This window comes from Clostridium sp. DL-VIII, from assembly GCF_000230835.1.
Taxonomy (GTDB): Bacteria; Bacillota; Clostridia; order Clostridiales; family Clostridiaceae; genus Clostridium.
Genome location: NZ_CM001240.1, coordinates 5,293,850 through 5,351,520, shown reverse-complemented (window position 1 = coordinate 5,351,520; position 57,671 = coordinate 5,293,850). Strand labels below are relative to the sequence as shown.

Below are 57,671 nucleotides of genomic sequence, written 5' to 3'. Positions count from 1 at the left end.
ATCAGGAATAAACATTTGGGTATCAACACCATCTTTTGCAGGAATGTGTGTCGTAGAAGAAGATTTTAATTCGAAAATGCTACCTGGTTTAAAGGCTATGGTATTTGTAGGAGAAGTATTGCCTAAACCATTATGTGAAGAACTTTTAAACAGATTCCCAGAAACAAGGATTGTAAATGGATATGGCCCAACGGAAGCAACAGTTGCAGTTAGTGCAAATGATATGAATAAAGAACTATTACTTAAAGAAGGTAGTTTGCCTATTGGATATCCTATGAAAACTTCTGTTGTAAAGATTGTTGATGAAGATGGAAATGTATTAGGCGACGGAGAAAAAGGCGAAATTATAATTGTAGGACCAAGTGTAAGTAAAGGCTATTTCAAAAACGAAGAAATGACAGAAAAAGCATTTTTCTATGATGATTATAATGGAAGTGAATGTAGAGCCTATAGAACTGGGGACTTAGGATACTATGTAGATGGAAATTTATATTATTGTGGTAGAAAAGACTTTCAAATAAAACTTAATGGGTATAGAATCGAAATAGAAGATATAGAAAATAATTTAGTAAAGGTTAGTAATGTTAAGAATGCAGCAGTAGTTCCAATTTATAAGGAAGAAAAAATAGCATATCTTACAGCTTTTGTTGAATTAAAAGAAGATAATAGGCTAAGTGGATTAAAAAATGGAATAGCAATAAAAAAGGAGCTAAGTAAATTCATTCCTTCATACATGGTTCCGAGAAATGTAAAAATTGTCGAACAATTTCCTACTAATGTTAATGGAAAAATTGATAGAAAAAAATTATTAGAGAATATATAAGATATATAAATACAAAGGAGTATATTATTATGAAAGAAAAAGTTCTAGAAATATTTATTGAAGTTACAGGAAATGACGAGATTGCAGAAGATTTAGATTTAAATCTTTTTGATGCAGGACTTTTGGACTCATTAGCAATAATTGAAGTGTTACTTCAATTAGAAGAAAAGCTAGGAATAAAATTGCAGCCTACTGATTTAGAAAGAGAAGATATGTCAACAGTTAATAAGTTAACTGCATTCTTAGAAAATAGAAAATAAATTGTGATTTATAGATAAACAATTGCAAATATATAAATATCTTTATATTATAAGTCAAATATAAAGATATTTATGAACTAAATCAATTTATAAAATAAAGCTATATAGCTTAAACTATAAGTGATAAGTTTTAATGGAAAAATCTGTTTAAAAGTTTCTAAAATCTGTTTATAGAAATTTTAGTATAGATTTAATCAATAAACTTATCACTTTTAATTTGTTACTAATTTTGATTATTTAAATAAAACCTATGATTTATAAATTAATAATATATTAATTTAAGATGACATAAATTTTTCTAAATACCAGCTATTATCACTGTCTTTTTTAAAGCTGCCTCTAATAGAAGTTGATTTATGAGGAGGAACTTTAGCAAGTCCTGATGCTTCAACAATAGCAGTTTCATCATCGTAGTAAATTAGGGACATTTTTTGAACTCTGAGAAGTTTATTTTCTGATGAAAAACCTGTTGTGAAACTATGCTCAACTGCAAAGCCTAAATTTTTAGAATTGCTATGAATGTATGTTTTATATGCAATAAAAAATGAGGTAGTTATTATAAGTCCAAAAGAAATCACTAAGGATAATGTTTTTCTACGTTTAGCTCGTGCTTTAATATGCCGTTCAAGTCTTCTATTTCTTTTGTAAACGAATGAAGTTTTTTCAAGTGGTAAATCATGTATCATACTTAGGTATCTCCTTAATCTTAAAATATTAAAAACTTTTGTGTATAGACACAAAACTATATTACCATATATTTACAAATAGATAAATTAATAATTTATTACAAAAATAGGGCACATGGAAATAAGAAGTGTAGGTATATATACATATCAAATATATTAATAGGGTTCATAACTGTTTTATTTTTGTGGTTATAAAATACCTTTTTTGATATAATTTATATAAATAAATTAACTGAAATGTATGTGAAAATTATTTTTAATATATCATTTGTTTATAATTTACAATTAGAGATGAATGTTTAATGAAGTCATATGTGTTTTTTATTTATTAAGAATGGGAATAATTATTATAAAACTATTAGGATGGTGAAGAAATGGATTTTTCAAGTTTAGTGTTAATGGAAAAGGATAAAGAAACGGGATTTATAAAAAGTGAACTCGGAAGCTTTGAGGTAAATGAAGGAGCTTTATTTGTGAAAAAATTTTATGTATTAGATGGAATTGTACACATGCATTTTGATACAAATAAAAATGTGGAAGAATGGGAATACTCAGCAATATACGATTTATTTAATACAAGTATGTTTATTGAAAATGGTTATGAAATTGAAGAGGATTTAGATGAATATAATCCTACATATATAATAAAATTTAAATATGAAGATGATTATGATGCAGTGAAAGAAAAAGTACAAGAAGCGGTATCTATAATAGAAAAAGAGATGGATTCAGTTTTTGAGGCTATTAAAGGAAAAGAAGCGGAATACTCAGAATAAGGTATAAAGTATTGCGTAATATGTAGAGCTAAGGAATATAAGTTTTGTTTGGTATAACTTTGGTTTAGTGGAAAATTAAGGACGAAATCCAACAAATGAGATTTCTAAAAAGTATTATAAAAAAGAAAGCTTGTAAGCTTTCCGTCCTAAACTGTAAATTGTATACTGTAAACTAATAGAAAGGTGTGTTAATATGGGAGATTTAAAAAAAAGAGAAGAAATTGAAGATAAGTTCAAATGGAAGGTAGACAAAATCTATAAAAGTATAGAAGATTGGGAAAAAGACTTTGAAGAGTTAAAAAATGAAGCTGTTAAACTAAAAGATTACTCAGGAAAGCTTACAAATGGAGAGAAGATTCTAGAATACTTTAAGGTAAATGAGAAAATATCTAGAAAAGCAGAAAATCTATTTATATATGCACATTTAAAATATGATGAAGATACATCAAATCCTACTTATCAAAGCTTAATGAGTAAAGTAGATATATATATGGCTGAACTTGGTAGCTATACTGCGTTTTTCGTGCCAGAAATTTTAAGTTTAGATGAAAAATTTATTAGAGATGAGACTGATAGACTAGATGAATTAAAGAAGTTCAAATTTTTAATTGAGGATATATTGAAAGAGAAACCCCATATACTATCAAAGGAGATGGAGGAACTATTAGCAGCTGCTTCAGATTGTTTAGATGCACCTTCAGCTATACATAGTATTTTGGTTAACGCAGATATGACATTTGGAAAGATAGAAGATGAGGAAGGCAATGAAGTAGAATTAACAGAGGGGAGTTACTCATCGTTTATAAAAAGCAAAGATAGCAAGGTTAGAAAAGCTGCATTTGAGAAATTATTTGGTGAATATGATAAGTTAAAGAATACTTTAGCAACTTCATTAACAGCTTCGATAAAAACTTTCAATTTTAGCAGTAGAGTAAGGAAATATAATAGTGCATTAGAAGCATCATTAAAGCCTAACAATATCCCGTTAGAAGTTTATGAAAATGCTGTTAAAGTTATAAATGAAAATTTAGATTCTCTTCATAGATATGTTAAGGTAAAGAAAAAGTTATTAGGATTAGATGAAATTCATATGTATGATTTATATGTACCTGTAATAGAAATCCCAAAAGAAAAAATAGAATTTAATTCTGGAGTAGAAATAGTACTAGAAGCATTAAAACCATTAGGAGAAGAATATTTAGAAATATTCAAAAATGGAATAAAAGATGGATGGATAGATATATATGAGAACAAGGGTAAAAGAGGTGGAGCATATTCCTGGGGAGGATATGACACTATGCCATATGTACTCTTAAATTATAATAATGAATTAGGAGATGTTTCTACATTAGCTCATGAGATGGGGCATTCAATCCATTCATATTATTCAAGAAAAGAACAACCATATTATTATGCAAACTATACTTTATTCTGTGCTGAGGTTGCATCAACTACTAATGAATCTATACTTATCCATCATTTAATTGAAAAAGAAAAAGATGAAAAGAAAAAGCTTTATTTAATAAACCAGGAGTTAGAGCAGATAAGAACTACTGTATTTAGGCAACTAATGTTTGCAGAATTTGAACTTTATACTCATAAAACTTTAGAGAGCGGAATACCATTAACAGCAGAGGATTACAATAAGGCATGGCACGATTTAAATGTGAAGTATTTTGGAGATGAAATTGTAATAGATAAAGAAATTGATGTTGAATGGTCAAGAATACCTCATTTTTATTCAGATTTTTATGTTTATCAATATGCTACAGGTTATGCAGCTGCATCAGCTTTTTCAAAATCAATTTTGGAAGGAAAAGAAGGGGCTGTGGAGAAATATAAAGGATTCTTAAAAGCAGGAGGTAGTGATTATCCAATAAATATTCTAAGAAATGCAGGAGTGGATATGACTACAAATGAACCAATAGAAGCTACAATAAAAAGATTCAATGAACTTTTAGATATGATAGAAAAGTAAACTCCAAGTAATGCACAATTCACAGAGCATAGTTCAATGTGAACTGTGCATTATATTTAGAGTTTTATAGTTATACTTTAAAATATTTTAGGTATATATGTTGTAATTAACAATTCACAAAGCACAATTGCAGTTGAAATCCTTACAGGATTTCTTGAAATTTAGAATTATTATTGCAATATACATATATAGGAAAAATAGAGAGGAGGATTGAATTGTTATTTTTTTATGATGCCTTAATTAATTTTGATAATTTTATATGTAGGAATGGTAGATTAACATGAATGGTTTTAAAGAAGAATTTTATAGGATTTTAATAAATAGAGAAAATTTTTATATGAAGCAATATTACAGTGGCTATTATAAAGAGGAAAAATATATTGCAATTAAGGAATTAAAAGATGGCATATATTGTGTATTAATAAGCGAAACCGAAGATTCAGACATAGATATTTCGGAAGCATTTGAATATATAAGATCTATGGGAAAGTCTTTTTCATTAAATGTAATAATTTTATCTAAGGGTGAGTATACATATACGAATAATTCATCGTTAGGAAATAAACTAATAATAAATACAGAAAATAATAGTGTTATACAATGTGATAATTCATGCATACCATTAAGACAGATATTTGAGGGGAATTTACAAATAAATGAACGAAAAAATGGTCAAAGTAAAAAAGAGCATAAGAATTATAATATTCTAACGTTTATTTTAATAGGAATAAATATAGTTGTATTTCTATTAACAGCTTTTATATCTGGTAATATCTTTGATATTGATACAAGGGTATTGATTTATTTTGGAGCAAAAATAAATATATTAATTGATCATGGAGAAATTTGGAGATTATTAACCTGTGCATTCCTACATTCTGGTTTGATACATATCGTGTGTAATATGTATTCTCTTTATATTATCGGTCCTCAGATTGAACAAATCTATGGTATTAGAAAGTATTTAATTATTTATCTTATTTCTTGTATAACTGCATCAATATCAAGTTATTTTTTGAATCCAAATGGCATAGCAATTGGTGCATCAGGCGGAATATTTGGACTAATGGGAGCATTATTAGCATTTGCCCTTATAGAAAGGAACAGGATTCAAAAGAAATTTTTGTCAAGCTTGCTTCAGATAATTGCTATAAATCTGTTTATAGGTTTAAGTATAAAAAATATTGATAATTTTGCACATATTGGAGGTCTCGTTGGAGGTATCGTATCAGGATACATTAGTTATATATTAGTTAGAAAAAGACATAATAAGTTGTAGGTAAATGTTCCTTAAATTTCTATAACATGCAATTTGATTGAAAATAGATACTGAAAAGGATTAAACTTTATTAATATTAATTTTATCTTAAGAAATATAGCTTGATTTTTTATTTTTATTGAAATATTATTAAATAGGTATAGTACGAAAAGAAATATATAAAATAATGAATGGGAATATATCTCATTAAATATTAGGAGTGAATGTAATGGGAAACTATATTTTTACCATAACAGCCTTCTTTCAGATTTTTGTTTTTGCGATAACTTGTTATTATTTATTATTAGGACTTATAGGACTTTTTAGAAGAAAAGAAAATAAAGATTATACGCCTAAAAATAAATTTGCATTGCTAATTGCTGCGCATAATGAAGAAGTTGTTGTTGGTAGTCTCATAGAGAGCATGTTAAAACTAGATTATCCTAAGGATATGTATGATATTTTTGTTATTGCAGACAACTGCACAGATGATACTGCCAAGATATCTAGACGTTATGGCGGAAATGTTAATGTTTGTGAAAGATTTGCAAAGGATAAAAGAGGGAAAGGTTATGCATTAGAGTGGATGTTTGCAAAATTATTTGCTATGGAGAAACAATATGATGCTGTTGCAATATTTGATGCAGATAATCTTGTACATAAAGATTTCTTAAAAGAATTAAATTCAAAAATGCTAGAAGGATATAAAGTGGTACAGGGATATATAGATAGTAAGAACCCTGATGACTCATGGATTTCAGCAGCATATTCTATAGCCTTTTGGACACAAAATAGAATGTTCCAATTAGCAAGAGCTAATATAGGATTTTCAAATCAAATTGGTGGAACAGGATTTGCAATTGAAACTAGTACATTAAAGAAACTAGGTTGGGGTGCGACTTGTTTAACAGAGGATTTAGAATTCACTTGTAAACTTGTTTTAAATGGTGAAAAAGTTGGATGGGCTCATGATGCTATCATATATGATGAAAAGCCACTAAAACTTGCGCAATCCTGGGTACAAAGAAAAAGATGGATGCAGGGATTTACTGATGTTGCTTCTAGATATTTCTTTAAATTAATTAAAAAGTCAATTATGGAGAGAAAATTCTATATGTTTGATTGCGCTTTATATGTATTGCAGCCATTTATAACATTATTATTAGGAGTTTCAGCGGTATTGACGTTAATACAAGCAAATACACCTGCTCATATATTTATTATAAATTACTTATTTGATAATTTAGGACTTAGTGATGTTGGATTAAAAACTTTTGCAGTTATTCAGTTTTTAATTACACCATTAGTATTAGCAATAGATAAGAAAGTTACAAAACCATTTTTATTGATTATGGCATTATATTCAACAAATGTTTTTATAGTCCCTTATTTAGCTACTAATATTCATAACTGGGTAATTTCATGGTTAATAGGAATTGGATATAATGTAGGATTTTTAATATTGACAGGAGTATTATTAGGTAAGAAAAATCTATTATTATTTTTTAGGTTTTGGTTGTATGGATTATATACATTAACATGGATACCAATAACAATTCAAGGTATCTTAAATAAAAACAATAAAGAATGGAATCATACTAAGCACGTTAGAAAGATAGAAATATGTGATGTTTAGACTTTAAAATATTAAAAAATAATATATAATTTAAGTAATATGGGTATTATAAAATGATTGTAATTTATTTTATAATACCCTTTCGTATTGTATTTGGAAAATTAAATGTATTTAAGTTTTTTTGACATTCGGCGATAAAGGAAGTATATTTTTATAGAGTAAAAAAATTACGAACAAATAAGAACTGGTGTTCAAATGGAGGAGTTTTATGGAAGCAAAGAGAACTGATACCTATGATGTGACGGATTTAACCTCACTAGAGAAATTAGAACCTGTTAGGATAAGACCGGGGATGTATATTGGTTCTACAGGAAGCAAAGGTTTGCATCATTGCATATGGGAAATAATTGATAACTCCATAGATGAAATAGCTAATGGGTATGGAAATAAGGTAACTGTACTTTTAAATGAAGATAAAAGTGTTACAATAATTGATAATGGAAGAGGTATCCCTACAGGAATTCATCCAGTTAAGAAGAAGTCTGGAGTTGAAATGGTATATACTGAATTGCATACAGGAGGAAAGTTTGATAATAAAAATTACAAAACTTCTGGAGGGCTGCATGGAGTTGGAGCGGCTGTTGTAAATGCTTTATCAAAATGGTTAGAGGTTGAAGTATATCAAAACGGAAATGTATATAGGCAGAGATTTGAATATGCTTTTGACAAAGAATTAAAAAGAGATATGCCTGGAACTCCAGTGGGAAGCTTAAAGGTAATTGGTAAAACAGATAAAGTTGGAACTAAAATCACATTTAAACCAGATAGTGAGGTTTTCTCAACAACTGATTTTAAATTTGACATAATAGATAGTAGATTGCAGGAATTGGCTTTTCAAAATAAAGGTATAACTTTAGAATTAATAGATAAAAGAAAAGGACAAGAAATTACAAAGGAATATTATTCTGAAAATGGTCTTTTAGATTTTATAAATTATTTAAATGAAAGTAAGACACCAATTCATGAAACACCTATAATTTTTGATGGTGAAAGAACTGTGGAAAATATTCAAATGTATGGTGAAGTCTGCATACAATTTACAGACTCAACAACTGAGTATATTGCAAGCTATGTTAATAATATTCCGACTACTGAAGCTGGAACTCATGAGACAGGTTTCAAAACTGGAATGACAAGAGCTTTTAAAGAATGGTCTAAAAAATTAGGGTTAGTTAAAGAAAAGGATAAGGAGTTTGAAGGTGATGACCTTAGAGAAGGTATGACTGCAATTGTAAGAATTAAAATTACGAATCCTATCTTTGAAGGTCAAACTAAAACTAAACTTGGTAATACTGAAGCTTACACAATGATGAATGATTTGGTTTATACTAAATTTTCTGAATGGATAGAAGATAATAAACCACTAGCAACAAGCATAATAAACAATGCATTAGAAGCGGCTAAAAGAAGAGATAAGATAAAAAAAATAAATGAAGCAGAAAAAAAGAAAATAGGTAAAGGTACTGCACCACTAGCTGGTAAGGTTGCAGTTTGTACTTTAAAAGATAAGACTGTAAATGAATTTATAGTTGTGGAAGGAGATTCGGCAGGTGGATCTGCAAAACAAGCTAGAGATAGAAGATTTCAAACTATAATGCCATCAAAAGGTAAAATAATGAATACAGAAAAGCAAAAGCTTGAAAATGTATTAGCATCAGAAGAATTAAAGATATTTAATACAGCAATTGGAACAGGAACTTTAGACAACTATAAAGAAGAAGATTTGAAATATGATAAGATAATAATTATGAGTGATGCTGATGTTGATGGATATCATATTAGAACTCTTTGGATGACTTATATTTATAGATATATGAGGCCATTAATAGCAAATGGACATTTATATTTAGCTCAGCCCCCTTTATATAAAGTATATAGAGAATCAAAAGGTAAAGAAATAGTTAAATATTCATATAGTGATGATGAATTAGAGAATGCTAAAAAACAGGTTGGAAAAGGTGCTCTTATTCAAAGATACAAAGGGCTTGGGGAAATGAATCCAGACCAATTGTGGGAAACAACACTAAATCCTGAAAGCAGAACTCTCTTACAAGTCACTATAGACGATGCTGCAAAGGCAGAGAAAATGGTTTCTTTACTTATGGGTGATATTGTAGAGCCTAGAAAGAATTATATGTATAAATACGGAGAATTTTAATTAGTTAACAGTTTTCAGTGCACAGTTTACAGTTAAGGAGGAAATCTCTAAGAGATTTCTATAAAATATATAATTTAGAAAAGGCGAAGGCTTTTCATCAGTAATTGTCAATTGTACATTGTCAAATGTTAATTGTAGAAGGGATATGTTATGGCAAAGAAAAATGAAAATATTATACCTAAGGATAATAACATAATTGGTATTCCCCTTGAAGAGGCAATGCCAGAAAATTATTTACCATATGCAATAGAAGTTGCTAAAGATAGAGCGCTTCCAGATGTCAGAGACGGGCTTAAGCCTGTACATAGAAGAATTCTATATGGGGCGTATATGCTTAAGGCTTTTCCAGATAGGCCTTATTATAAATCAGCAAGAATAGTTGGGGATATTTTAGGTAAATTCCATCCTCATGGAGATACATCAGTCTATGAATCAATGGTAATTTTGGCCCAAGATTTTTCGACAAGAGAACCGTTGATTGAAGGTCATGGAAACTGGGGATCTATAGATGGTGATGGAGCAGCAGCTATGAGATACACAGAGGCAAGATTGTCGTCAATTGCAATGGAAATGCTGCGAGATATAGATAAAGACACTGTAGAAATGGTTCCGAATTACTCTGACAGTGAAATGGAGCCTAAAGTATTACCAAGCAGGTATCCTAATCTTTTAGTAAATGGTGCTTTTGGTATAGCAGTTGGCCTTGCAACAAATATACCACCTCATAATTTAGAAGAAGTAACTAATGGGGTACTAGCTTATATAGATAATAATGAAATTACTACTTCTGAGTTAATGCAACACATAAAGGGACCAGATTTACCTACAGGCGGAATCTTAATTGGAGAAAATTCTATTTTGTCTGCATATGAAACTGGGGAAGGTAAAGTTGCATACAGAGCTAAGACCAATATAGAAAAATTAGAAAATGGAAGAATAGGAATAGTAATAACTGAATTCCCATATAGAAGAAATAAATCTAGGATACTTCAAATTATATCTGAAATGACAGGGGATAAAAGACATGCAAAAGCTTTAGAGTCTATAACAGATATTAGAGACGAATCTGATAGAAATGGTATTAGAGCTGTAATAGAATTAAAGAAAAATGCAGATGAAGATGTTGCCGATAAAGTATTAAAATATTTATTTAAAAAGACTGATTTACAATGTAATATAAGCTTTAATATGGTCGCACTTGCAAATGGTAAACCGGAAACCATGAGTTTAAAAGCGATAATAAAATACTATGTAGAGCATCAAAAGGAAATCATAACAAGAAGGACACAAAAAGAACTTGATGCAGCTAAGAAAAGACATCATATTGTGGAAGGTTTCATAAAGGCAATAAGCATTTTAGATGAAGTTATAGCAACAATTAGAAGTTCAAAATCTAAAAAAGATGCTTCAGATAATTTGATAAGTAAATTTGAATTTTCAGAAGCACAGGCACAAGCTATATTGGAACTTATGCTATATAGATTAACAGGTCTTGAAATAGAGACATTCCAAAAGGAATATGAAAAGCTTGAAAAATTAATTAAAAAACTTGAAAAAATTCTGTCTAGTGAAAAAGAACTTCTAAAAGTAATAAAAACTGAATTGAAAGAAATAAGTGATAAATATTCTAATAAGAGAAGAACTGAAATTATACATGATGATAATGAAAGTAAAATAGATATTGAAGAATTAATAGTAGTAGAAGATGTAGTAATCACAATATCAAAAGAGGGATTTGCAAAGAGAATACCTGTTAAAAATTATAATAGATCTAACTCAGAGCCAGAAGATATTGAATATAGAGAAGGAGATTCCTTAAAATATTTAATAAATTCAAATACTAAGGATACATTGTTAATATTTACTGATAAAGGCTTTATGTATCAGACAAAAGGTATTAACATTCCAGAACTAAAATGGAAAGAAAAAGGGGACAGATTAGATGGAATTATTAAATCATTAAATCTTGATAATGAGAAGATAGTTGGTGTAATATCTTTAGATAATTTCACTCCAGATAAAGCATTTAGATTTATAACTAAAGGTGGAGGAATTAAGTTAAGTTCTTTAGATAAATTTCAAACATCATATGCTAAGCTTCAGGCTTTAAAGCTTAGGGATGAAGATGAATTGATAGATGTAACCATAAGAGACTTAGACGAAGTACCTAAGTTCTTGAAATTCAAGAGCAAGCTAGGACTTGAATTTACTCTTGAAGTAAAAAAACTTGAAGATACTTCTAGAAATATATTACCTATTCAATTATTTAATTTTGCTCAAGATGATGAAATTATTGAAGTTCAGGATAGCGAAGAAATAGAATTTTTCGAATTAAATATTGGTATTACGGATAAGAATAAGTTTAAGGCTTTTGAGAGAATCAAGGAAGATCCTCTTAAGGTTAAAACTAATTCATTGAAGGAATTATTGATGTTTAGTAATAAAGGATATGTATATAAAGTGCCTGTATTTTTAATGAAGAACGTATTAGCTGGCGAAGTGCCAGTAGAAGCATTTTTAGGAAAGCTTCAAAAAGGAGAAAAGATTATCAGTATAACTTCACTTGATTCTTATGATGATGAACTAGGAGTATATACGTTTACTAAAAAAGGAATGATTAAAAAGACTTTACTTAAAGAATTTGAAGGGGAATTCTTTAAACAAGTATGTTATAAATTTAAATTTGAAGATGATGAAGTAATCTCGGTAGAGGTAAATCAGGCAAAGTTCGGTCATTTGATTATGATAACTAAAAAGGGAATGGCTATAAGATTTCCAGTTGAAAATGTTAGTGCTATGGGAAAAGTAGCTTCAGGTGTTACGGGAATAAGTTTAAGGGACGAAGATGAAGTGATTTTTGGAAAGTACCATAGTAATTATATAAGTAGTGAAGGAAATAGTGTAACATTATCTTCAAATGATGCACAAATAGTATTGGCTTCAAAATCAAAGAAAAAATCGGTTGTTAAGATAAATGATATAAAGCTTCAAAATAGAGCTGGAAGAGGTGCAAGTATAATGATGATTGTACTTGATGATGAAATAAAAGATGTAACACTTAACTAGTTATGAGTGATGAGCTATAGTTGGAAAATTATTTTATATAACAACTTATAACTTTTAACTTTGAATTTGTGGTGGTATAATATAGATATAAATATGAAATTTATAGAATGAGGATGTTCTAAACTAAATTTAGAATATCCTCATTTAATCATGTTAGTAAAATATTTGATTATATATTTTTTGATGTGTCATAAATTTGAGGAGGAATTTATATGAAAAAAGTATGCATATTATTAGCAGAAGGTTTTGAAGAGATAGAAGCTTTAACTGTATCAGATATAATGAGAAGAGCAGAAGTAACATGTGATTTAGTCTCAATAGGAGGAAAAAAGGTGCAATCAAGCCATGGAGTAACAGTGGAGGCAGATAAGATTTTTGAAGAAAACATGGATTATGATCTTGTAGTTATTCCAGGTGGGATGCCAGGAGCAACTAATTTGAGAGATGATGAGAGAGTAATAAAGTTTGTTAAAAAACAAAATAAAGAAGGAAAATTATTAGGAGCAATATGCGCAGGCCCAATAGTACTTGGAAGAGCCGGACTTACTGAAGGAAGAAATATAACATCTTATCCAGGATATGAGGATGAATTACCAAACTGCGAATATTTAGAAGAAGCTGTAGTTGTGGATGAAAATATTATAACCAGCAGAGGACCTGCGACAGCAATGACATTTGCCTATAAATTATTAGAAGTTCTTGGATATAGTCATAAGGTAGAGGGGATTTCTTCAGGTATGTTATATAAAATGTTTATAGGATAACCCAATTTTCTTAGTTATAACTCATAATTTATAATTCATAACTAGAAGTGGTGCGTAGAGGAGAAATAATGACAGAACGATGGTTCATTAAGAATATAAAAGCTGATTATAAGCAGATATCCAAAAAATATGGAATAACAGAACTTATGAGTAAGCTTATAGTAAACAGAAATATTATAAATGATGAAATGATAAAAAGTTATATAAATCCAGGATTAGATAAACTTCATGATCCAAGTGAAATGAAGGATTTAAATAAAGCTGTTCAGATAGTTATTGATAAAATAAAATCAGGTAAGAAAATTCGAATTGTTGGGGATTATGATGTAGATGGTGTCATAAGTATTTATATTTTATATAAGGCATTAATAAGATGTAATGCTAATGTGGATTATGAAATTCCAGACCGAATTAAAGATGGATATGGAATAAATATCAATATAATAAAACAAGCAAAAGAAGATGGAGTAGATACGATTTTAACTTGTGATAATGGTATATCAGCTATAGAACAAATAAAGTATGCCAAAGATTTAGGGATGACTGTAATAGTGACAGATCATCATGATATACCATTTATTGAAGAGGAAGATGAGAATAGGAGATTTATAAGCCCAAATGCAGATGCAATAGTAAACCCTAAGCAGGAAGAATGCAAGTATAAATTTAAACAATTATGTGGCGCAGGAGTGGCGTTTAAACTTGTAGAAGTACTTTATGAAAATTTAAGTATAGATAGAGAAGAAAGTTATAAATTTATAGAATTTCTAGCAATAGCAACTGTTTGTGATGTTGTAGATTTAGTTGATGAAAATAGAATTTTTGTTAAAAAAGGACTTGAATTAATAAATAGTACTACTAATTTAGGATTAATGGAATTGATACGTGAATCAGAATTAGGAGAGAAAACTTTATCTGTATATCATTTGGGATTCATAATAGGACCGTGTATAAATGCATCGGGGAGGTTGGATTCTGCTAAAAAAGGATTAAAATTATTACTTTCAGATGATGAAGAAGAAGCAGTTATGCTTGCAAAAGAAATAGTTAGGTTAAATGAAGAAAGAAAGGACATGACTATGAAAGGCGTGGAGGCTGCTACGGAAATTATTGAAAAGAAAGGATTTATGAATGACAAGGTATTCGTTATTTATATTCCAGATGTACATGAAAGTCTGGCAGGAATAATAGCAGGAAGAATTCGAGAAAAATATAATGTTCCAACTTTAGTTATAACTAAATCTGAAAGTGGAGTGAAAGGCTCTGGAAGATCTATAGAAGAATATAACATGTTTGAGGGACTTGTTAAGTGCAAAGATATACTTGAAAAATTTGGAGGACATCCTATGGCAGCAGGTTTTTCATTAAAAGAAGAAAATATAGATGAGCTTAGAAAAAGATTGAATGAAAATACAACTTTAGATGATGAAGATTTGCTGAAAAAAATTACTATAGATTGTGTGCTTCCGCTAGACTCAATAAGTTATGAATTAATTAATAATTTAGAAAAATTGGAGCCGTTCGGTAAGGCTAATTCTAAACCTTTATTTGCTGAAAAAGACGTTAATCTGTTAAAAGCAGCAATACTTGGCAAGAATAACAATGTACTTAAATTGAAGGTGAAGACTAGGCAGAATAAGTTCATTGATGCAATTTATTTTGGAGATATCAGTGGATTTGAAGCGCTAATAACAGACAAGTTTGGAGCAGAGGAACTGCAAAAACTTTATGAGGGAGCGTATAATGATGTAAGGTTAGATTTAGTATTCTATCCAAGTATTAATGAATACAATGGTAATGTTACAATTCAAATTGTAGTACAAAACTACAGATAGTTAATTTAGTTCACAGTTTACAGTGCACAGTTGAGGATTAAACTCTTTCAGAGTTTAATAAAATTAAAGAAATCCTGCAAGGAAAATTAAGAATTAAAATTTTAAGTAAAAGCCCAAAAAGTGAATGTTCAAATTTTGCATTTGGAAACATGAATTTTTTCCATAACTGTAAATTGCAAACTGTTAACCGTAAACTGACTAAGAGGGGTGTTTTTTGTTGAAATATAAAATAATAATGACAGGAGGAGGAACAGCAGGTCATGTTACTCCTAATTTAGCGTTAATACCAAAATTAAAAGAAAAAGGATTTGAAATAAAATATATTGGAAGCATAGATGGGATTGAAAAGGAAATTATTAATAAAAATAATATACCTTTCTTCGGAATTTCATGTGGTAAGTTAAGAAGATATTTTGATGTAAAGAACTTCACAGATCCATTTAAAATAATGAAGGGAATTATGCAGGCTTTAAGGATTTTATCCAAAGAGAAACCAGATGTTATTTTTTCAAAGGGAGGTTTTGTAGCTGTACCAGTTGTCATTGCTGCTTCTATAAAAAAAATACCAGTAGTAGCACATGAATCTGATATGACGCCAGGCCTTGCAAATAAATTGTCAGCACCTTTTTGCGACAAGTTATGTGTAACATTCAGAGAGAGTTTGAATTATGTAAAAGGAAATAAGGGAGTTCTTACAGGCAGCCCTATAAGAGAAGAAATACTTCATGGAGACAAAATAAAAGGAAAGAAAATATGTAATTTTAATGATGATAAAGAAATTCTGCTCATCATGGGTGGAAGCCTTGGCTCAAAGTTAATAAATGAGGAAATAAGAGGAATTTTAGATAAGCTTCTGAAGGAATTTAATTTAATTCATATTTGTGGAAAAGGAAACATAGATAGAAATCTTATAGATAAAAAGGGGTATAAGCAATTTGAATATGTAAGTGAGGAATTACCAGATCTTATGAAGGCAGCAAACTATATGATTTCAAGGGCTGGAGCAAATTCCATATTTGAGTTTTTAGCATTAAAGAAACCTACATTGTTGATACCTCTTTCGAAGAAGGCTAGCAGAGGAGATCAAATTTTAAATTCTAAATCTTTCGAAAAAGAAGGTTATTCACTAATGCTTCAAGAAGAAGAAATTAATAAGGATTCATTATATGAAAAGATTTTAGAATTAAAAGAAAAAAAGAAAAAACTTATAGACAATATGGAGAAAAGTCAAGCTAAAAATGGTGTTGAAGCGATAGTAAATGTAATACTAGAAAGCATCAGGAAGTAAGAGATATTATGAAAGTAATGAATTATAAGCTATGAGTTAAGGATGAAATCCCCTTAACTAGTTTACAGTAGATATCCAATTTAAGACTTTTACATATACATTTGCATAAGAACTATAAATTAAAAGATTTGCACAAATGTATAAAATTACTTTTGATTTGGGTATCTATAGGTGGTTAGCAACGATAAAATATATATTTATAACTTAAAATAATACAAATTATACAATCAAATCTTGCAAAAAAAAATATGTGAGATATAATAAAAGGGTAGGTTCAGTTTTAGTTAGAGACGTAAGTTAATTATTTAACGAAAAGATGAGGTGCTGTTTCGATGAAAAAAGTGTCAATCATTTATTGGAGTTGTGGTGGAAACATAGAGGCCCTTGCAAATGTCATGGCAGAAGGTGCTAGGGAAGAAGGAGCAGAGGTAAATGTAATACATGTGGGAGATGCTACAGTTGAAGATGTGTTGAATTCAGATTCTGTTGCTTTTGGAAGTCCTGCAGTGGATGCCACTAAAATAGAACAAGAGGAAATGAAACCATTTCTAGAACAGTTAATAAATTTCAATGAACAGAACAAGAATAAGAACTGTATTTTATTTGCAACCTATGGATGGATAGAGGATACTTTCATGAAAATATGGAAGGATGAAATGACATCCTATGGTTTTAATGTCATTGGAGATTTAGCAGTTAAAGATTCACCAACTAAGGTACAATCAGATATTATTAAAGAATTAGGAAGAAAATTAGCAAAGTAATATGCTGATTTTTACTCTATATGTGTAAATTTAAGAATAATATTTTAACTAGCTGAATATTGTTATGTATATTAGGTGGTCTTACAGACTAGCTTATATAAATTTAAATTACTCTAAATTTAGTTTTAAAATTAGAAAGAGGGGTCAAACGCGATGAGAAAAATGAAAACTATGGATGGTAATACTGCAGCAGCTCATATATCTTATGCATTTACAGAAGTTTCTGCAATATTCCCAATTACACCATCATCACCAATGGCAGAACATGTTGATGAATGGGTAGCTCAAGGAAGAAAAAATATTTTTGGACAACCTGTTAAGGTTATGGAAATGCAATCAGAAGCTGGAGCGGCTGGTGCAGTTCACGGATCTTTACAAGCTGGAGCTTTAACAACAACTTATACAGCTTCACAAGGTTTATTATTAATGATACCAAACATGTATAAAATTTCTGGTGAAATGTTACCAGGAGTATTCCACGTATCAGCTAGAGCATTAGCTACTTCTGCTTTAAACATATTTGGAGATCACCAAGATGTTATGGCAGCAAGACAAACTGGTTTTGCAATGCTTGCAGAAGGATCAGTTCAAGAAGTAATGGATTTAGCAGCAGTAGCTCATTTAACTGCTATTAAAACAAGAATTCCTTTCTTAAACTTCTTTGATGGATTCAGAACTTCTCATGAAGTACAAAAAATTGAAGTTTTAGAATATGATGAATTAGCAAGCCTACTTGATTGGGATTCAGTTAAAGCTTTCAGAGAAAGAGCATTAAACCCAAATCATCCTGTAACTAGAGGAACAGCTCAAAATGCAGATATCTATTTCCAAGAAAGAGAATCTGTTAATAAATTCTACAATGAATTACCAGAAACAGTTGAAAGCTATATGGCTGAAATTACTAAATTAACTGGTAGAGAATATCACTGTTTCGATTACTATGGAGCACCAGATGCTGATAGAGTAATCATAGCTATGGGTTCTGCTACTGACGTTTGTGAAGAAACTATAGATTACTTAAATGCTAACGGACAAAAAGTTGGTGTTATTAAAGTAAGATTATTCAGACCATTCTCAAATGAAAAATTATTAGCTGCTATTCCAAAGACAGTTAAGAAAATCGCTGTTTTAGATAGAACTAAGGAACCAGGATCAACTGGAGAACCATTATACTTAGATGTAAGAAATGCATTCTATGGACAAGCTGATGCACCACTTATTGTTGGTGGAAGATTCGGTTTAGGTTCAAAAGATCCAAATCCAGGACATATTGCTGCAGTTTATGCTAACCTAGCACAAGCTACTCCAAAGAATGGATTCACAATCGGAATCGTTGATGACGTAACAAATACTTCATTAGAAGTAACTGAAGATATAGATGCAACTCCAGAAGGAACTACATCTTGTAAGTTCTGGGGACTTGGATCAGACGGTACTGTTGGAGCAAACAAGAGTGCAATCAAGATCATTGGAGATAATACAGACATGTATGCTCAAGCATATTTCTTCTATGATTCAAAGAAATCAGGAGGAATTACTGTATCTCACTTAAGATTTGGTAAGAAAGCAATTAAGTCACCATACTTAATAAACAAAGCAGACTTTGTTTCATGTTCTAACCAATCATACATCCACAAATACAATGTACTTGAAGGATTAAAACCAGGTTCTACTTTCTTATTAAATACTATCTGGACTCCAGAAGAATTAGAAGAAAAATTACCTGCTTCATATAAGAGATTCTTAGCAAACAACAACATTAAGTTCTACATTATCAATGCTGTAGGTATTGCTCAAGAAATTGGTCTTGGTGGAAGAATCAACATGATAATGCAATCAGCTTTCTTCAAGTTAGCTAACATTATCCCAGTTGAAGATGCTATTAAACACTTAAAAGATTCAGTTGTAACTTCTTATGGTAAGAAGGGTGAAAAAGTTGTTAATATGAACAACGCTGCTATAGATAAAGGTGTTGAATCAATCGTTGCAGTAAATATTCCAGAAGCTTGGAAGACAGTTGCAGATGAAAAAGCAGTAGAAATTAAGCATGCTACTAAATTTGTAAAAGATATAGTTATTCCAATGAATAGACAAGAAGGAGATCAACTTCCAGTTTCAGCATTTGCAGGTATGGAAGATGGTACTTTTGAAAATGGTACTGCAGCTTTCGAAAAGAGAGGAATTGCAGTAAATGTTCCTGAATGGGATTCAGAAAAGTGTATTCAATGTAACCAATGTTCAATGGTATGTCCACATGCTGCTATAAGACCTTTCTTATTAACAGATGCAGAAAAGAATGCAGCTCCAGGTGCAGCTAAAGTTGTAGCTGCTAAGGGATTAAAGACTGAAGAACCATTATTATACACAATGGGTGTAACACCACTTGATTGTTCAGGTTGTGGAAACTGTGCTCAAATTTGTCCTGCTCCAGGAAAAGCATTAGTTATGAAACCACAAGAATCTCAACATGATCAAATAGATGTTTGGGATTACTTAACTCATGATGTTTCAGCTAAGAAGAACCCAATGAGCAAGACTACAGTTAAGGGTAGCCAATTTGAGCAACCATTACTTGAGTTCTCAGGAGCTTGTGCAGGTTGTGGAGAAACTCCATATGTTAAAGCTATAACTCAATTAGTTGGTGATAGAATGATGGTTGCTAATGCAACTGGATGTACATCAATTTGGGGAGGATCAGCTCCTTCAACTCCATATACTAAGAATAAAAATGGACATGGTCCAGCTTGGGCTAACTCATTATTTGAAGATAATGCTGAATATGGATTAGGTATGTTCTTAGGAGTTAAGGCTATAAGAGAAAGAATTGCAGAAAAAGCTGAAGCTGCTATAGCTGCAAATGATCCAGCAAAAGCTGAATTACAAGAATGGTTAGACAACATTAATGAAGGTGAAGGAACTAGAGAAAGAGCTGATAAATTAGTTGCTGCGTTAGAAGCATCTAACACTGAAGCTGCTAAAGAAATATTAGCTGAAAAAGACTACTTCGTTAAGAGATCACAATGGATCTTCGGAGGAGACGGATGGGCTTACGATATCGGATACGGTGGAGTTGACCATGTATTAGCTTCAGGAGAAGACGTAAATATATTAGTAGTAGATACAGAAGTTTACTCAAACACTGGTGGTCAATCATCTAAATCTACTCCAACTGCTGCAATCGCTAAGTTTGCTGCATCTGGTAAGAAGACTAAGAAGAAAGATCTTGGAATGATGGCTATGAGTTATGGTTATGTATATGTAGCTCAAATTAACATGGGTGCTGATAAGAACCAAGTTATGAAAGCTATTGCAGAAGCTGAAAGCTATAAAGGACCATCATTAATAATAGCTTATGCACCATGTATCAACCACGGATTAAGAATTGGTATGGGTAACAGCCAAGAAGAAGCTAAGAGAGCTAGTGCATGTGGATATTGGCAAACATATAGATTCAACCCAGAATTAAAAGATACTGGAAAGAATCCATTTACATTAGACTCAAAAGAACCAACTGCAGACTTCAAGGAATTCTTAATGGGAGAAGTAAGATACTCTTCACTTGCTAAGGCATTCCCAGAACAAGCAGATGCTTTATTTGAAAAGACTAAGAAAGATGCTATGGAAAGATTAGAAGGATACAAGAAATTAGCTAATCAACAATAGTATTTAAAATAATTAGATAACTAAATTTGCGCGAAAAAGAGAAGCTGCTTATTTATAGAAGATTTCTATAAATATAGTGGCTTCTTTTTTTATTCTTTAAATAAGTTAGAGCTTGATAAAACTGTAGATGAGTTCTGAAAACAAGGAAAGATAGCAACTGATAATTGATGATGGATAATTTAGAGAAAAAGCTTACAGCTCTTTGGAATAAAAAACGAAATTTTAAAAAATATAGAAATAATTCTATCTATAATTGTAAACTATACTTTTAAAAGTGTTAGCTTTAACATAGATTTAAAAAAATATTTTTATTTTAGGGTTTTAATTTATGTGAATAAAGGGTAAAATTAATTAAGATATTATCAAAAATAATTACTGCATAGAAGTACATATTTTGTGGTATGATACTTTAAAAATTTGAAAATTACTAATGTAGTACTGTAACAGTAGATATAAATTTACAAAGCAGCTATTTTTGATGTATATAACCAAGAGGAGGTTTAAGAATGGAAAAAGATTTAGAAAAATGCGGATGTGGTGGACATAATCACGATGAAGGACATGAATGTAATTGCGGAAATGACCATGACCACGATCATGAGTGCGAATGTGGATGCAATGATGAAGATGAAAACTTCGTTATAGATTTAGAAGATGAAAATGGAAATGTAGTTACATGCCCAATAATCGATGAATTTGAATACGAAAATAACTCGTACTACTTAGCTCAAAATCCAGAAGAAGATTCAGTTTATCTTTTTAGATTAGATGGAGAAGAACTTGTAGTTCCAGATGAAGAGGAATTTGATAGAGTATCTGCTTACTATCAAGATGAATTAGTAGGCGAAGAATAAATATAATTAAAAAGACTTTGGTAATTTATTACTAAAGTCTTTTGGCATATTAAATAAAATAATAAGTCCAAAGCTCAAAGCTTCCATGAATATTTTTCATTAGGCAATGAGTAAAAGTGTCATCATAGGGAATCGAGAGTCATTCATGGAAGGTATGTTGACAGGTGGACTTGTTCTTTGCTGATTATGCCTTATGTTTCATATTGTTTACAATTATATATATTAATGATATATTTTTAGTATGTGACAAGAATGTATAATTGAATTTAAGGCATGTATAATAAATGATAAGTTAAAATGCTTCGTAATAGTTATAAATCTGAATTACAATAAAGAAACACTAAAGTAATTTTATATAGATAAATAAAGAATTTAATTTATTGCTTATAGTTTTTAGAGGATATTAAACAATTATAAGTTATGAATTATATGCATTTTTAATGAGTTATTTTTATGCCTGAACTTGGAGGGAAAAGCAATGCAATTATCTAAAAAAGCGGGGAATATCAATCCATCGATTACTTTGGCAATTACAGCAAAAGCTAATGAATTAAAGAGCCAAGGTGTTGATGTAGTAAGTTTTGGGGCTGGGGAGCCAGATTTTAATACACCAGAAAATATAATTAAGGCAGCTATTAAAGCAATGCATGATGGAAAGACCAAATATACTCCGGCAGGAGGATTATTAGAATTAAAGAATACCATATGTAATAAATTTAAAGATGACAACAACTTGGAATATAAGCCTAGTCAAATAACTATTTCAACAGGTGCTAAGCAATGTTTAGCTAATGCTTTTATGGCTGTTTTAAATCCGGGTGATGAAGTACTGATTCCGGTTCCTTATTGGGTTAGTTATCCAGAATTAGTGAAATTAGCTGATGGAGTACCAGTATTTGTAGAAACGTCAAAAGAAAATAATTATAAGTATACAATATCTGATTTGGAAAGAGCCACAACAGATAAAACAAAAGTAATCTTAATAAATAGTCCTAATAATCCAACAGGAACTATTTATCATAAAGAAGAATTACTTGAAATAGCGAACTTTGCTAAAGAACATAATTTAATAATTATATCAGATGAGATCTATGAAAAATTAATCTATGATGACGAAAAGCATATAAGTATCGCATCATTAAATGAAGATGCATATAATAGAACATTAGTGATAAATGGTGTGTCAAAGACATATTCAATGACAGGCTGGAGACTGGGTTATGTGGCAGCTAGTGAAAAAATAACTAAACTCATGACTAGTATTCAAAGCCATATGACATCGAATGTAAATACAATAGCACAATATGCCGCAATAGAAGCATTAAACGGACCAGTGGAAGATTTAAATAACATGGTGAAAGAATTTGAGAATAGAAGAAATTTCATGATAGCGAAATTAGAAAAATTGAATGAAATAACAATAATAAAACCTAGTGGTGCATTTTATATAATGGTAAATATATCTGCATATTTAAATACTACTTTTAAAGGTCAAGAAATAAATAATTCTGTAGATTTTGCAAAGGTATTATTGGAAGAAGAGAAAGTTGCTGTAATACCGGGAGCTGGATTTGGATTAGATGACTATATAAGATTATCCTATGCAACATCTGTAAATATAATAGAAAATGGGATAGATAGAATTTCAACATTTTTAAGCAAAATAAAATAATATAATATATATGTTTCATAAAATGAGTGAAGATTTTACTTGGAAATGGTAGGTTGAATTCATTTATAGCGTTCTCGAGTACGGGGGTAGTAGACTATAAATGGAATTGCCTACCATTAAATGATTTAAATGAAAAAAGTAAGAAGGTGACAATCAATTTTGAAGAAACTTGCTATATTTGATATAGATTATACTATTACAAAAAAAGAAACATTAATGGAACTATTTAAATATGTAATAAAAAATGATAAAAGCAATATTCGCTTTTTACCAAGGGCTATATATTGTGGGATGATGTATGGGCTTAAAGTATATGATGAGAAAAAGGTAAAAGAAACGTTTTTGAAATTTATTGATGGGATAAATGAACAAGACTTGGCGGTCCTAGTAAAAAAATTTTATCATGAGAAATTAAGTACAATACTGTATGAAGATGCACTTAAGATGATGAAAAGGCTCAAGAAAGAAGGGTATGAAGTATATTTAATATCTGCATCTCCTGAGTTTTATATAAATGAGTTTTATAATATAAAAGAGGTAGATAAAATAATAGGAACCAAATTTAGTTTTGATAACGGAACTTTTGTAAGAAAAATGGATGGAGAGAACTGCAAAGGTGAGGAAAAAGTAAGAAGGCTTCAGGAAGTAATTAAGAATGAAAAAATAGAAGTTGATTTCAAAGAATCATATATGTTCTCAGATTCCTTATCTGATAAACCTTTATTAGATTTAGTTGGAAAACCTTATTTGATAAATTACAAGAAAAGTCATGATATAGAAATATTAAAATGGAAATAGAAAGGGTGATAAATTGTGGCTGATAAAATAATATATGAGGTGTTAAGAGTGATGGATGGGAAACCAATTTTTTTGGAAAATCATCTAAAAAGGATGGAAAATTCATTTAAATTAATAAATGAGGAATTTACATTAACCTATGAAAAAATTAGCGATAGAATTAAATTATTAATAAAAAATGAGAATAAGGACAATGGAAATATTAAGATAACTTATGGAGTTAATGAAAAAGCATTAAATGTATTTTTTGTAGAGCACTCATATCCATCTAAAGAAATGTATGAAAATGGAGTTGAAACAATTTTATATTTTGGAGAGAGAGAGAATCCAAATGCAAAGATAATTAATGATAATTTCAGAGAAAAGGTAAACAAAGAGATAAGAGATAAGCAAGTGTATGAGGCTATATTAGTTGATAAAAACGGATATATAACTGAAGGAAGCAGATCAAACATATTTATGGTTAAGGATAATATAATTTTGACTTCGCCAGTAAAAGCTGTATTACCGGGTGTTACCAGAGGAGAGATAATAGGAATAGCAAAAAAAATACAAATTCAAGTAGAGGAAGTAGAGTATAAATATTTGGATATCAATAAATTAGATGGGATGTTTATTTCAGGAACATCACCTAAAGTTCTACCGATTAGAAAAGTAAATGATATTAATTTAAATCCTAATAATGATATTATTAGAAAGCTTATGAAGGAATATGATGATAAGATTCATGCATATATTAGAAATTGTTAGAAAATGAATTATTTTACATAATACTGTAAAATAATATTGATTAATATAAATAATGGATATAAAAATAAATTATGCTGTGGTATACTAAGACAAGAAGCATTTTTATGGAGGAGATATTTATGGGGTTGAAATTTTCTGCAACATCTTTGGAAAATTGCGTTGAAAAGGCATGTGCTGAGTTGAATATTTCTAAGGATAGCTTAAAGTATAGGGTAACTAAAGAGGAAAGAAAATTTTTTAAAAAAGTGGTTGAAATAGAAGTAATAAATGAAGAAGAAAATAAAATAGATATTGGGGAAAAAGGGATAATTACAGAAGTAGAAGAGGAAACAGAGCCTTTTGGAGCAAAAGTAGAAAATGGAAAAATAATAGTAACAGAGTCTGAAAATAAAGATGAAATTATTACAATAAAGCCATGCCCAGGCATGATATTATTAATTAATGGACAGGAAGTTAATGGAATAACTCCAGTTACAGTAGAAGATACAGTAGAATATAAATTTGAAGAAATTGAACCAATAAGAAATATTGATATATCGATTACGAATGATAAAATGGAAGCATATATAACAATAAAGTATATTCCATCCCATTCGTATGAATTGATAGATCACGGATATCATAAGAATTTAGTTCTTTCAAAGAAAAAAAATAGTGACAAATATCCACCTAAATATACAATGGCAGAAATAAGAGAATTAATAAACAGTAAAGGTATTCGATTTGGAATTATTGAAGAGAAATTAGAGGCAATATGCAGTGAATATGGAGCTGATAATGTATTAATAGCCAGAGGATTGCCTGCTAAAGATGATATTTCAGATGAAATTCAAGTCTTATTTAAAGAATTAGAAGAAGTAATAGATTACGAGGACTCAGACGAAAGAGTCGATTATAGAAATAGATTTTTAATTGCTAATGCAAACATAGGAGACATTATAGGTAAAATAGTGCCTGGAATACCTGGAAATGATGGACAAAATATATTTGGAGCACCAGTAAAACGAAAAACTGCTAAGCGGGTTGTTATAAAGATTGGTGAGGGATGTAAACTTGAAAATAATAATGTTATAGCGACTGAGGAAGGTAAACCGGCATATAGAGCTAACACATTTGTTGTAAACAAGCTATACAAAGTTGATCAAGTTGATTTAAAAAGTGGAAATATAGACTTTGTTGGAGATGTTGAGATAGTTGGAAATGTTTGCGAAGCAATGGAAGTTAAGGTGGGAAATGAACTTCATGTTGGAAAGAATGTGGAATCAGCAAAAGTTAAATCTTCAGGAGAAATTATTATAAATGGAAACATATTGAATTCAACTGTAACTGCAGGCAGTGAAAATGTTGAAAGAAAGCAATATTTAGATAATTTGGTAAACTTAAATGATGTTTTAAATGATTTAAGTGCTTCCACTGAACAAGTGAAAGCAAATAATCTGTTAGGGCAAAAGCAAGATGGTGAAATAATTAAAATATTAATAGAAAATAAGTTTAAATCATTACCCAAGTTATCGCGAAGTATTTTAAATTATAATATGTCTGAAGGAGTTCAACATAGTGATCTAACGACATTTATAATAAATAAATTATTAGGCCTTGGACCATTAAAAATAAAAGACTTTAGAGAATTAACTAATTTACAAGAAATATTGCAGGAGGAAATTGAGGAAATAGAGACATTAATAGTAATTCCTACTGATATTTATTTTGCATATGCTCAAGGGGCTACCATAGAAGCTTCAGGAAGCATTTATGTTACAGGAAAGGGACAATATACATCTAACATAACAGCTTTAAATAAGATAGAGTTTACTGGTGAAAAGTCTGCCTGTAGAGGCGGTGTACTAAGTGCTGGTACTGAAATAATATTAAAGTCAGTAGGCAGCGTAGCCGGAGTTAATACTATGTTAAAAGTTCCTAAGAATGGTCGTATTAAGGCTGATATAGCTTATAATAATACAATTTTTTGTTTTGGTGAAAAGCAAAAAATGTTAGAAGTTTCATCTAAGAATGTAGAAGTATATCTAGATAAAAGTGGAGATATAATAATTGACAAATTTGTTTTATAGGAGGCTTAGATAATGGCAAGCAATGAGATTAAAATGTTGATATTTGGATTGAATGGAGAACATTATGCAACTGATATAAGGGAGGTAGAAAGAATACTTGGATATCAAGAACCAACTATTCTTCCTGATGCACCATCCTTTGTAAAAGGTGTGATAAACTATGAACAAAAAATTCTTCCAATAATAAGCTTATCAAAAAAATTTAAGTTTGGTGAAGATAAGGAAAGCGAAGAAAGAAAAATTATAGTTATAAAAAGAGAAGAAAATAAGTTTGGAATTATTGTGGAAAATGTTTATGAGGTAAGGGATATTGATAGTGAACTAATGGAGGAAGCACCACCGATAACAGCAACAATAGATAAAAAGTATATTTCAGGGTTAATAAAACTAGAAAATAACATAGTAATTTTATTAGATTTAGAGAAAATATTATCCTTAGAGGATGAGGGGAATATTTTTTAGGGGGTAAAAATGGTAAGTGCAGAGATAAAAGTTGGAATAGCTGATTTGAATTTAGTGCTAGATCCGGGAGTCATAATGACGATAGGCTTAGGATCCTGTATAGGAATTGCCTTATATGATAAAGCACTTAAGGTTGCAGGATTAGCACACATAATGCTTCCAGATAGTACTCAATTTAAAAGTAATACAAACCCCATGAAGTTTGCAGATTTAGCTATTCCAATATTAATTGAAAAAATGGAGAAGCAGGGATGTAGAAAGAGAAACCTTACAGCAAAGATTGCTGGAGGAGCATCGATGTTTAATTTCTCTGATAAGAGCATAATAAGTGATATTGGGAAAAGAAACAGTGATGCAGTAAAGAAAACATTGAAAGATGAAGCAATTCCAATAATTGCAGAAGAAACTGGTGGAAATAAAGGAAGGACTATGGTTCTTTATGCAAGTGATGGAAAAGTAGTACTTAAAGTTGTAGGGAATGGAATTATAGAATTATAAATTTTAGAAGGAAAGGTGTGATTAGGTGGATAAAGTCAAAATTATCGTTGTTGATGACTCAGCCTTTATGAGAAAAGCAATATCAGACATGATAGAACTGGAAAATAGGTTTGAAGTTATAGCAAAGTTTAGAGATGGAAGAGAACTAATTGAAAAGGTAGATAAATACAATCCAGACCTTATCACATTAGACGTACATATGAGAGACCTCGATGGACTTGCAACTCTTAAGGAATTAAAAAGATTAGGAAAAAATTATCCTGTTATAATGATAAGCAGTGCAACTACTGAAGGATCAGAATTGACTTTAGAGTGCTTAGATAATGGTGCTATTAGTTTCGTAACTAAACCATCAGGAAGTATTTCATTAGATATAATTAAAGTTCAAAAGAATTTGATTGAACAGATAAAAAGTATAACTACAGCTGCAAAATATAGGAAAAAGTTTAATTCTATAGATAATAGTGTGAAACATAAAGTTGCACAGGATTCTATTACTAATAATATAAATATAGAAAAAAATTTCAACTCAAAAATAAATAAACCAGTGTCCATACCTAAGAATAAAAAAATAGAGGCAGTCGTTATAGGAGCATCTACAGGAGGACCAAGGGCGCTTCAAGAAGTGCTAACTAAATTTCCAAAGAATTTAGGAGTTCCTGTTTTTGTAGTTCAACATATGCCAGAGGGATTCACAAAAGTGTTTTCGGAAAGGCTGGATAAATTATGTCATATGAATGTAATTGAAGCAGCGGAAGGTATGAAAATAAAAAGTGATACTATATACATAGCCAAAGGTGGCAAACATATGACAGTTGGCTTAGACAAGTTAATACACCTTAATGAAGAACCGCCTATTTGGGGAGTAAGGCCAGCTGTAGATAAATTATTTGATTCTGCTATAAATGTTTATAAGGGAAATTTAATATCTGCAATTTTAACAGGAATGGGCAGAGATGGTGCGGAAGGAACAAAGAATATAAAAGATAGTGGTGGAATAACGATATCAGAAGATAGATCAACATGCACGATTTATGGAATGCCAAAAGCTGCATTTGAAACTGGAAAAGTAGATTTTGTAGTTCCGCTAGATGAAATAGCTAATAGTATAATTAACATAATAAAACAGGTGTAGGAGGAGACATGGATTTTAATGAATTTCATAAATGGGTTCATAAAGAATTGGGAATAAATTTATCAGCGTATAAACCTGAGCAGCTTAATAGAAGAATAAATAGCTTAATGACAAGGGTTGGAATAAAAACATTAGATGAATATTCTAGAGCTATAAAAAGTGACCCAGAACAAAAACAGAAATTTTTGGATTTTATAACAATTAATGTGACAGAGTTTTTCAGAAATCCTGAATTATTTGCTGATTTAGAAAAACAAATTACAAGTGAATTGTTACCTAATAACCGCAATTTAAAAATTTGGAGTGCAGCTTGTTCCATAGGTTGTGAACCATATACTTTAGGAATAATATTAGATAGGATTGCGCCGAGTGGAAGACATAATATAATAGCAACTGATATAGATAATACTATACTTTCAAAGGCGAAAATTGGTGAATACACACAAAATGAAATGAAAGGTATAAAAAATACTGATTTAAGTAAATATTTTAAAATAATAGACGATAAATATTATATCGAGTCTAAAATTAAAGATATGGTAACTTTTAAAAAGCACGATTTAATATTAGATAGATATGATAATAATTTTGATTTAATTGTATGTAGAAATGTTGTTATCTATTTCAATAATGATATTAAGCAAGAAATTTATGAAAAATTTAGTAATTCATTAAAAAAGGGTGGGCTTTTATTTGTAGGAGCTACAGAAAGTATATATAATTATAGAGACTATGGATTTGAAAAAGCGTCAACCTTTATTTATAAAAAAGTATAAAGGAGGAATAAAGATGGATACATCTCAATATATGTCAATGTTTTTAGAGGAATCACTAGATAATTTGCAAACATTGAATGAGTCACTATTGGATTTGGAACAAAACCCAGAAGACACTGATAAGGTAAATGAAATATTTAGAGTTGCACATACAATTAAAGGAATGGCTGCAACTATGGGATTCACTGATCTTGCAGAACTTACTCACAAAATGGAGGATGTATTAGCTGAATTTAGAGAAGGTGAACTTAAAGTAACTCAAGATGTGGTAACAGTATTGTTTGATTGCCTTGATACATTAGAAAAAATGGTTGATAATGTACAGGAGGGATCAGACGAAAAAGTAGAGATGGAAGGAATAATGCAAGCATTAGCAGATATAAAGAATAACGGAAATAAAGGCGCAGATAATCAAGTTAAACAAGTACAAGCTAGTGAAGTTTCAGATGAAGCGACAGCTAATGATTTGGATTTAAATCAATACGATGCATCAGTAATTAGGCAGGCGAGAGAAAAAGGATATAATTCGATTGAAATAAAGGTTACCTTAAGTGAAAATACATTATTAAAATCAGCAAGAGCATTTTTAATTGTGAAAGACCTTGAAGATCATGGAGAAATATTAAAATCAGAACCATCAACTCAAGATATTGAAAATGAAGAATTTGATTTTGAACTAAAATTTGTTCTAGTGACTAAAGATACAGTAGATGAAATAATGGATGTTGTAAATGGAATATCAGAAGTTGCAAAAGTTGAAGCTTCATTGATAGAATTTGATGATTTAGATATAGAACCTAAAGATGCAGAAGCTAAAGAAATTAAAGAAATTAAAGAAGTTAAAGTTGAAGAAAGAGCTGAGGTACAAAAGGCAGAGGCACCAAAAGAAGAAGCTAAAAATGCACCGGCAAAGAAAACAGCTCAAAAGAAAGAAGTTAAAAAAGCACATCAATCTGTAAGAGTTGATTTGGAAAGAATAGATAACTTAATGAATATGGTTTCTGAACTTGTAATTTATAGGACAAGACTAGAGCAAATTGTGAATGTACATAAATCACAAGAATTAAATGAAACTTTAGAACAAGTTGGAAGAACAACATCAGATCTTCAAGATTTAGTTATGAAGATTAGAATGCTGCCATTAGATACAGTATTCAATAGATTCCCAAGAATGATAAGAGATGTATCAGTAGAGTTAAATAAAGAAATTAACTTTATTATAGAAGGTGCTGACACAGAACTTGATAGAACAGTAATTGATGAAATTGGCGAACCATTAATACATTTATTGAGAAATGCAGCAGACCATGGAATAGAATCAGCGGAAAAGAGAGTAGCTCAAGGAAAGCCGCCAGTTGGAACAATAAGACTTGTTGCATATCAAGAAGGAACAAAAGCATTAATAAAAGTTACAGATGATGGTGCTGGAATTAATGTTGAAAAGGTAAAAGCAAAAGCTGAACAAAAGGGAATAAATACTGATGGAATGTCTGATAGTGACATCAAGAACTTAATTTTTGCACAAGGCTTTAGTACTAATGATGTAGTAACAGATATTTCTGGAAGAGGCGTTGGAATGGATGTTGTTAAAACAAAAATTTCAGCACTTGGAGGTACAGTAGATGTAGTAAGTGAAGAAGGAAAAGGCTCATCATTTGTTATTAAACTTCCACTTACACTACAAATAATACAAGCTTTACTTGTAAAAGTTGGAGAAGAAACACTTGCAATATCACTAGGCTTTATAGATAGAGTAATAGATTATAAAGAAGAGAATATAAAGAGAAGTAATGGAAAAGAAGTTATTGTTTACAGAGAAAATGTAATTCCGTTGATTAGATTAAATGAAAGTTTAGATATAGAGGCTAGCGAAACTAATAAGAAATTTGTTATAATAGTAAATGTAGGTGATAAAACTATTGGATTATTAGTCGATTCATTACTTGGACAACAAGAAATAGTTATTAAGCCGCTAGGAAAAACATTAAAGAATTTAGATCAATATATTGGTGCAACTATATTAGGCAATGGATTAGTAACACTAATATTAGATATAGGTGCATTACTATAAGATTAAACTTCTTAAGAAGGATTCTACTTAACTTAGTTTAACTTAGTTTAACTTATTTAAAGTTATGCTGCCAGCTTTAACTTTAAGCATATTTAGAAAAGTTAAAGCGAAAGACATGGGACAAATTTTGAAGGAGGGTTATAAGTGGAGTATTCTAATTTAAGCGCTTTACAATTAGATGCACTTAAAGAGGTCTCTAACATAGGTGCAGGAAATGCAGCAACTGCTCTTTCCATGATGATAGGGAAAAAAGTAGATATGACAGTGCCAGCAGTAAATGTGGTAAGATTAGAAGATATTGTTGAAGAAAATGGAGAGTGTGAAGTTGCTGGTACAGTTGTAAGGGTGCTTGGAGATATTGCAGGAAATATCCTCTTAGTGTTTGAAAAACCAATTGCTGAAAATATAATAATGAAATTGGTTGGAAGTAAACAGTCACCAGAAAGTGAAATGGGCAGTTCTGTATTATGCGAGATAGCAAATATAATATCAGCATCGTATATGAATTCGATAGCACAGTTAACTAATCTAGCTATCGCACCATCAGTACCAGCTACTTCGTATGATATGTTAGGTGCAATACTAACAACAACATTTATTGAATCTAATCAATATGATGAATATATATTAGATATTGAAACTGTATTTTTGGATGATGATACTGAAGAAAATATAGGAGGACATTTTTATTACATCCCTATGCCGGGATCATTAGAAAAAATATTGAAATCTATAGGAATAAATTAATTTTGGAGGGAAAAGTATATGGCTAGAGTTTTAATCGTAGACGATGCGGCATTTATGAGAATGATGATAAAGGATATTTTAGAGAAGAATGATTTTGAAATTGTAGGAGAAGCAAACAATGGAATAGTTGCTGTGGATCTTTATAAAAAAGAAAAACCGGATGTTGTTACAATGGATATAACAATGCCAGACATGGACGGGATTGAAGCAGTTAAACAAATAAAAGCGTTTGATCCAAATGCTAAGGTAATTATGTGTTCAGCAATGGGACAACAATCAATGGTTATGGACGCTATAAGAGCAGGGGCTAAAGACTTTATAGTAAAGCCATTTCAAGCTGATAGAGTTTTAGAAGCTATAAAGAAAGTTGTGGGATAATTTAATTAATAATGAACAGTTGATAATGAGCAATGAAGGTAAAAAAGCCTAAAGGCTTTTTGGAAATATAAATGAGAAAGCCTTCGGCTTTCAACCTTAATTGTTAATTGTACATAGTCAATTGTAAATTGTATTAATTGTAAAGGAGGGTTAAGGATGCAAATAGTAGTATTTAAATTAGGGGAAGAACATTTCGCAGTGGAAACAGAAAAAGTTCAAAGCATCAATGATACTATGGGGATTACAAAAGTTCCTAAAGCTCCAAGTTATATTAAAGGGTTAATTAATTTACGTGGAAGCATTAAGTCTCTTGTTGATATAAATTTGTTATTAGAGGTCACTCCAGGAGAACAGCAAAATAACATAATTATATTAACAGTAGAAGATGAAGAAATAGGAATATCAGTAGATGAAGTAGAAGAAGTTTTAGATATAGATGAAAAAAATATACAAAAAGTGGATAAAGATGCTAATAAAGTTCAACCATACATAAAGGGTATATTAAATTATGATGAAAAACTTTTAACAATAATAGATATTGACAAGTTATTAAATTAATTTATTGAAATGAGGGAGAAATATGGCAGATGTCTTATCACAAAGTGAAATAGATGCCTTGTTATCTGCCCTGTCTACAGGAGAATTAGAATCGGAAGAAATTGGTAAAGAGGATGAAAAACATAAGATTAAACTTTATGATTTTAGAAGTCCTCAAAAATTCTCGAAAGAACATATAAGGACTCTTGAACTTATTCATGATAATTACGCGAGAATTATTTCCAATTACTTAACTGGTCAAACAAGACAAAATGTAAAAGTAAAGATAGAAACTGTAGAGCAGATTACATATGAGGAATTTATTCACTCTGTTCAAAACCCTACTATTATGACAATATTCAAAATGCCGCCGCTTGCGGGTACAATTATGCTTGAGACAAACCCTCAATTTTCTCTTCAGGTAATAGACGTATTACTTGGAGGAAAAGGGGACAGAAAAATTGAAACAAAAGAATTTACGGATATTGATAAAAATATAATGAAGCAGATTACATCAGGAATGATAAGTAATTTAAAGTTAGCCTGGGACAGTATTTTAGAGGTTGAGCCAGAAGTTGAAGCAATTGAAACTAATCCAGCGGTAAATCAGACTATGGCACCTAATGATCCAGTGGCTTTAATTACATTTTCAGTTGAGGTGAATAAGCGCAGTACTTTTATAAATATGTGTATCCCGTATTTGAGCATAGAAAAAATATTAGATAGACTAGTTGTACAATATGCATTTAGGAATGATGATGAAGCTTTAATGGCTGAATCAAGGGAAAAATTAGAAAAGGGAATCAATAAGGTAGAATTAGATGTAGTGGCTGAATTGGGAAGGACAAACTTGACAGTAGATGACTTCTTAAAATTAACTGTAGGTGATGTAATAAAACTTGATACAAAGAGTTCATCCCCAATAAGAGTATATGTAGGAGATGAAGAGTGTTATTACGCAAAACCTGGTGTAACAGGCAAAAATATAGGCGTTATGATTTTAGATATAGCAGATAAGGAAGTGAATGGGTATGAGTAATAACTTTTTGTCACAAGAAGAAATAAATGCATTACTAGCAGGAGAAGATATGTCAGCATCTGAAGCAAAACCGGAATTAGATGTTAATGCTATTACAGAATTAGATAAAGATTTGCTTGGAGAAATCGGAAATATTTCTATGGGGTCAGCTTCAACAGCATTATATCAACTTATAAATCAACAAGTTAATATAACTACACCAGTAGTAAGTGTTACAACACTCCGAGAAATAAAAGAAGGATTTGAAACTCCAAATATAGTTTTAGATATTGAATATGTTTCTGGTATAATAGGAAGAAACATTTTAATTATAAAAATTGCAGATGGATTAGTTATATCTAACCTTATGATGGGTGGAGATGGAAATGTTCCAGAAGCTCATGAACTATCTGAAATAGAGATAAGTGCTGTATCAGAAGCTATGAATCAGATGATAGGTTCAGCAGCAACTTCTATGGCTACTATGTTTGGAAGAAAGGTTGATATATCACCGCCTACATCGAAAGTGATTACTGAGGCTAGTATGCCCATATCAGATGCAATACCAGAAGATCAGCCGATAGTAAGGGTATCATTTAAAATGACTATTGGAGATATAGTAGATAGTAATATAATGCAGATATTTCCAATAGAGACGGCAAAAAATATTGTTGCAATAATGACTGGGGAAGAGAATAGTGAAAAGGCGGCTAAAACAGAAGCTGTAAAAGAAGACAATATTATTAATAAAGGTATAAGTGAGGAATCAATTAATAGTAAGGTAGCTATGGAAGCTCAGCCTAGTTATGGTTATCAGTCACAATATGAAGCTCCAATGCAAAGAATGGAGCAGCCAGTTGAGGTTCATTCCGCAGCATTTGAACCGTTGGTACCGCAAAGTAATGTTCCACCAATAAAAAATATAGATTTAATCTTGGATGTGCCTCTAGATATATCTGTAGTTTTAGGCAGAACTAAAAAGAGCATTCAGGACATCTTAAATTTAGGAACGGGTTCATTAATAGAATTAGATAAACTTGCTGAAGAACCTGTTGAAATATTAGTTAACGGAAAGCAGATAGCACTTGGAGAAGTTGTTGTTGTTGATGAAAACTTCGGAATAAGAATAACTAATATAGTAAGCAGTGTTGAAAGAATAAAGAGATTAAAATAAAAAAACTCCCGAAAGGGAGTTTTTTATATTTGACGTTTAAATTTAAGAGGAAGATTTTATAACAAAAAGGTGTAAACTTAATTCAAAAGTATCCGATAAGTATAATAATGAAGAAAGAAATGGAGAGAAATATATTATGAGCATAGAGAGAATTAATAGGCAATCCTATATAAATGTATATAATTCAAATTGCAATAAAGCTGTAGATAAAATTGATAAGGCTAAAAATGTAGATAGAATTGAAATTTCAAATCTTGGGAAAAGCCTTAAAAATTATTCTTTAGATAGAAGTGTAGAGAATTCTAAAAAACTAAGTGAAATAAAGAAAAAAGTAGAAAGTGGAACTTATAATGTTGATGCAAGATTAACCGCGCAAAGTTTGTTAAATGCGATGAAGGAGACGAATGAATAACCATGGTAAATGAACTTATTAAATTAATGCAAAGCCAAGATGAGGATTTAGAAAAACTTTTAGGATTACTTAAAACTCAACATAAAATGATAATGAAAAAAGATGTATTTGGTTTAGAAAGCTTAGTTGATGAGATTAATGAATGTGGTAAAAGGATTGCAAAAGAAGAAGTGGAAAGAAGAAAACTTTTAGGAGAAAATGGTATTTCGGAATTTGTTGAGAAATCTAATGATGATGAATTAAAGAAAAAATATTATGAAATAAGAACTACATTAAATATAGTAATTTCTCAAAAAGAAACTAATGAGATTCTGTTAAAACAAGAAATACTGTTTAATAATAAAATGTTAGAAATAATAAACCCGAGACGAGAAATTAAGACATATAATTCCTATGGGAATTTATCAAGATAAAGAAATATTAAATTTGAAAATAAGGAAGTTTAAATATATAACATGGAAGTTGGTATCAGTGAAAGGCAGGAAAACAAAAAATGGCAGGATTATTTGATACATTTACCATCGCTAAAAGAGGATTAAATGTGCAGCAGGGAAATATAAATGTAACATCACATAATATAGCAAATGCAGATACAACAGGATATTCAAGGCAAAGAGCCGTAGTGGAAACAACAAGGCCCTTTGGAGGAATGTCAAAATTCGATACAGTTAGTGCAGGACAGGTTGGAACTGGCGCAGAAGTTACATCAATTCAAAGAATCAGAGATTATTTTATAGATTATCAAGTAAGAAATGAATCAGGTTCTATGGGGTATTATACTCAATCTAGTCAAACTTTAACTAATGTTGAAAATGTTTTTGGAGAACCATCTGATACAGGAATACAAGAGCTAACAAGTCAATTCTTTAATTCTTTCCAAGAAGTATCTAAAAGCCCAGATAAGTCAGATGTTAAAACGGTAGCTATTAAAAATGCATCAGCTCTTGCAGATGCATTAAATTATACTTATAATCAATTAGAAAAAAACCGTGAAGATAGTCAATCGTTACTACAAACTAATGTTACAGATGTAAATAGTTATTTAGACCAGATAAATGAGTTAAATAAGCAAATAAGAAGTGTATCGGCAGTTGGACAGACTCCAAATGATTTAATGGATAAAAGAGATAATCTTTTAGATCAATTAAGTTATAAGTTTGGAATAAATGTTGATAGAGATAGCTTTGATACAATAAATCTTTCATCAACAGAATACCCAAATTCTCCATTAGTTAAATCGGATCCGAGTGATGGTGGTTATTCAAGGCTTTCCTATGTTAAGGATGCAAACGTGGAAGCAGATACAGCTGCTGGAAATTATAAACTTACAGTGGAGTATTATCCACTAGGTAATGAAAATGCAGCACCTAAAACAATTGAAGTACATGCAACAACAGAAGCAGAATTAGATAATATTAAAGACAGCTTATTGCAAAATAGAATATTAATAGGAGATAAGGATGGAGCAGTAAATCCAGCGTCAGCTCAAGATTTAAATAAAGATATATTTGTTACTTATAAATATGAAACAGACTCATCTGGAACTGCAATTAATAATGTAGATAATAATAATGTAAAAGGTGAAATAGCAGCTAATCAGGCTATGCAGGAAAAAATAAAAGGATATATGGATAACCTAAATAATCTTGCAGCAACTATTGCATATTCAGTTAATGCAATACAAACAGGAAGTCTAGATGCAAGTGCAGCAACTCAAGGGTTATCAAATAATCCTATATTTGTAACTTACGATGAGAATACTAAGGCCAATACTACCAGTGATACAGGAATGACTGCTAAAAATATAAGAATAAACAATGCTTTAATATCGAATCCAAGCTTATTAAATTGTAATACATCATCAACTAGTGGAGAAGGAGATGGAGCAAGAGCAAATGCAATTGCCAATCTTAGTTCAATTAAAATGAATTTAAGTGCTATAACTTCTGCTGACGATTTAAGTACAATGGATAGAACAGAATTTCTAAATAAAATTGGAATAACAGGATTTTCTGGTTCTAATAATTTGACTTTAAATGCTGGAACAAATGGATCTACAGTTGATTCATATTATAAAACAATAATAAATAATATTGCAGTAGCTAATCAAGAGGCAACTAAGCAGGTCGATAATCAAGAATCAGTATTAGCAAATGCACAAGATCAAAGATCATCAGTTTCAGGTGTATCTTTAGACGAAGAAATGACAAATTTAATACAATTTCAACATGCATATCAAGCAAATGCAAAGATGATATCAACGGTAGATGAATTATTGGATGTAGTAATAAATGGATTGAAGAAATAAATAATAAATCTAAATTCATTATTTAAAGTTGATGGTTTGAAATTTATACATCAAACAAATGTGAATTTAGTTTTGTAAAGATTGGAGGAGTAATTATGTCATCAAGAATAACAAGTAACATGTTAACTTCTGACTACTTGAGAAATGTTAGAAGAAATATGAATAATATGCAGACGCTGCAAAATCAGTTGTCTACGGGAAAACAAATAAAAATAGCATCAGATAACCCATATATAGCATCAAGAAGTATGCAATTACATTCAGAAATGTCTTATAATAGCCAATATAATGAAAATATTAAAGATACATCAAATTGGCTAGATACTACTGATACTGCATTATCGCAAATGGGAGATATATTTGGGAGAATAGAGACTTTACTTGTAAATGCAGGAAATGGAACTTATGAAGATGATGAAAAAGGTGCAATTCAAGATGAAATCAAGGAAAAAGTTAATCAGTTATCACAGGTTTTAAATACTAGTTTTGATGGTTCGTATATATTTGGAGGAGCAAAGACAGGATCAAAACCTACAACAGTAGTAGATGGAAAATTATTATATGCTAATAAAGATGGAAGTGCAGTTAATATTACTGCATATGTAGATTCAACAACTACACCTGGAACTAATATTATTACAAGTAATCCAGGCACGCCAAATACTGCTGTCAATCTTACTACTACACCATTAACTGATGCGCAGAAAAATGCATTAATAGCTGAACGTGATGCGTCTGGAACATCTGAAGATAGAAAAGCGGATATTACAAATATTTTGCAAGGTGGTAACGTATATACTACAGCAGGTGGTGTGTTAACATCTGAAAAATATACAAATAAGGCTATTACATTAGATGCGACAGAGATTGGAAAGCTTCAAAATGAATTAAATGGATTGGATTATACCAATGCGGCTAATAATACTAGAATTGATGACATTAATAAATTGTTATACAATGCATCAACCCCAGCCGAACTTAATGCCATAAAAACTAATCAAATGACATTAAAAGATTTACCTTCGCCTACGACTGCAACTGCAAAAAATGCAGCTATTGATGCATTGAATTCTGCTAGCAAAATTGGATCTGTCAATCAAATAAACTCATACTTAAATGTTGACATTTCTCAAGGAGTTCAAACGACATATAATAAAACAGCAGTAGATGTGTTAGAATTTACAGATAAAAATGGAAAACAGATAAGTGTTTCTGATTTATTATCAAATATAGTGAGAGATTTAGATTCTGAAGGAAATGCTAATAGTCTTATTACTACAGATTTGACAGATATACAGTCTGTAACAGCAAATTTACTTCAAAAAAGATCAGAAGTTGGAAGTATGCAAAATAGAATGGAATCTGCACAAACAAATAATGAGTCTCAAAATTATAATCTAACAGATATTTTATCAAAAACAGAAGACATAGATATTACAGAAAAAACTATTGAGTACTCAACTTTACAGACAGTATATACAGCGTCATTACAAACTAGTGCAAAAGTATTACCAATGACTATACTAAATTATCTATAGTTAGGAGAAGATAGATATGAAATTTATTTCTAAGATTCATGGTGAAATGGAATATGAAGCAGAAAATATTATTACGTTTAATAGAGGAATTCCAGGATTTAACGAATTAAAAGAATTTATTCTGGTAGATTTGCAAGGATATGAACCATTTAAGTTAATGCAATCATTAGAAGATGAAGCAATTGGACTTATTGTAATTTCACCATATGAATTTTATAAAGATTATGAGATTAGATTAAATGATGAAATAATTGATAATCTAAAAATAGATTCTCCACAGCAAGTAAATATATTTACTACAGTAACATTAAATTCAGATGTTAAAAAAATAACCACCAATCTGCAGGGGCCAATAGTTATAAATACTTCTAATAATTTAGGGGAACAAATAATATTAGATAATTCTAAATATGCAGTTAAAAGCCCTTTAATATAAGGAGGTATAAATATGCTGATTATAACTAGGAAAAAAGGCGAATCTCTTATGATTGGAGATGATATAGAGATTGTAATAAGCAAAATAGATGATGGAAGTGTAAAAATTGGAATAAATGCTCCAAAAGACGTATCAATATTAAGAAAAGAAATTTATGAAGAAGTAGAAAAGGAAAATAAAGAGGCTGTGAAATTTGATATTAATATTTTAAAGAGTATAAAAAAATAACTTTATTATATTGATAATGACAAGGAGGTAGTGTAGACATGGACGTTAATAACTTACAAAATCCTGGTGATAATAATTTATATAAAGCTAATATATCAGAGTATACTCCAATTACAGATGTTGCAGTGCCACAAGTAGCGGAGGTACAAAAGATAGATAATCAGTCTGAAGATTCAGATAACCAAGAATATAGCAAAAAGGATCTAGATGAAGCGCTTAAGAAGCTTAATAATTTTCTTAAGGATGAACATACTCATGCGGAATATTCTTACTACAAAGATTTAAAGACAACAATGATAAAAATAGTAGATGAAGATACAAAGGAAGTTTTACTGGAGATTCCGCCCAAAAAGATATTAGATATGATTGCAAGTATGTGCAGGCAGGTTGGTTTAATAGATAAAAAAGCTTGATTTAAAGTAAAATTTAAAGGAGGCAATACTTTTTGGAGTTTAAACTTAATAAGATTGATACAGATATTAGGAAAAAAATTCAAGAAGAAACAAAGATTGATAAAATACATCCTAGCAGAAGTATAAGTATAAAAAAGGATATAAAAGAAAAAAAGGATGAAGAAAAAGAACACTTTCATAAAGAAGAGAATAATGAAAAAAGATATATTACTATAGACGGAGTTAAGTACAGTCATAAGAATATAGATATAAATGCAGAGAAAATAGAAAATATAACAGAAGAAGATTCCAAGGGCAGAATTTTAGATACGACGAAATAGGAGGATTTATAATGTATTCTAATGGATATAATGTATATAAAAATAATTCTGTAAATTATGCATCAAGAGAACAATTGCTGTTGATGCTGGTTGAAGGAGCAGTTAAATTTTGCAAAATAGCAAGACAAGCTATTATAGATAAGGATATAAAAAAGGCCCATGATTCACTAATAAGAACTCAGGATATATTTTCAGAGCTTATGGTTAGTTTAGACACAACTGCAGGAGACTGGGCAGTTCAATTATTTAATGTATATGCTTTTATTAAAAAAGGGTTAGTTGAGGCTAATATTAGTAAAAACATAGAAATTGTAGATGAAATTCTTCCTCTGGTAGAAGATATAAATGAAACATGGAAAGAAGCTTATAAGATAGCAAAAAAATAAAAATATTTATTAATCGTGTTAAAAGGAGTGATATAATATGTCAAATGTTTTTTTAAACAGTACTAGTAATTCATCTTCTAGTACTTCAAGTTCTGGTTTGCTAAGAGTTCCAGGTATGGCATCTGGCTTAGATACTGATTCAATAGTTAAATCTATGGTTTCAAGCTATCAAAATAAAATAGATAAGGCAAATCAAGACGAACAACTATTACAATGGAAACAAAGTGCCTATAGAGATATTATAAAAGGTATAAAGGATTTACAAAATTATTTTGATCCGCTTTCAAGTAAGTATATTATGGGCTCAAATTCCTTGAATATTAATACAATTACAAGTGATAATACATCAGTAGCTACTGCTACAGCAGGAAATTCTGCTAAGGCAGGGACTTATAGTATTAATGTAACTCAGTTAGCAACTCAGGCTGTAATTCAAGGTACAACAGCTAAGGATTCTATTATTAGTACAAGCAATTTCACTAGTAGTACCATTAATAGTCAAACATTAACCGATGGAACAAATACTATTTCATTAAATGGATTAGCTGGACCTACTGGTGCAGATTTGGCGTCACAAATAAATAGTAAAATTGCAACATCAGCTTTAAATGGTAAAGTTTCTGCAGCATATGTTAAGGATACAGATGGTACGGAATATATAAAGTTTACCAACTTGACTACAGGTACAACTATTAAATATAATGATTCTAGTTTAAGTACACCGACAACAATTAACAGTGGGATATCATCGTCTTCAAAATTAGTTTCAGATTTAGGGTTTTCTACAGGAAATGCAAGTTTTACTTTAAGCAATGGTTCTAGCAATTATACTGTATCCCTTAATGTAGATAGCAATACTACGATGCAAAACCTTATAGATCAAGTTAATAGTGCAACTAGTGGTGCAATTACCATGAGTGTGGATAACAATACAGGTAAAATTTCATTCCAATCAAAGAATTATGGTTCGGCTTCAAATATCTCTATAACAAATGTAAACACGAGTAGTACCAATGTGATACAGAAATTAGGGATAAATGATACAGCGACTAATACAGCAAGTGTTAGTGGCACACAAGGTAAAGATGCTATAGTTGCAATAAAAGAGCCAGGACAATCGACATATACAACTACTACTCAAAGTTCAAATAATTTTACAGTAAATGGAGTTAGTTATAGTCTTGTAAGTAAAGGAAACGCAAACGTAACTGTATCAGCAAATACAGATAATGTTGTAACCAATATTAAAAATTTCATTACGGATTATAATACTCTAATATCAACTATAAACACAAAATTAACAGAAAAGAAGGATCCTGCTTATCCACCACTTACAGATGCTCAAAAATCAAGTATGAGTCAAGATCAGATCACTGCGTGGGAAAGTAAGGCAAAGGTTGGAATACTAAGAAATGATGACAATTTAAGTCAATTAATGACTCAACTTAGAAGTGTATTTTCTGCACCTGTATATAGCAGCTATGATAGTTCAGATCCTAGTAAAGGAAAAATAGGATTGAGTTTTGGTAAATATGGTAGTAATGCAATAGGAATAGATACATCATCAGATGTTACAGATGGAGGAAAACTTGTAATTGCAGATGAAACAAAATTAAGGAATGCCATAACGAATAATTTTGATGATTTTAAAAAGTTATTTACTGGAGCATCAAGTTCTAAATTAGCTGATAATGCATCTTATGCTGGTTCAGAAAAATACAATGAAGATGGATTGTTAAAGAGAATGGATACTGTTATTAGAAGTTATGTATCTGATCCTGGTATAGGGACAGATGGTACTTATAGCTTATCTGGAACTATGAATATATTTGTAAATAAGCAATATGATTTTAGTTTGACGGGGACTGCAAGTCAAAATACATTACCAGACCAGGTATATAGTAAGACATTAAGTATTAGTAAGCTCAAGACTCAAATGTCAGATGCAGAAACTAGATATTATAATCAATTTACTCAATTAGAAACAGCTTTAACTCAATTAAATTCACAACAAAGCTCACTTAGTTCTATGCTAGGAACATCTTAAAAAAATAGACTGATAATTGACAATAAGCATTAATAATTGCTTATTGTCAAATTTATTTAATAAAAGTAGGTGGTAAAGTGGAGTTAGAAGAGTGTTTTGTTAAATATAAAAGTATAACTTTAACTATTATGGAAGCAATTAAATCAGAGAACTACGAGAATTTAGATGAGCTTTTTGGACAGAGACAATTAATTTTGGATAATATTAAAGAGCTCAATGGCTCAAAAGAAGAAATGAAAAAAATATATTTGCAATGCAATATAGAGCAATTGGAAAAATCATTAGAAGAAGAAATTAAGAAGAGAAAAGATGAGATTTTAGTAAAAATAAAGGAAAATCAAAAAAGAAAGACAGCAATGAATGGATACAATAATTTACAATCTAGAGCTGTATTTTTAAGCAAAGAATTTTAAAAACTTCTTAGTTATAGTGACGCAAATAAATTTAAAATACTATAAAGTATTAAAAAGTGTGCTCGAAAATATAAATATAAGATTTAAATACTTACTATTTTGTAAAATAAATAGGATTTTATAGTAAAAAAAATTAGAAAACTATAAAGTAATAAAAAGTTGAATCGAATATAAAAGTATAAGGTTTATAAGCTATTAACTCTTAAGAGTTGATATAAATAAAAAATAAATTTATAAAGTATGGACAGGGAAGTCCAAGCTTAAAATCAAGGAGGAAAATATTATGATAATTAATCACAATCTTCAAGCAAACAATGCAATAAGAAGCATGAACATTAACACAAGCGCTGCTAGTAAGTCAATGCAAAAACTTTCTTCAGGTCTTAGAATTAATGGTGCATCAGATGATGCTGCAGGATTAGCAATCTCAGAAAAAATGAGAGGCCAAATCAGAGGTCTTGATCAAGCATCAAGTAACTCTCAAGATGGTATTTCAATGACTCAAACTGCTGAAGGTGCATTAAATGAAACAACTTCAATCCTTCAAAGAATGAGAGAATTAGCTGTTCAAGGTTCAAATGATACAAATACATCAACTGATAGAAGTAATGTACAAGATGAAATGGATCAATTAACTAAGGAAATCGACAGAATTGCAAATACAACTCAATTCAATACTAAGAACCTTTTAGATGGATCTATGGGAAGTCAAGTTGCAACTGCAGTAGCAAATGTTGATACAAACACAAGCTTAAATGTGGCAACAGTAACTACTACAACAGCATCTGGTCTTGCTGATGCAGTAGGAAATTCTTTGAATATTACTACAGGAAGCACAGTTACAACTACTTATATGAAGGGTGGACAATTACACACTTCAACTTTAACTATATCATCTGCTTCAACTGAAACTCTTGCAAGTATGATAACAGGAAGCGACTTTACTTTAGCATCTGCAGCAGCAACTGGTACATTTACTGCTACAGCTAGTGCTGCAGGATTTGATAATGCTATTTATGGATTAACAGTTACAGTAAAAGATGCGGCTGGAAATGTAAATACTAAAGCTACAAATGCTTTATCAGCATTTACAGAAACAACAAGTGCTCAAGATAAGAGAGCTGAAGGAAGCGCAACATTCCAAATTGGTGCAAATAACGGTCAAACAATGAACCTTTCTATTAACAATATGGGAGCAGCAGCACTTGGAGTATCAGGCTTAAAGGTTGGAACTCAAGCAGAATCTAGTGATGCAATAACAGTTATTGATCAAGCTACTGCAAAAGTATCTAAGGAAAGATCAAAACTTGGAGCTGTTCAAAATAGATTAGAACATACTATAAACAATCTTGGAGTAGCATCAGAAAACTTAACAACAGCTGAATCAAGAATTAGAGATGTTGATATGGCTAAAGAAATGTCAACTTACTCAAAGAACAATATTTTATCTCAAGCAGCTCAAGCAATGCTTGCGCAAGCTAATCAACAACCACAACAAGTGCTTCAATTACTAAGATAGTAATTTAAGTTTATGCTTTAAATAAAGAGGATAGTAATTGCTATCCTCTTTATTTATAAGTGATTATTTACGAAAGGGAAAAATATGATGAATTATTCACAAAATGTTTATTATAAAATAAATATAATAAAAGAAAATATTTATGAGTATAATTTGCAAGAAGTATTTAACAATATAGATTCGTTGATTCCTGAATTATCAAATTATATTATGTCAAAAGAATTAGCTGAAGTTGATACAAAGATATTTAATGATATACTATTAAATATTACTATTGCTATGGAAAATAAGGATTACCAATTATTGGCAGATATATTAAATTTTCAACTGGAAAGTTTTTTGGAAAATATATAGGCAAAGGTGATAAATATATGAATTTTTATGAAGAAAATTTGGAATTATTCAAAAAAGAAATACCAATATTATATGAAACTATTAAGAATGATGAACCATTAATTAATATAGAGTTAGAAAAAGTAAAAGATAGTGCTAATTATTTGATATTAAAAGATGATAAGAAATGTTTTGTTCATAGTATTTTTGATGTTAATGAAGAAATGAAAAATATGTTCAAGTATGTAGATAAAAGTGTGGAAACTATCATAATATTTGGATTAGGATGTGGGTATTCATTAGAATATATAGAAGATAATTATAAAAATGTAGATAATATTTTGGTTATTGAACCAAGCTTACAAATGTTTGAAAAATATATGAATGAGTTTTCCATACATAATCAAATAAAGAACTTTAAAAACATTACTTTTTTGATAAATAAGGATGAAAATTATGTAGTAAATCTACTAATGTACTATATCAGTAAAAAAATCTATAGAAGGACAAGTATTGTATGCAATTTATCATATAGAACAATCTTGCCTGATTATTATGAGAAAATTAATAAATCGTTAATAGAGTATCTTAGAAACACATCAATAAATATTGCTACCAAAAATTATTTTAAGGATAAATGGGTAGAAAATCCAATAAAAAATTTAAAGAATAGTGCGATTAATATAGATAAATTAATAAGCAAATTTGAAGGGAAATCTGCTATTATTGTTTCAGCAGGTCCTTCTTTAAATAAAAATATACATTTAATTAATAATGCAAAGAATAAGGCATTAATTGCAGCCGTTGGGAGTGCATCAAAAATATTGGAAAGCAACAATATAAAGCCACATTTTAGATTTGCTATGGATAGTCAAAAAGAAGAAAAATTGATTTTTGAAAATCTTCAAGAAGATAATTCTATTTTAGTTTATTCAGATAAAGTGTATCCTGAGGTAATCCCAAAATTTAAAAGACGCCTAAGAATGATTTTAGATTCAGATGTACTAACAAGGTACATTTTTAATAAGTCAGATACTAAATTTGAAACTTTTAGAAGTGGGTTTTCGATTGCGAATACTGCACTTGATGTGCTAATTAAATTAGGATTTAAAAATATTATTTTTTTGGGTCAGGACATGAGTTATACAAAAGATAAATTGTATGCAGAGGGATCTTGGATAGATAATGATAAATTAAATGTTGGTGATGGAAAGAAAAGATATAGTAGTACAAAAGATATATATGGAAATGATGTATATACTGATGATGAATTTTTAGGTATTAAAACACTATTTGAGAAGAGCGTTTTAAATAACCCAAATATAAATTATATTAATGCAACCGAAGGTGGAATTGGAATTACTGGGACTAAAATTAAAACATTTGAAGAAGTGTTATATGAAGATTTATCAGAAGAATATGATTATGATATTTTTTTTGATAATTTATTTTTTACTAAAGATAGTTATGATAATGATTCTGAAAAAATATTCAATACCATAATTGAATTAGAAAAAGATATTAATGAAATGATAAAAATAAACGACTTAAGAATAAAAGGCTTGAAGAAGATTGATAGATATTTGAACAAGGAATTAGGAATAAGTAAGATAGAACGTGAGATTATATATTTAAATAAATATGAAGAGGAACTTAGGCAATTTGATTTATATAATAATTGTATTAAGTTAATGATGGCTGATATGTATGATATAATATTAAATAAGTTTGAAAATGATGTCAAAGATCAAAAGCAATGTATATTAAATACTAAAGGGAGTTTAGAAAGTATTAGCTACGAGTTGAGAAAACATTTATATTATATTAAAGAATGTATACGAGAAAATTATTAACCTTATTAGAAATACATAATAAATTACTTTTTAGGAGGAACAATATATGAAAAATACTTTTCAAGAAGAAATATGGAAAGGGAAATTTGGTGAAAAATATACAGAAAGAAACATATTTAATCCAGAAGAATTAGATAATGAGTATAATGAATTATATTCATTTACTAGAAGTCAGATGAATGAATTGTTTTTAAAAGATTTAAACATAAATGATATGAGAATTTTAGAGGTCGGTTGTAATGTAGGTAATCAGCTAAGTTTACTTCAAAAGATGGGGTATAAAAATTTATATGGTATAGAATTACAACCTTATGCAGTTCAAAGAGCAAAGGAATTAACAGAAGGAATAAATATAATCCAAGGAGAAGCAAATGATATACCATTTAAGGACGAATATTTTGATTTAGTATTTACAAGCGGTGTTTTAATACATGTATCTCCTGAGAATTTAAATAGTGTAATAAAAGAAATTATAAGGTGCAGCAGAAAATATATCTGGGGATTTGAATATTATTCGGAAAAATTTACTGAAGTAAATTATAGAGGGAATTCCAATGCTCTTTGGAAGGGAGATTATGCAAAAAAATATATTGAATGTTGCCCTGAACTTAAGGTAGTAAAACAACAACAATATAAATATACAAATGATTTGAATGTAGATAACATGTATTTATTGTCTAAATAAAGAGGGTGGAAAAAATGTATAAGAATAGAGGGAAAATTTGTGCAACTATTGAGGCCAGAATGACTTCTTCAAGACTTCCAGGTAAAGTTATTATGGAGTTTTGCGGTAAACCCAATTTACAACATATAGTTGAGAGATTAAAGAAAAGTAAATATATTGATGAGGTAGTTGTTGCTACAACAGTAAATGATGAAGATGATCCTATTGTAGAACTATGTGAAAATATAGGATGTAAATATTATAGGGGTAGTGAGGATGATGTATTACTTAGAGTATTGGAAGCTGCAAAATCTGTTAATGCTGATTATATAGTGGAAATAACAGGAGATTGTCCAGTTATTGATTGGAGGCATGTCAATAAAATTTCAGAAATGTTTTTTAGCGGAGACTATGATTATGCATCTAATACAATTGAAAGAAGTTTTCCGAGAGGATTTGACACTCAAATTTTTCCTGTTAGTGTTTTGGAAGAAGTTAATACTATTACTCGGAATCCTGTAGATCGTGAACATGTTTCCATTTATATTTATACTCATCCAGAGAAGTATAAGTTATTAAGTTGGAGAGCTGATGAAACAATGAATTATCCAGAAATAGAGATTACTTTGGACACAAAAGAAGATTATATATTTATAAAAGAGATCTATGAAAGATTATATCCGTTAAACAATGATTTTACTTCACAAGATGTAGTAGACTTAGTACTAGAAAATCCAGATTTGAAGAAAATATTGAAAAATACGCACCGAAAAGATCCATTTAAAGCACAAAAAGAGTGGGAAGAGAAATATGGAAAATAAGTATAATGTTTTAATTGTAGGTGCAGGAAACATTGGTGCGTTTTTTGATAAACCTCTTTCTATGAATATTCTTACACATGCTCATGCTTTTTCAAATACAGAAAAATTTAATCTTCTAGGTTTCATAGATTTAGATAGAAGTAAAGCAGAAGAGGCATCTGTTATATGGACCACCTCAGTATTTGAAAGTTTAGAAGATGCGTTTAGAATGCATACAGTTGATATTATAAGCATGTGTGTGCCAGATAATTATCATTATGAAATATTGAAAAAAGTATTGAATTTTCCGGTAAAATTAGTTTTTGCAGAAAAGCCTTTAGCTAAGACATTAGAGGAAGCAAAGGAAATAAGAAATTTGTATTACGAGAAAGGCACTGCATGCTTAATCAATTACTCGAGAAGATTTGTTCCAGAATTTGAGGAGATTAGAAACGAATTTTTTGATGGAAAATATGGGAAGTTTATAACCGGAAGTGGATATTATGGGAAAGGTGTTTTACATAATGGTTCACATATGGTAGATTTTTTGAGATACATATTGGGAGAAATAACTACGACTCAATCGTTTAATTATAATTATGATTTTTATGAAGATGATCCAAGTATTTCAGCTATAATAAATTTCAAGAATGGTGGAATATTTACTATGATGAATGTGCCATGTAATTTATATACGATATTTGAATTGGAATTATTGTTTGAGAGAAAGAAGATAAAAATAAAAGATTCAGGATTTAAAATAGAAGTATATGATTTAGCAGATAGCACTATATTTAAAGGTTACAAGAATCTATTAAAAAAGAAGGAATATAATTCGTCGTTGGGCAGGGCAATGGAGAATGCAGTTGATAATATATGGAATTATATGAAAAAAGGTGAAAAATTAAAATGTACATTGGAGGACGGCTTTAAGGCAATGAAAATTTGTGAAAAGTTAAGGATTGATTGTTGTAATGAATAAAAAAATAATTCTTTTTTCAAGAGATCCAGGTGGAGCTAATACAGTAGCACCTCTCTATAAAAAATTAATTTTAAAGGGGTATGATGTAAAACTTTATGGAAAAGATGTAGCATTAAGTAAGTATGATGAGTATGAATTGAAAGGTATAGATATTGCGACAGCAATAAATGAAATAAGTTTAGATGAAATGGAAAAGTTCTTGGTAAAAGAAGCACCAGATTTTATAATTACAGGAACTAGTGCTGATGATTTTACAGAAAAATATTTATGGAAGGCATCAGAAAAATTAGGCATAAAAAGCTTTGCTATTTTAGATCAATGGGTTAACTATGGAATACGATTTTCAAGATTTAGTGTAAATGAACTTAAGGATTATGAAAGAGATAGGGAGCATTTATATGTACCATATAAAATTTTGGTTATGGATGAATACGCAAAAGGGCAAATGGTCAAAGAAGGCATAAAGGAAAATAAAATACTTGTATCAGGGCAACCATATTTTGACTATCTAATAGATAGAAATAAAAAGATTACTAATAAATTAATAAATAAGTTTAAGAGAAGTATTGGATGGGATGATGACGATTTTATAATTACTTATGTATCTGAACCTATATCAAGAACTTATAGCGAAAATGATGGATCTGAACACTATTGGGGATATAGTGAACGAACTGTCTTTTGTGAATTTATTAAAGCATTAAATGACGTTACAAAAAGATTTAATAAAAAAGTTAAACTTATTATAAGATTGCATCCTAAAGAGAATGAAGATAATTATGATGAACTTATAAATCTGGTTAATACTAAATTTATTACACCTTTAATAGATAGGGAATTAGATGGATTTATATTGATGAACTTATCAGATTTAATCTGTGGTATGTCGTCAATGTTTTTAATAGAAAGTGCGATATTAAAAAGAACAATTCTAAGTATCCAAATAGGATTGAAAAGAGAAAATCCATTTATTTTAGGTAGGCAAGGAGTTGTAAAATCTATTTTAACTAGTACTGAATTAAAGGCGGAAATTGAAAAGATAATTTTAGGAGATGTAATAGAGGTGAGCAATTTTAGCATTGGAAAAGGTTCTATTGAAAATGTAATTAATTTTATGGAGGAGATATTATGTCAGTGTTAGCTATAAATGGTGGTAAAAAAATAAGGAAAACATTATTTCCAGCATACAATCCTATTGGTGAAGAAGAAAAAAAGGTAGTTGAAAACGTATTAGATAAAGGTAAACTTTCAAGGTTTTTAGGAGTTTGGCATGAAGATTTTTATGGTGGAGATGAAGTAAGGGCTCTAGAAAAAGAATGGTCTGAAAAATTTGGAGTAAAACATGCAATATCAGTTAATTCAGCTACATCAGCTTTATATTGTGCAGTAGGTGCTGCAGGAATAGGGCCTGGTGATGAAGTTATAGTATCTCCTTATACAATGACAGCATCAGCTTCAGCAGCTTTAGTTTATAATGCAATACCGGTATTTGCAGATATTGAAGAAGATTATTTTTGCTTAGATCCTAATTCGATAGAAGAAAGAATAACTGAAAGAACTAAAGCCATTATAGTCGTAGATATTATGGGGCAGCCTTATGATGCAGATACAATAAACGCTATTGCTAAAAAACATAACTTAATAGTAATAGAAGATGCAGCACAAGCACCAGGAGCTATGTACAAAGGGAAATATGCAGGTACCTTGGGGGATATTGGGGTATATTCATTAAATTATCACAAGCATATACATAGTGGTGAAGGTGGAATTATAGTCACAGATAATGATGAACTTGCTGAAAGACTAATGCTTATAAGAAATCATGCAGAAGCAGTTGTAGAAGCTAAGGGTGTTACCAATCTTATTAATATGATTGGATTTAATTATAGAATGACAGAAATAGAAGCTGCAATTGCAAGAGAACAGTTAAAAAAATTAGATAATTTATTAGAAGCAAGATTGAAAAATGTAGAATATATATCTAAGAAATTAACTGAAATCCCCTGTATCGAAGTTTCGAAAATCAGAGATGATTGTAAGCATGCTTTTTATATTCAAGCACTTAAATTTAAAAAAGAAATTGCAGGAATAAGTAGAGAGAGATTTATTGAAGCTGTAAATGCTGAATTAGCTCCATTTGAGATGAGAGAAAATGAAGGCGTAAAACTTGGTGGCGGGTATGTGAAGCCACTATATTTACAGTCAATCTATCAAAAACTCATTGGGTATGGTGAAGCTGGATGCCCATTTAAATGTCCAATGTATAAAGGGACGCTCAATTATAGTAAGGGGATTTGTCCGAAGTGTGAAAAAATGCATTTTGAAGATTTAATGACTCATGAATTTATGGTTCCTTCTATGACTAGGGAAGATATGAATGATGTTATAGAAGCTTTTAAAAAGGTTTGGATAAATATTGATGAATTAAAATAAAGGAGAAATATATGAAAAGCGTATCTATAAATGATTATCTTAATGATAAAAATCCTTGGCTCCTAAGGTTAATAGGAGATAATGCATTTTTTAAATCTAAAGATATTCAAGAGATTGAAAGAGAATTTAATACTGAAAAATATGGTTATCTTAGTTCAAGAAATCCGTGTACTTTAGATGAATGTAGAGAGATTGAATATGAAGAAATATTAAAAAGAAAATATCAATACATATCATTTAAGAATGAAATTTTTAAAACTAATCCTCTTATAGCCAAAAATATTTATGAAAGTATTATTAAAACTCAAGTAGAAAAATATAATAGTGAGTATTATTGCGAATTAGGTTGCGGTTATGGATATAATCTATCGCTATTAAAAGGAAAAACCTATGGAGGAGAATATTCAAAAAATGCTGTGAATTTAGCAAAAAAATTTGGATTGGAAGTTAGTGAATTTAATTTGTACAAACTAGATAATTACTCATTTATCAAAAATAATTCAACAATTTTAACTGTAGATAGTGTTATGTATCTTTCGAATGCGGAAGTATTTATTGATGGATTAAATAAAAATAAAGATAAGATTAAATATGTTATACAATTTGAACCTAACTATTCTATCGAAAGACATGACCTAATTGGAAGATTAAGAAATAAATATATTGAACTAAATGATTATAATAAAAATCTGTTTTCAGTATTACAAGATAGAAATGATATAGAAATAATTGAATTTGACATAGATGTAGTTTCATTAAATCCTCTTTTGCCAATGAGTATGATTGTATGGAAGTTTAAATAGGTCTAATAAGTTAATGAAGTTATTTATAGAAAGCAGTGATAAGATGAATGTAGTATGTATAATTCAAGCTAGAGTGGGTTCTACAAGATTACCGGGTAAAGTTTTAAAGAAAATATGTGGCAAAACTGTTTTAGAGCATGATATTGATAGATTGAAAAGAGTAAAGAATATTAGTAAAATTATAATTGCAACCACAACATTAGAAAAAGACAACTCTATAGTTGAAGAAGCAAATAGATTAGAAATTACATATTATAGAGGGTCTGAAGAAGATGTTTTATCAAGATATTATTATGCTGCAAAAGAAATTAATGCAGATATAGTAGTGAGAGTTACAAGTGATTGTCCACTTATAGATAGTGAGGCAACAGAAAAAATAATACAGTTTTATAAATGTAATAGTGAAAAATATGATTATGTAAGTAATACTATAGATCGCACTTATCCAAGAGGGCTAGACACGGAAGTTTTTAGTTTCAAAGCACTAGAAAAGGCATTTAATGAAGCTGAACTTCAAAGAGATAGGGAACATGTTACTCCGTATATATGGGATAATTCAAGTTTATTTAGATTATATCAATACAAGAATGACATAGATTACTCTGGATTAAGATGGACATTAGATACTATAGAGGATTTTGAATTAATAAGCAGTATTTACAATATGTTATATTTTGAAAAAGGGAATAAATTTAATATGAATGATATAATTGAGTTATATAAAAAAAATCCCGAGTTAAAAGAAATAAATAAATATGTTGAACAGAAAAAAATTAATAAAGTGTAGGACTTGATAAAATGAAAATATTATTCTTAACTAATAATCAAATATCTTATAAATTATACGAATGGCTTAAGAATGAAAAGCTAGAGGATGTCAAATTGTATAATGACAACATAAATTTAGAGATGATACATAATATGGATCCAGATCTAATTATAAGTTATAATTACAAATATATAATAAAAAAAGATGTAATAATGTTTATGAATAATAGAGTTATTAATTTACATATTTCATTATTACCATGGAATAGAGGAGCATCTCCTAATTTGTGGAGCTTTTTAGAGAATACACACAAGGGAGTTACAATTCATCATATAGATGAAGGGCTAGATACAGGAGAGATCCTTTTACAAAAAGAAATTTTTTTTGATGAAAGTAAAGAAACATTAAAGTCAAGTTATATTAAACTACATGAAGAAATACAAGAATTATTTAAAAAAAATTGGAATAAAATAAAAAATAATAATATTATTTCAAAGCCACAGGCGGGTAAAGGGAGCTTTCATTTGATGAGTGAGATGCAGGTTGTTGAAAATATAATAGATAGCTGGGAGATAAATATTTTAGAGTTGAAACAAAAATATAAGGAGTTAATGAAGTAATGGCTATAGTAAATGAAATAAGAATTGGAAATAAAATAATATGTAATAATAGTGCTGTATTTATAGTTGCAGAAATTTCAGCAAATCATTTGCATAAGTTTGAAAATGCAGCTAGGTTAATTAAAGAAGCAGCAAAGGCAGGGGTAGATGCGATAAAGCTTCAAACTTATACAGCAGATACTATAACCATAGATTGTGATAATGATTATTTTAAAATAAATCAAGGAACTTTGTGGGATGATAGAAATTTCTATGATTTGTACAAGGAAGCGTATACTCCTTGGGAATGGCAGCCTAAATTGAAGAAGATTGCAGAAGAAGAGGGGCTTATTTGTTTTTCATCCCCCTTTGATAAAACTGCAGTGGATTTTCTTGAAAATATAAATGTACCAGCATATAAAGTGGCATCTTTTGAAATAACAGATATACCACTAATTGAATATATAGCATCAAAAGGAAAGCCTATGATTCTAGCAACAGGTATAGCTACCTTGAGTGATATAGATGAAGCGGTAAATGCTTGTAGAAGAGTTGGTAATAATGAAATAGCTGTATTAAAATGCACAAGTGCATATCCCGCACCTTTTGAGGATATGAATTTAAAAACAATTCCTAACTTGGCAGAAACATTTGGAGTAATTCCAGGTTTGTCTGATCACACTTTAGGAATAACTGCACCAATAGCAGCGGTATCACTAGGGGCTAAAATAGTTGAAAAGCACTTTACGCTATCTAGAGCGGATGGAGGACCAGATGCAGCATTTTCTTTGGAACCTAAAGAATTAAAATCAATGGTAAATGCCATAAGAGAAACAGAGAAAATGTTAGGTGAAATTTCTTATGATTTAACAGATAAAATGAAAAATAGTAGAGAATTTTCCCGCTCATTATTTATAGTAAAAGATATTAAAAAAGGAGAAATGTTTACAGAAAAAAATCTTAGATCAATAAGACCAGGATTCGGAATGCATACTAAATATTACAGAAATGTATTGGGGAAGGTAGCAAAATCAGATATACAAAAAGGAACTCCTATGTCTTGGAGTTTACTGGATTGAATAGGAAAATTCATATATAATTTTAGAAAGATTGGTGATTAATTTGCCAATCTTTTGTTTGCTGTAATGTAGATTGAGATCAAGATAAGGCCGCCGAATTAGAGGTTAATAGAGTCGCAATTTGCTATTAATTTTTTGCGAAAATGTTCGATAATAATAATGAATACTAAAATTAAGGTATTCTAGTTAGAGATTATTTGGTGAGAGAATAGATAAGACGAGTAATAGAAATTTTATATAGAATTGTTTAGAAATGTCTTTATATGATTAAAAAATAATTTAATAAGGTAACGGAGGAGAAGTATGATATACTATGAAAATAAAAAAATTTTGATTATCGGAGGTACTGGCACAATTGGTCAGGGGTTAATTAAAGAATTGTTGAAGCAGAGCCCAAAAGTAATAAGAATTTTTAGCAGAGATGAATATAAACAATTTATTTTAGAAAATCAAATTGTAAATAAAGAGCAAATTAGGTTCTTAATTGGCGATGTTAGAGATTATGAGCGTGTAGAGAGAGCAATGAATGATATTGATGTTGTGTTTAATCTTGCTGCTATGAAGCATGTACCAGCTTGCGAATATAATCCATCAGAAGCAATAAAAACAAACATCATTGGTATGGAAAATGTTATTAAAGCAGCTACTGCTAATAATGTTGAATGCGTTGTTTTTACAAGTTCTGATAAGGCAATTAATCCAGCTAATTCCTATGGAGCAACAAAATTACTTGCAGAAAAGTTAGTACAAGCTGCTAACTTTAGTAAAGGCTCAGCGAGAACTAAATTTGTTGCTGTCAGATTTGGAAATGTAATGGGTTCTAGAGGTTCTGTAATTCCATTCTTTAAAAAACAGATTGAAGAGAAGAAAAAAATTACGGTCACAGATCTTGAAATGACTAGGTTTATGATGACTTTAAGTCAAGCTGTTAAATTGATTATGGATGCTGCAAAAATTTCAATAGGTGGAGAAGTCTTTATTTTAAAAATGCCTGTTATAAAATTGCGAGATCTTGCGGAAATTGTTGTTGAAGAAACCTGTGAAAGACTTAATATAGAAAGAGAAGAAGTTGAGATAGAAACAATAGGATTAAGAGCAGGTGAAAGACGATTTGAAGAGCTTATGAACAAAGATGAATCGGAGAATGCATTTGATTTAGGAAATATGTATTCTGTAATTTCATCAATAAATTCTGGATTCTTACTTGAACATTATGAAGGGTATACAAAGGCAAGGGTTGGAAGCTATAATTCAAGCGATGAAATAGTACTAAATAAAGAACAGGTAAGAGAATTGCTCAAAAATGAGAAATTGGTTTAATTATTAAGTATAATAGATTAATTAGTAGGTGGTAATGTGAAAATAGCAATTCGAGCAGATGGTGGAAATGAAATAGGCATGGGACATATTATGCGTACATTAGTATTAGCTAAAGAACTTTC

54 protein-coding genes (2 of these 54 running past the window's edge) are annotated in these 57,671 nt (G+C 29.9%); 53 read left to right on the top strand and 1 reads right to left on the bottom strand.

Going from position 1 to position 57,671, the window contains the following annotated elements; translation table 11 throughout:
- Together dltA and dltC are read left to right on the top strand one after the other, a co-directional pair.
- A protein-coding gene (gene dltA, locus CDLVIII_RS24535) for a D-alanine--poly(phosphoribitol) ligase subunit DltA (protein ID WP_009172186.1) crosses the window boundary here: on the top strand, positions 1–823 show its 3' portion. 692 nt of this gene lie to the left of the window's left edge; 823 of the gene's 1,515 nt are visible here — the last part of the coding sequence; the start codon falls outside the window, past its left edge; its stop codon occupies positions 821–823.
- 29 nt (positions 824–852) lie between these two features.
- A complete protein-coding gene (gene dltC, locus CDLVIII_RS24530) occupies positions 853–1,083 on the top strand; it encodes a D-alanine--poly(phosphoribitol) ligase subunit DltC (RefSeq protein ID WP_009172185.1) in 231 nt (76 codons plus the stop codon).
- A 278-nt stretch (positions 1,084–1,361) separates the two neighbouring features.
- On the opposite strand, the gene CDLVIII_RS24525 is transcribed toward dltC, so the two are convergent.
- On the bottom strand, positions 1,362–1,769 hold the full coding sequence (locus CDLVIII_RS24525; RefSeq protein ID WP_009172184.1) for a hypothetical protein: 408 nt from the start codon (positions 1,767–1,769) through the stop codon (positions 1,362–1,364).
- Between the two features lie 374 nt (positions 1,770–2,143).
- On the opposite strand from CDLVIII_RS24525, the gene CDLVIII_RS24520 reads away from it, so the two are divergent.
- The 51 genes from CDLVIII_RS24520 to pseG form a co-directional block, all read left to right on the top strand.
- Positions 2,144–2,545 carry a DUF6762 family protein gene (locus CDLVIII_RS24520; protein ID WP_009172183.1) on the top strand — a complete coding sequence of 134 codons (402 nt, stop codon included), beginning with the start codon at positions 2,144–2,146 and terminating at the stop codon, positions 2,543–2,545.
- A gap of 193 nt (positions 2,546–2,738) precedes the next feature.
- On the top strand, positions 2,739–4,523 hold the full coding sequence (gene pepF / locus CDLVIII_RS24515) for an oligoendopeptidase F (protein WP_009172182.1): 1,785 nt from the start codon (positions 2,739–2,741) through the stop codon (positions 4,521–4,523).
- 280 nt (positions 4,524–4,803) lie between these two features.
- Positions 4,804–5,802, top strand: a complete 999-nt coding sequence (locus CDLVIII_RS24510; RefSeq protein WP_009172181.1) for a rhomboid family intramembrane serine protease — start codon at positions 4,804–4,806, stop codon at positions 5,800–5,802.
- A gap of 208 nt (positions 5,803–6,010) precedes the next feature.
- A complete protein-coding gene (locus CDLVIII_RS24505; RefSeq protein ID WP_009172180.1) occupies positions 6,011–7,417 on the top strand; it encodes a glycosyltransferase family 2 protein in 1,407 nt (468 codons plus the stop codon).
- Between the two features lie 208 nt (positions 7,418–7,625).
- Entirely contained in the window at positions 7,626–9,575 is a 1,950-nt protein-coding gene (locus tag CDLVIII_RS24500; protein WP_009172179.1) for a DNA topoisomerase IV subunit B, read from the top strand.
- A 150-nt stretch (positions 9,576–9,725) separates the two neighbouring features.
- Positions 9,726–12,641, top strand: coding sequence for a DNA topoisomerase IV subunit A (locus CDLVIII_RS24495; protein ID WP_009172178.1), 2,916 nt, complete (start codon positions 9,726–9,728; stop codon positions 12,639–12,641).
- 212 nt (positions 12,642–12,853) lie between these two features.
- Positions 12,854–13,405 carry a DJ-1 family glyoxalase III gene (locus CDLVIII_RS24490; protein WP_009172177.1) on the top strand — a complete coding sequence of 184 codons (552 nt, stop codon included), beginning with the start codon at positions 12,854–12,856 and terminating at the stop codon, positions 13,403–13,405.
- Positions 13,406–13,473: 68 nt separating this feature from the next.
- Positions 13,474–15,240: a single-stranded-DNA-specific exonuclease RecJ gene (recJ, locus tag CDLVIII_RS24485; RefSeq protein WP_009172176.1), complete on the top strand. Its 1,767-nt coding sequence runs from the start codon at positions 13,474–13,476 to the stop codon at positions 15,238–15,240.
- A 214-nt stretch (positions 15,241–15,454) separates the two neighbouring features.
- A complete protein-coding gene (locus tag CDLVIII_RS24480) occupies positions 15,455–16,528 on the top strand; it encodes an undecaprenyldiphospho-muramoylpentapeptide beta-N-acetylglucosaminyltransferase (protein WP_009172175.1) in 1,074 nt (357 codons plus the stop codon).
- 332 nt (positions 16,529–16,860) lie between these two features.
- Positions 16,861–17,292, top strand: coding sequence for a flavodoxin domain-containing protein (locus CDLVIII_RS24475; RefSeq protein ID WP_009172174.1), 432 nt, complete (start codon positions 16,861–16,863; stop codon positions 17,290–17,292).
- Between the two features lie 153 nt (positions 17,293–17,445).
- The gene (nifJ, locus tag CDLVIII_RS24470) at positions 17,446–20,955 is read left to right on the top strand and encodes a pyruvate:ferredoxin (flavodoxin) oxidoreductase (RefSeq protein WP_009172173.1); all 3,510 of its coding nucleotides are present in this window, start codon (positions 17,446–17,448) and stop codon (positions 20,953–20,955) included.
- 506 nt (positions 20,956–21,461) lie between these two features.
- Positions 21,462–21,809 (top strand): DUF1292 domain-containing protein, encoded by a 348-nt coding sequence (locus CDLVIII_RS24465; protein WP_009172172.1) that lies wholly within the window; start codon positions 21,462–21,464, stop codon positions 21,807–21,809.
- Positions 21,810–22,287: 478 nt separating this feature from the next.
- Positions 22,288–23,481 carry a pyridoxal phosphate-dependent aminotransferase gene (locus CDLVIII_RS24460; RefSeq protein ID WP_009172171.1) on the top strand — a complete coding sequence of 398 codons (1,194 nt, stop codon included), beginning with the start codon at positions 22,288–22,290 and terminating at the stop codon, positions 23,479–23,481.
- A 159-nt stretch (positions 23,482–23,640) separates the two neighbouring features.
- Entirely contained in the window at positions 23,641–24,279 is a 639-nt protein-coding gene (locus CDLVIII_RS24455; protein ID WP_009172170.1) for an HAD-IB family hydrolase, read from the top strand.
- A gap of 15 nt (positions 24,280–24,294) precedes the next feature.
- Positions 24,295–25,029: an aminotransferase class IV gene (locus CDLVIII_RS24450; protein WP_009172169.1), complete on the top strand. Its 735-nt coding sequence runs from the start codon at positions 24,295–24,297 to the stop codon at positions 25,027–25,029.
- A gap of 119 nt (positions 25,030–25,148) precedes the next feature.
- Complete coding sequence (locus tag CDLVIII_RS24445; protein ID WP_009172168.1) at positions 25,149–27,098, top strand: flagellar assembly protein A; 1,950 nt, start codon at positions 25,149–25,151, stop codon at positions 27,096–27,098.
- A gap of 12 nt (positions 27,099–27,110) precedes the next feature.
- Complete coding sequence (locus CDLVIII_RS24440) at positions 27,111–27,560, top strand: chemotaxis protein CheW (RefSeq protein WP_009172167.1); 450 nt, start codon at positions 27,111–27,113, stop codon at positions 27,558–27,560.
- Between the two features lie 9 nt (positions 27,561–27,569).
- The gene (locus tag CDLVIII_RS24435) at positions 27,570–28,058 is read left to right on the top strand and encodes a chemotaxis protein CheD (protein WP_009172166.1); all 489 of its coding nucleotides are present in this window, start codon (positions 27,570–27,572) and stop codon (positions 28,056–28,058) included.
- Positions 28,059–28,083: 25 nt separating this feature from the next.
- Entirely contained in the window at positions 28,084–29,193 is a 1,110-nt protein-coding gene (locus tag CDLVIII_RS24430) for a chemotaxis response regulator protein-glutamate methylesterase (protein ID WP_009172165.1), read from the top strand.
- A gap of 8 nt (positions 29,194–29,201) precedes the next feature.
- Entirely contained in the window at positions 29,202–29,969 is a 768-nt protein-coding gene (locus CDLVIII_RS24425) for a protein-glutamate O-methyltransferase CheR (RefSeq protein WP_009172164.1), read from the top strand.
- 13 nt (positions 29,970–29,982) lie between these two features.
- Positions 29,983–32,040 carry a chemotaxis protein CheA gene (locus tag CDLVIII_RS24420; RefSeq protein WP_009172163.1) on the top strand — a complete coding sequence of 686 codons (2,058 nt, stop codon included), beginning with the start codon at positions 29,983–29,985 and terminating at the stop codon, positions 32,038–32,040.
- A gap of 144 nt (positions 32,041–32,184) precedes the next feature.
- Positions 32,185–32,787 (top strand): chemotaxis protein CheC, encoded by a 603-nt coding sequence (locus CDLVIII_RS24415; RefSeq protein ID WP_009172162.1) that lies wholly within the window; start codon positions 32,185–32,187, stop codon positions 32,785–32,787.
- An 18-nt stretch (positions 32,788–32,805) separates the two neighbouring features.
- Positions 32,806–33,165, top strand: coding sequence for a response regulator (locus CDLVIII_RS24410; protein ID WP_009172161.1), 360 nt, complete (start codon positions 32,806–32,808; stop codon positions 33,163–33,165).
- Between the two features lie 156 nt (positions 33,166–33,321).
- Positions 33,322–33,723, top strand: a complete 402-nt coding sequence (locus tag CDLVIII_RS24405) for a chemotaxis protein CheW (protein WP_009172160.1) — start codon at positions 33,322–33,324, stop codon at positions 33,721–33,723.
- Positions 33,724–33,745: 22 nt separating this feature from the next.
- Complete coding sequence (fliM, locus tag CDLVIII_RS24400; protein ID WP_009172159.1) at positions 33,746–34,741, top strand: flagellar motor switch protein FliM; 996 nt, start codon at positions 33,746–33,748, stop codon at positions 34,739–34,741.
- A complete protein-coding gene (gene fliY, locus CDLVIII_RS24395; RefSeq protein WP_035301921.1) occupies positions 34,734–35,894 on the top strand; it encodes a flagellar motor switch phosphatase FliY in 1,161 nt (386 codons plus the stop codon). The genes fliM and fliY overlap by 8 nt, the downstream gene beginning before the upstream one ends.
- Positions 35,895–36,030: 136 nt before the next feature.
- Complete coding sequence (locus CDLVIII_RS24390) at positions 36,031–36,306, top strand: flagellar biosynthesis anti-sigma factor FlgM (RefSeq protein WP_009172157.1); 276 nt, start codon at positions 36,031–36,033, stop codon at positions 36,304–36,306.
- 2 nt (positions 36,307–36,308) lie between these two features.
- Positions 36,309–36,719 carry a flagellar protein FlgN gene (locus CDLVIII_RS24385; RefSeq protein WP_009172156.1) on the top strand — a complete coding sequence of 137 codons (411 nt, stop codon included), beginning with the start codon at positions 36,309–36,311 and terminating at the stop codon, positions 36,717–36,719.
- A gap of 80 nt (positions 36,720–36,799) precedes the next feature.
- Complete coding sequence (flgK, locus tag CDLVIII_RS24380; RefSeq protein WP_009172155.1) at positions 36,800–38,614, top strand: flagellar hook-associated protein FlgK; 1,815 nt, start codon at positions 36,800–36,802, stop codon at positions 38,612–38,614.
- Positions 38,615–38,709: 95 nt separating this feature from the next.
- A complete protein-coding gene (gene flgL, locus CDLVIII_RS24375; protein WP_009172154.1) occupies positions 38,710–40,152 on the top strand; it encodes a flagellar hook-associated protein FlgL in 1,443 nt (480 codons plus the stop codon).
- Positions 40,153–40,168: 16 nt separating this feature from the next.
- Entirely contained in the window at positions 40,169–40,588 is a 420-nt protein-coding gene (fliW, locus tag CDLVIII_RS24370) for a flagellar assembly protein FliW (protein WP_009172153.1), read from the top strand.
- A 12-nt stretch (positions 40,589–40,600) separates the two neighbouring features.
- A complete protein-coding gene (gene csrA / locus CDLVIII_RS24365) occupies positions 40,601–40,816 on the top strand; it encodes a carbon storage regulator CsrA (protein ID WP_009172152.1) in 216 nt (71 codons plus the stop codon).
- A 38-nt stretch (positions 40,817–40,854) separates the two neighbouring features.
- Positions 40,855–41,229 (top strand): flagellar protein FlaG, encoded by a 375-nt coding sequence (locus CDLVIII_RS24360; RefSeq protein ID WP_009172151.1) that lies wholly within the window; start codon positions 40,855–40,857, stop codon positions 41,227–41,229.
- Between the two features lie 32 nt (positions 41,230–41,261).
- Positions 41,262–41,549 carry a hypothetical protein gene (locus CDLVIII_RS24355; RefSeq protein ID WP_009172150.1) on the top strand — a complete coding sequence of 96 codons (288 nt, stop codon included), beginning with the start codon at positions 41,262–41,264 and terminating at the stop codon, positions 41,547–41,549.
- Between the two features lie 11 nt (positions 41,550–41,560).
- Positions 41,561–41,935 (top strand): flagellar export chaperone FliS, encoded by a 375-nt coding sequence (fliS, locus tag CDLVIII_RS24350; protein ID WP_009172149.1) that lies wholly within the window; start codon positions 41,561–41,563, stop codon positions 41,933–41,935.
- Between the two features lie 37 nt (positions 41,936–41,972).
- Positions 41,973–43,982 carry a flagellar filament capping protein FliD gene (gene fliD, locus CDLVIII_RS24345; RefSeq protein WP_009172148.1) on the top strand — a complete coding sequence of 670 codons (2,010 nt, stop codon included), beginning with the start codon at positions 41,973–41,975 and terminating at the stop codon, positions 43,980–43,982.
- 77 nt (positions 43,983–44,059) lie between these two features.
- Positions 44,060–44,395, top strand: a complete 336-nt coding sequence (locus CDLVIII_RS24340) for a flagellar protein FliT (protein ID WP_009172147.1) — start codon at positions 44,060–44,062, stop codon at positions 44,393–44,395.
- Between the two features lie 283 nt (positions 44,396–44,678).
- Entirely contained in the window at positions 44,679–45,914 is a 1,236-nt protein-coding gene (locus CDLVIII_RS24335; protein ID WP_009172146.1) for a flagellin, read from the top strand.
- Between the two features lie 84 nt (positions 45,915–45,998).
- Positions 45,999–46,268 (top strand): hypothetical protein, encoded by a 270-nt coding sequence (locus CDLVIII_RS24330; RefSeq protein ID WP_009172145.1) that lies wholly within the window; start codon positions 45,999–46,001, stop codon positions 46,266–46,268.
- Between the two features lie 17 nt (positions 46,269–46,285).
- A complete protein-coding gene (locus CDLVIII_RS24325; RefSeq protein ID WP_009172144.1) occupies positions 46,286–48,100 on the top strand; it encodes a 6-hydroxymethylpterin diphosphokinase MptE-like protein in 1,815 nt (604 codons plus the stop codon).
- 46 nt (positions 48,101–48,146) lie between these two features.
- On the top strand, positions 48,147–48,785 hold the full coding sequence (locus tag CDLVIII_RS24320) for a pseudaminic acid biosynthesis-associated methylase (RefSeq protein WP_009172143.1): 639 nt from the start codon (positions 48,147–48,149) through the stop codon (positions 48,783–48,785).
- 14 nt (positions 48,786–48,799) lie between these two features.
- Entirely contained in the window at positions 48,800–49,585 is a 786-nt protein-coding gene (locus CDLVIII_RS24315; RefSeq protein ID WP_009172142.1) for a glycosyltransferase family protein, read from the top strand.
- A complete protein-coding gene (locus CDLVIII_RS24310; protein WP_009172141.1) occupies positions 49,575–50,546 on the top strand; it encodes a Gfo/Idh/MocA family oxidoreductase in 972 nt (323 codons plus the stop codon). Before CDLVIII_RS24315 ends, CDLVIII_RS24310 begins: the two co-directional genes overlap by 11 nt.
- The gene (locus CDLVIII_RS24305) at positions 50,539–51,687 is read left to right on the top strand and encodes a hypothetical protein (protein WP_009172140.1); all 1,149 of its coding nucleotides are present in this window, start codon (positions 50,539–50,541) and stop codon (positions 51,685–51,687) included. The genes CDLVIII_RS24310 and CDLVIII_RS24305 overlap by 8 nt, the downstream gene beginning before the upstream one ends.
- On the top strand, positions 51,675–52,979 hold the full coding sequence (locus CDLVIII_RS24300; RefSeq protein WP_009172139.1) for a DegT/DnrJ/EryC1/StrS family aminotransferase: 1,305 nt from the start codon (positions 51,675–51,677) through the stop codon (positions 52,977–52,979). The genes CDLVIII_RS24305 and CDLVIII_RS24300 overlap by 13 nt, the downstream gene beginning before the upstream one ends.
- Before the next feature lie 11 nt (positions 52,980–52,990).
- The gene (locus CDLVIII_RS24295; RefSeq protein WP_009172138.1) at positions 52,991–53,782 is read left to right on the top strand and encodes a hypothetical protein; all 792 of its coding nucleotides are present in this window, start codon (positions 52,991–52,993) and stop codon (positions 53,780–53,782) included.
- Positions 53,783–53,825: 43 nt separating this feature from the next.
- A complete protein-coding gene (locus CDLVIII_RS24290; protein WP_035302558.1) occupies positions 53,826–54,569 on the top strand; it encodes a glycosyltransferase family protein in 744 nt (247 codons plus the stop codon).
- A gap of 11 nt (positions 54,570–54,580) precedes the next feature.
- Positions 54,581–55,171 (top strand): formyltransferase family protein, encoded by a 591-nt coding sequence (locus tag CDLVIII_RS24285; RefSeq protein WP_009172136.1) that lies wholly within the window; start codon positions 54,581–54,583, stop codon positions 55,169–55,171.
- A gap of 5 nt (positions 55,172–55,176) precedes the next feature.
- Complete coding sequence (pseI, locus tag CDLVIII_RS24280) at positions 55,177–56,229, top strand: pseudaminic acid synthase (protein WP_144005442.1); 1,053 nt, start codon at positions 55,177–55,179, stop codon at positions 56,227–56,229.
- A gap of 303 nt (positions 56,230–56,532) precedes the next feature.
- The gene (locus CDLVIII_RS24275; RefSeq protein ID WP_009172134.1) at positions 56,533–57,549 is read left to right on the top strand and encodes an SDR family NAD(P)-dependent oxidoreductase; all 1,017 of its coding nucleotides are present in this window, start codon (positions 56,533–56,535) and stop codon (positions 57,547–57,549) included.
- A 36-nt stretch (positions 57,550–57,585) separates the two neighbouring features.
- A protein-coding gene (pseG, locus tag CDLVIII_RS24270; RefSeq protein ID WP_009172133.1) for a UDP-2,4-diacetamido-2,4,6-trideoxy-beta-L-altropyranose hydrolase crosses the window boundary here: on the top strand, positions 57,586–57,671 show its 5' portion. It continues 985 nt past the right edge of the window; 86 of the gene's 1,071 nt are visible here — the first part of the coding sequence; the start codon lies at positions 57,586–57,588; its stop codon lies off the right edge, out of view.

Coding starts and splice junctions, on each gene's coding strand:
- dltC (WP_009172185.1), top strand. CDS start 853: ATGAAAGAAAAAGTTCTAGAAATATTTATTGAAGTTACAGGAAATGAC.
- CDLVIII_RS24525 (WP_009172184.1), bottom strand. CDS start 1,769: ATGATACATGATTTACCACTTGAAAAAACTTCATTCGTTTACAAAAGA.
- CDLVIII_RS24520 (WP_009172183.1), top strand. CDS start 2,144: ATGGATTTTTCAAGTTTAGTGTTAATGGAAAAGGATAAAGAAACGGGA.
- pepF (WP_009172182.1), top strand. CDS start 2,739: ATGGGAGATTTAAAAAAAAGAGAAGAAATTGAAGATAAGTTCAAATGG.
- CDLVIII_RS24510 (WP_009172181.1), top strand. CDS start 4,804: ATGAATGGTTTTAAAGAAGAATTTTATAGGATTTTAATAAATAGAGAA.
- CDLVIII_RS24505 (WP_009172180.1), top strand. CDS start 6,011: ATGGGAAACTATATTTTTACCATAACAGCCTTCTTTCAGATTTTTGTT.
- CDLVIII_RS24500 (WP_009172179.1), top strand. CDS start 7,626: ATGGAAGCAAAGAGAACTGATACCTATGATGTGACGGATTTAACCTCA.
- CDLVIII_RS24495 (WP_009172178.1), top strand. CDS start 9,726: ATGGCAAAGAAAAATGAAAATATTATACCTAAGGATAATAACATAATT.
- CDLVIII_RS24490 (WP_009172177.1), top strand. CDS start 12,854: ATGAAAAAAGTATGCATATTATTAGCAGAAGGTTTTGAAGAGATAGAA.
- recJ (WP_009172176.1), top strand. CDS start 13,474: ATGACAGAACGATGGTTCATTAAGAATATAAAAGCTGATTATAAGCAG.
- CDLVIII_RS24475 (WP_009172174.1), top strand. CDS start 16,861: ATGAAAAAAGTGTCAATCATTTATTGGAGTTGTGGTGGAAACATAGAG.
- nifJ (WP_009172173.1), top strand. CDS start 17,446: ATGAGAAAAATGAAAACTATGGATGGTAATACTGCAGCAGCTCATATA.
- CDLVIII_RS24465 (WP_009172172.1), top strand. CDS start 21,462: ATGGAAAAAGATTTAGAAAAATGCGGATGTGGTGGACATAATCACGAT.
- CDLVIII_RS24460 (WP_009172171.1), top strand. CDS start 22,288: ATGCAATTATCTAAAAAAGCGGGGAATATCAATCCATCGATTACTTTG.
- CDLVIII_RS24445 (WP_009172168.1), top strand. CDS start 25,149: ATGGGGTTGAAATTTTCTGCAACATCTTTGGAAAATTGCGTTGAAAAG.
- CDLVIII_RS24440 (WP_009172167.1), top strand. CDS start 27,111: ATGGCAAGCAATGAGATTAAAATGTTGATATTTGGATTGAATGGAGAA.
- CDLVIII_RS24435 (WP_009172166.1), top strand. CDS start 27,570: ATGGTAAGTGCAGAGATAAAAGTTGGAATAGCTGATTTGAATTTAGTG.
- CDLVIII_RS24425 (WP_009172164.1), top strand. CDS start 29,202: ATGGATTTTAATGAATTTCATAAATGGGTTCATAAAGAATTGGGAATA.
- CDLVIII_RS24420 (WP_009172163.1), top strand. CDS start 29,983: ATGGATACATCTCAATATATGTCAATGTTTTTAGAGGAATCACTAGAT.
- CDLVIII_RS24410 (WP_009172161.1), top strand. CDS start 32,806: ATGGCTAGAGTTTTAATCGTAGACGATGCGGCATTTATGAGAATGATG.
- CDLVIII_RS24405 (WP_009172160.1), top strand. CDS start 33,322: ATGCAAATAGTAGTATTTAAATTAGGGGAAGAACATTTCGCAGTGGAA.
- fliM (WP_009172159.1), top strand. CDS start 33,746: ATGGCAGATGTCTTATCACAAAGTGAAATAGATGCCTTGTTATCTGCC.
- fliY (WP_035301921.1), top strand. CDS start 34,734: ATGAGTAATAACTTTTTGTCACAAGAAGAAATAAATGCATTACTAGCA.
- CDLVIII_RS24390 (WP_009172157.1), top strand. CDS start 36,031: ATGAGCATAGAGAGAATTAATAGGCAATCCTATATAAATGTATATAAT.
- CDLVIII_RS24385 (WP_009172156.1), top strand. CDS start 36,309: ATGGTAAATGAACTTATTAAATTAATGCAAAGCCAAGATGAGGATTTA.
- flgK (WP_009172155.1), top strand. CDS start 36,800: ATGGCAGGATTATTTGATACATTTACCATCGCTAAAAGAGGATTAAAT.
- flgL (WP_009172154.1), top strand. CDS start 38,710: ATGTCATCAAGAATAACAAGTAACATGTTAACTTCTGACTACTTGAGA.
- fliW (WP_009172153.1), top strand. CDS start 40,169: ATGAAATTTATTTCTAAGATTCATGGTGAAATGGAATATGAAGCAGAA.
- csrA (WP_009172152.1), top strand. CDS start 40,601: ATGCTGATTATAACTAGGAAAAAAGGCGAATCTCTTATGATTGGAGAT.
- CDLVIII_RS24360 (WP_009172151.1), top strand. CDS start 40,855: ATGGACGTTAATAACTTACAAAATCCTGGTGATAATAATTTATATAAA.
- fliS (WP_009172149.1), top strand. CDS start 41,561: ATGTATTCTAATGGATATAATGTATATAAAAATAATTCTGTAAATTAT.
- fliD (WP_009172148.1), top strand. CDS start 41,973: ATGTCAAATGTTTTTTTAAACAGTACTAGTAATTCATCTTCTAGTACT.
- CDLVIII_RS24335 (WP_009172146.1), top strand. CDS start 44,679: ATGATAATTAATCACAATCTTCAAGCAAACAATGCAATAAGAAGCATG.
- CDLVIII_RS24330 (WP_009172145.1), top strand. CDS start 45,999: ATGATGAATTATTCACAAAATGTTTATTATAAAATAAATATAATAAAA.
- CDLVIII_RS24325 (WP_009172144.1), top strand. CDS start 46,286: ATGAATTTTTATGAAGAAAATTTGGAATTATTCAAAAAAGAAATACCA.
- CDLVIII_RS24320 (WP_009172143.1), top strand. CDS start 48,147: ATGAAAAATACTTTTCAAGAAGAAATATGGAAAGGGAAATTTGGTGAA.
- CDLVIII_RS24315 (WP_009172142.1), top strand. CDS start 48,800: ATGTATAAGAATAGAGGGAAAATTTGTGCAACTATTGAGGCCAGAATG.
- CDLVIII_RS24310 (WP_009172141.1), top strand. CDS start 49,575: ATGGAAAATAAGTATAATGTTTTAATTGTAGGTGCAGGAAACATTGGT.
- CDLVIII_RS24305 (WP_009172140.1), top strand. CDS start 50,539: ATGAATAAAAAAATAATTCTTTTTTCAAGAGATCCAGGTGGAGCTAAT.
- CDLVIII_RS24300 (WP_009172139.1), top strand. CDS start 51,675: ATGTCAGTGTTAGCTATAAATGGTGGTAAAAAAATAAGGAAAACATTA.
- CDLVIII_RS24295 (WP_009172138.1), top strand. CDS start 52,991: ATGAAAAGCGTATCTATAAATGATTATCTTAATGATAAAAATCCTTGG.
- CDLVIII_RS24290 (WP_035302558.1), top strand. CDS start 53,826: ATGAATGTAGTATGTATAATTCAAGCTAGAGTGGGTTCTACAAGATTA.
- CDLVIII_RS24285 (WP_009172136.1), top strand. CDS start 54,581: ATGAAAATATTATTCTTAACTAATAATCAAATATCTTATAAATTATAC.
- CDLVIII_RS24275 (WP_009172134.1), top strand. CDS start 56,533: ATGATATACTATGAAAATAAAAAAATTTTGATTATCGGAGGTACTGGC.